45 protein-coding genes and 4 pseudogenes are annotated in these 53,388 nt (G+C 54.0%); 19 read left to right on the top strand and 30 right to left on the bottom strand.

Annotated elements, in window-relative coordinates; genetic code table 11:
* Window positions 1-118: pseudogene (locus tag CJ260_RS13200) on the top strand (IS30 family transposase); the annotation flags it as partial.
* Here the strand turns inward: CJ260_RS13200 and CJ260_RS09190 are convergent.
* Window positions 96-704 (bottom strand): LysR family transcriptional regulator, encoded by a 609-nt coding sequence (locus CJ260_RS09190; RefSeq protein ID WP_095629975.1) that lies wholly within the window; start codon window positions 702-704, stop codon window positions 96-98. The pseudogene CJ260_RS13200 and the gene CJ260_RS09190 sit on opposite strands and share 23 nt — an antisense overlap.
* A gap of 879 nt (window positions 705-1,583) precedes the next feature.
* Here CJ260_RS09190 and CJ260_RS09185 point away from each other — a divergent pair.
* The 8 genes from CJ260_RS09185 (at window position 1,584) to CJ260_RS09150 (ending at window position 11,109) form a co-directional block, all read left to right on the top strand.
* A complete protein-coding gene (locus CJ260_RS09185) occupies window positions 1,584-3,137 on the top strand; it encodes an acyl CoA:acetate/3-ketoacid CoA transferase (protein ID WP_095629974.1) in 1,554 nt (517 codons plus the stop codon).
* A gap of 30 nt (window positions 3,138-3,167) precedes the next feature.
* Window positions 3,168-4,076, top strand: a complete 909-nt coding sequence (locus CJ260_RS09180) for a VOC family protein (protein WP_087478517.1) — start codon at window positions 3,168-3,170, stop codon at window positions 4,074-4,076.
* 27 nt (window positions 4,077-4,103) lie between these two features.
* Window positions 4,104-4,880 (top strand): acyl-CoA dehydratase activase, encoded by a 777-nt coding sequence (locus CJ260_RS09175; RefSeq protein WP_087478518.1) that lies wholly within the window; start codon window positions 4,104-4,106, stop codon window positions 4,878-4,880.
* 16 nt (window positions 4,881-4,896) lie between these two features.
* Window positions 4,897-6,183: a 2-hydroxyacyl-CoA dehydratase subunit D gene (locus tag CJ260_RS09170; RefSeq protein ID WP_087478519.1), complete on the top strand. Its 1,287-nt coding sequence runs from the start codon at window positions 4,897-4,899 to the stop codon at window positions 6,181-6,183.
* Window positions 6,183-7,304: a 2-hydroxyacyl-CoA dehydratase subunit D gene (locus tag CJ260_RS09165; protein WP_095629973.1), complete on the top strand. Its 1,122-nt coding sequence runs from the start codon at window positions 6,183-6,185 to the stop codon at window positions 7,302-7,304. Before CJ260_RS09170 ends, CJ260_RS09165 begins: the two co-directional genes overlap by 1 nt.
* A gap of 105 nt (window positions 7,305-7,409) precedes the next feature.
* Window positions 7,410-8,555: an acyl-CoA dehydrogenase gene (locus CJ260_RS09160; protein ID WP_095629972.1), complete on the top strand. Its 1,146-nt coding sequence runs from the start codon at window positions 7,410-7,412 to the stop codon at window positions 8,553-8,555.
* Window positions 8,556-8,749: 194 nt separating this feature from the next.
* On the top strand, window positions 8,750-9,502 hold the full coding sequence (gene aroD / locus CJ260_RS09155; RefSeq protein WP_095629971.1) for a type I 3-dehydroquinate dehydratase: 753 nt from the start codon (window positions 8,750-8,752) through the stop codon (window positions 9,500-9,502).
* Between the two features lie 305 nt (window positions 9,503-9,807).
* Window positions 9,808-11,109, top strand: coding sequence for an MFS transporter (locus CJ260_RS09150; RefSeq protein ID WP_095629970.1), 1,302 nt, complete (start codon window positions 9,808-9,810; stop codon window positions 11,107-11,109).
* A gap of 49 nt (window positions 11,110-11,158) precedes the next feature.
* Here CJ260_RS09150 and CJ260_RS09145 read toward each other — a convergent pair whose 3' ends face one another.
* Complete coding sequence (locus CJ260_RS09145; RefSeq protein WP_158221393.1) at window positions 11,159-12,052, bottom strand: LysR family transcriptional regulator; 894 nt, start codon at window positions 12,050-12,052, stop codon at window positions 11,159-11,161.
* Between the two features lie 417 nt (window positions 12,053-12,469).
* On the opposite strand from CJ260_RS09145, the gene CJ260_RS09140 reads away from it, so the two are divergent.
* From CJ260_RS09140 to CJ260_RS09120, 5 genes are all read left to right on the top strand, one after another.
* Complete coding sequence (locus CJ260_RS09140) at window positions 12,470-14,476, top strand: FAD-dependent oxidoreductase (protein WP_095629968.1); 2,007 nt, start codon at window positions 12,470-12,472, stop codon at window positions 14,474-14,476.
* 126 nt (window positions 14,477-14,602) lie between these two features.
* Window positions 14,603-15,481 carry a shikimate dehydrogenase gene (locus tag CJ260_RS09135; RefSeq protein WP_095629967.1) on the top strand — a complete coding sequence of 293 codons (879 nt, stop codon included), beginning with the start codon at window positions 14,603-14,605 and terminating at the stop codon, window positions 15,479-15,481.
* Window positions 15,482-15,511: 30 nt separating this feature from the next.
* The gene (locus tag CJ260_RS09130) at window positions 15,512-16,717 is read left to right on the top strand and encodes an MFS transporter (protein WP_095629966.1); all 1,206 of its coding nucleotides are present in this window, start codon (window positions 15,512-15,514) and stop codon (window positions 16,715-16,717) included.
* A 29-nt stretch (window positions 16,718-16,746) separates the two neighbouring features.
* Window positions 16,747-17,493, top strand: coding sequence for a type I 3-dehydroquinate dehydratase (gene aroD / locus CJ260_RS09125; RefSeq protein ID WP_095629965.1), 747 nt, complete (start codon window positions 16,747-16,749; stop codon window positions 17,491-17,493).
* Between the two features lie 172 nt (window positions 17,494-17,665).
* On the top strand, window positions 17,666-18,544 hold the full coding sequence (locus CJ260_RS09120; protein WP_095629964.1) for a shikimate dehydrogenase: 879 nt from the start codon (window positions 17,666-17,668) through the stop codon (window positions 18,542-18,544).
* A gap of 95 nt (window positions 18,545-18,639) precedes the next feature.
* On the opposite strand, the gene CJ260_RS09115 is transcribed toward CJ260_RS09120, so the two are convergent.
* The 9 genes from CJ260_RS09115 to aroF are packed head-to-tail and all read right to left on the bottom strand — an operon-like array spanning window position 18,640 to window position 26,171.
* Complete coding sequence (locus CJ260_RS09115; protein ID WP_095629963.1) at window positions 18,640-19,143, bottom strand: shikimate kinase; 504 nt, start codon at window positions 19,141-19,143, stop codon at window positions 18,640-18,642.
* A complete protein-coding gene (locus tag CJ260_RS09110; protein ID WP_095629962.1) occupies window positions 19,133-19,966 on the bottom strand; it encodes a shikimate dehydrogenase in 834 nt (277 codons plus the stop codon). The genes CJ260_RS09115 and CJ260_RS09110 overlap by 11 nt, the downstream gene beginning before the upstream one ends.
* Complete coding sequence (gene pheA, locus CJ260_RS09105; RefSeq protein WP_198947439.1) at window positions 19,941-20,816, bottom strand: prephenate dehydratase; 876 nt, start codon at window positions 20,814-20,816, stop codon at window positions 19,941-19,943. The genes CJ260_RS09110 and pheA overlap by 26 nt, the downstream gene beginning before the upstream one ends.
* A gap of 13 nt (window positions 20,817-20,829) precedes the next feature.
* The gene (aroC, locus tag CJ260_RS09100) at window positions 20,830-21,909 is read right to left on the bottom strand and encodes a chorismate synthase (protein WP_095629961.1); all 1,080 of its coding nucleotides are present in this window, start codon (window positions 21,907-21,909) and stop codon (window positions 20,830-20,832) included.
* 3 nt (window positions 21,910-21,912) lie between these two features.
* On the bottom strand, window positions 21,913-23,196 hold the full coding sequence (aroA, locus tag CJ260_RS09095; protein WP_095629960.1) for a 3-phosphoshikimate 1-carboxyvinyltransferase: 1,284 nt from the start codon (window positions 23,194-23,196) through the stop codon (window positions 21,913-21,915).
* Entirely contained in the window at window positions 23,193-24,266 is a 1,074-nt protein-coding gene (aroB, locus tag CJ260_RS09090) for a 3-dehydroquinate synthase (RefSeq protein ID WP_095629959.1), read from the bottom strand. Before aroB ends, aroA begins: the two co-directional genes overlap by 4 nt.
* Window positions 24,247-24,807, bottom strand: a complete 561-nt coding sequence (locus CJ260_RS13195; protein WP_233127943.1) for a prephenate dehydrogenase/arogenate dehydrogenase family protein — start codon at window positions 24,805-24,807, stop codon at window positions 24,247-24,249. Before CJ260_RS13195 ends, aroB begins: the two co-directional genes overlap by 20 nt.
* 26 nt (window positions 24,808-24,833) lie before the next feature.
* Window positions 24,834-25,136 (bottom strand): NAD(P)-dependent oxidoreductase, encoded by a 303-nt coding sequence (locus CJ260_RS13190; protein ID WP_233127942.1) that lies wholly within the window; start codon window positions 25,134-25,136, stop codon window positions 24,834-24,836.
* 18 nt (window positions 25,137-25,154) lie between these two features.
* A complete protein-coding gene (gene aroF / locus CJ260_RS09080) occupies window positions 25,155-26,171 on the bottom strand; it encodes a 3-deoxy-7-phosphoheptulonate synthase (protein ID WP_095629958.1) in 1,017 nt (338 codons plus the stop codon).
* 494 nt (window positions 26,172-26,665) lie between these two features.
* On the opposite strand from aroF, the gene CJ260_RS09070 reads away from it, so the two are divergent.
* On the top strand, window positions 26,666-27,700 hold the full coding sequence (locus CJ260_RS09070; RefSeq protein WP_095629956.1) for a 3-deoxy-7-phosphoheptulonate synthase: 1,035 nt from the start codon (window positions 26,666-26,668) through the stop codon (window positions 27,698-27,700).
* 67 nt (window positions 27,701-27,767) lie between these two features.
* Here CJ260_RS09070 and CJ260_RS09065 read toward each other — a convergent pair whose 3' ends face one another.
* The 5 genes from CJ260_RS09065 to CJ260_RS09045 all read right to left on the bottom strand — a co-directional run bounded on the left by CJ260_RS09065 (window position 27,768) and on the right by CJ260_RS09045 (window position 31,806).
* The gene (locus CJ260_RS09065) at window positions 27,768-28,178 is read right to left on the bottom strand and encodes an ACT domain-containing protein (RefSeq protein WP_095629955.1); all 411 of its coding nucleotides are present in this window, start codon (window positions 28,176-28,178) and stop codon (window positions 27,768-27,770) included.
* A 323-nt stretch (window positions 28,179-28,501) separates the two neighbouring features.
* Window positions 28,502-29,389 carry a polysaccharide deacetylase family protein gene (locus CJ260_RS09060; RefSeq protein WP_095629954.1) on the bottom strand — a complete coding sequence of 296 codons (888 nt, stop codon included), beginning with the start codon at window positions 29,387-29,389 and terminating at the stop codon, window positions 28,502-28,504.
* Between the two features lie 20 nt (window positions 29,390-29,409).
* Window positions 29,410-30,183, bottom strand: a complete 774-nt coding sequence (gene yqeC / locus CJ260_RS09055) for a selenium cofactor biosynthesis protein YqeC (protein WP_095629953.1) — start codon at window positions 30,181-30,183, stop codon at window positions 29,410-29,412.
* A gap of 30 nt (window positions 30,184-30,213) precedes the next feature.
* Window positions 30,214-31,032 (bottom strand): FAD binding domain-containing protein, encoded by an 819-nt coding sequence (locus CJ260_RS09050; RefSeq protein WP_095629952.1) that lies wholly within the window; start codon window positions 31,030-31,032, stop codon window positions 30,214-30,216.
* Window positions 31,033-31,083: 51 nt separating this feature from the next.
* Window positions 31,084-31,806 (bottom strand): suppressor of fused domain protein, encoded by a 723-nt coding sequence (locus CJ260_RS09045; RefSeq protein WP_233127941.1) that lies wholly within the window; start codon window positions 31,804-31,806, stop codon window positions 31,084-31,086.
* Between the two features lie 170 nt (window positions 31,807-31,976).
* Between CJ260_RS09045 and CJ260_RS13435 the strand changes: the two are divergent.
* Window positions 31,977-32,908 (top strand): annotated as a pseudogene (locus tag CJ260_RS13435) (carbon-nitrogen hydrolase family protein).
* A gap of 11 nt (window positions 32,909-32,919) precedes the next feature.
* Here CJ260_RS13435 and crcB read toward each other — a convergent pair.
* Window positions 32,920-33,300 carry a fluoride efflux transporter CrcB gene (gene crcB / locus CJ260_RS09035; protein WP_232818767.1) on the bottom strand — a complete coding sequence of 127 codons (381 nt, stop codon included), beginning with the start codon at window positions 33,298-33,300 and terminating at the stop codon, window positions 32,920-32,922.
* 196 nt (window positions 33,301-33,496) lie between these two features.
* Here crcB and CJ260_RS09030 point away from each other — a divergent pair, with 196 nt between their 5' ends.
* A complete protein-coding gene (locus CJ260_RS09030; protein ID WP_143747176.1) occupies window positions 33,497-33,703 on the top strand; it encodes a hypothetical protein in 207 nt (68 codons plus the stop codon).
* A gap of 109 nt (window positions 33,704-33,812) precedes the next feature.
* The gene (locus CJ260_RS09025; RefSeq protein ID WP_198947438.1) at window positions 33,813-34,418 is read left to right on the top strand and encodes a GNAT family N-acetyltransferase; all 606 of its coding nucleotides are present in this window, start codon (window positions 33,813-33,815) and stop codon (window positions 34,416-34,418) included.
* A gap of 100 nt (window positions 34,419-34,518) precedes the next feature.
* Here the strand turns inward: CJ260_RS09025 and sdaAA are convergent, their stop codons facing one another.
* From sdaAA to CJ260_RS08990, 7 genes and pseudogenes are all read right to left on the bottom strand, one after another.
* Window positions 34,519-35,403 (bottom strand): L-serine ammonia-lyase, iron-sulfur-dependent, subunit alpha, encoded by an 885-nt coding sequence (gene sdaAA / locus CJ260_RS09020; RefSeq protein ID WP_087478544.1) that lies wholly within the window; start codon window positions 35,401-35,403, stop codon window positions 34,519-34,521.
* An 11-nt stretch (window positions 35,404-35,414) separates the two neighbouring features.
* Entirely contained in the window at window positions 35,415-36,074 is a 660-nt protein-coding gene (gene sdaAB / locus CJ260_RS09015) for an L-serine ammonia-lyase, iron-sulfur-dependent subunit beta (RefSeq protein ID WP_087478545.1), read from the bottom strand.
* Window positions 36,075-36,112: 38 nt separating this feature from the next.
* Window positions 36,113-39,751, bottom strand: coding sequence for a helicase-exonuclease AddAB subunit AddA (gene addA, locus CJ260_RS09010; RefSeq protein ID WP_095629951.1), 3,639 nt, complete (start codon window positions 39,749-39,751; stop codon window positions 36,113-36,115).
* Window positions 39,717-43,145, bottom strand: a complete 3,429-nt coding sequence (locus tag CJ260_RS09005; protein WP_095629950.1) for a PD-(D/E)XK nuclease family protein — start codon at window positions 43,143-43,145, stop codon at window positions 39,717-39,719. Before CJ260_RS09005 ends, addA begins: the two co-directional genes overlap by 35 nt.
* Window positions 43,146-44,021: 876 nt before the next feature.
* A pseudogene (locus CJ260_RS13430) lies at window positions 44,022-44,255 on the bottom strand (hypothetical protein); the annotation flags it as partial.
* Between the two features lie 231 nt (window positions 44,256-44,486).
* Window positions 44,487-45,236 (bottom strand): IclR family transcriptional regulator, encoded by a 750-nt coding sequence (locus CJ260_RS08995; RefSeq protein ID WP_087478548.1) that lies wholly within the window; start codon window positions 45,234-45,236, stop codon window positions 44,487-44,489.
* A gap of 115 nt (window positions 45,237-45,351) precedes the next feature.
* On the bottom strand, window positions 45,352-46,416 hold the full coding sequence (locus tag CJ260_RS08990) for an ADP-ribosylglycohydrolase family protein (RefSeq protein WP_087478549.1): 1,065 nt from the start codon (window positions 46,414-46,416) through the stop codon (window positions 45,352-45,354).
* 270 nt (window positions 46,417-46,686) lie between these two features.
* On the opposite strand from CJ260_RS08990, the gene CJ260_RS08985 reads away from it, so the two are divergent.
* The gene (locus tag CJ260_RS08985; protein ID WP_087478550.1) at window positions 46,687-47,574 is read left to right on the top strand and encodes a mechanosensitive ion channel family protein; all 888 of its coding nucleotides are present in this window, start codon (window positions 46,687-46,689) and stop codon (window positions 47,572-47,574) included.
* Window positions 47,575-47,637: 63 nt separating this feature from the next.
* Here CJ260_RS08985 and argH read toward each other — a convergent pair whose 3' ends face one another.
* The 6 genes and pseudogenes from argH to tuf all read right to left on the bottom strand — a co-directional run.
* Window positions 47,638-49,071: an argininosuccinate lyase gene (gene argH, locus CJ260_RS08980; protein ID WP_095629949.1), complete on the bottom strand. Its 1,434-nt coding sequence runs from the start codon at window positions 49,069-49,071 to the stop codon at window positions 47,638-47,640.
* A 15-nt stretch (window positions 49,072-49,086) separates the two neighbouring features.
* A complete protein-coding gene (locus tag CJ260_RS08975) occupies window positions 49,087-50,319 on the bottom strand; it encodes an argininosuccinate synthase (protein ID WP_095629948.1) in 1,233 nt (410 codons plus the stop codon).
* A gap of 333 nt (window positions 50,320-50,652) precedes the next feature.
* On the bottom strand, window positions 50,653-52,071 hold the full coding sequence (locus CJ260_RS08970) for a hypothetical protein (RefSeq protein ID WP_095629947.1): 1,419 nt from the start codon (window positions 52,069-52,071) through the stop codon (window positions 50,653-50,655).
* Window positions 52,072-52,084: 13 nt separating this feature from the next.
* Complete coding sequence (locus CJ260_RS08965) at window positions 52,085-52,633, bottom strand: hypothetical protein (RefSeq protein ID WP_095629946.1); 549 nt, start codon at window positions 52,631-52,633, stop codon at window positions 52,085-52,087.
* A 60-nt stretch (window positions 52,634-52,693) separates the two neighbouring features.
* Window positions 52,694-52,885, bottom strand: coding sequence for a hypothetical protein (locus CJ260_RS08960; RefSeq protein WP_198947436.1), 192 nt, complete (start codon window positions 52,883-52,885; stop codon window positions 52,694-52,696).
* A 213-nt stretch (window positions 52,886-53,098) separates the two neighbouring features.
* Window positions 53,099-53,388, bottom strand: a pseudogene (gene tuf, locus CJ260_RS08955) (elongation factor Tu); the annotation flags it as partial.

The following is a 53,388-nucleotide window of genomic DNA, read 5'->3' as shown; positions in this document are numbered from 1 at the left end:
CGTTCCAGAAGCCTATGTGCAAGCTGTTTTTGCAGAACTAAATCGCCGTCCCCGAAAATGTTTAGGATACAAAACGCCATACGAAGTACATTACTCTAAAAAGTTGCACTTAGCTTGACAATTCGCCGTATATAAAAATCCTCCTGGGCTAGCTGCTTAAAGGAAATCGAATCGTATTCAGCCAGGCGGTGTCCCGGCGGCACGACGCATACGGCTTCGGACTGCAGGAAGGGGATCTGCACGAAGTCATCGTCGACAAAGGGCTGAATCAGGATACCCATATCTACGGCACCGGCTTTGACCATAGAATAGGCCGTCTGCGCCCCTACTTCAGATATCTGAAGATTAATGGCCGGATACATGGATTGATATTGATGCAGAATAGAATATACGACCGTAATGGTAACCGGCGGAACGCCTAAGGTTAGGGTTCCCCGCGCCGATTTCAGCAGCGCCGACAGCACTTCCGTTTCCGATTTATAATTCGACACGATCTTTACGGCACCATGGTAAAAGATTTCGCCGGCAGAGGTTAATTTAAACTTTTTCGCCGTCCGGTCAATTAATTCCGTATCATAGGCTCTTTCCAGCGAACGAATGGCCTTGCTGATCGTCGACTGGCTGATAAACAACGATTCGGCCGCTTTCGTAAAGCTTTGTTTTTTTACGGTTTCGATGAAATAGATAAAATGGTCTATATTCATATGTGTGTCTCCTCTCCGACAGGTTTGTCCCGAATCCTTATCTTCTGGTCACATACAAAAACTTTTACGATTTATTAGAAAAAAGGATTTCACGCCCCGATTCCATACTATATTTTTTATTATGTCATACACCAAATAGCGTTTAAAATGAAATTATATCATTATCAGCACGCTTTCAATTCATTTTGTTGCCTTTTCTGGAATTCCATGGAATTATAAATTAAATTTTTCTTTGCTTTTGACACGACACGATTCTATTCCAAAATATCCGCCTATTTATCAGAAAAAACATAGGCTCAAAAGCCCAAGCCGCCTATTTATCTTCTTAAATATTATAAACACAGCCTGTCGCAAGCAAATCGATATACTTTTTTCATTCTGACCATTCAAAAAAAGAAAGAAATATAATGCTAGTATACTGGGCGTTTACTGGGCGTTCTCATACTGCCGCACCACATATATCCACCAGCAGCGCAGCATATTTGTACAAAATTAATATAATATATAGAAAAGATTCACGTACTACAGAACAACGTTACGAACGTCTTATCCCATCTTTCATACAGGCAAAAAGCAGCGTTATTTCTTTATTCGCCGCTATATTCGTCTTTTCCTTCCCTTCATTGCATATCGTTATTGACTAAAGATTCCATACTTCTCCTTATCTATTCCTTGACGTTATTGATTTTTCCATAGTATAATTCTCTCAAGTAATTAAACATGTGATTTTTTTATCAATTGTTTTCTAACTTTGTTTTTTTATAATTCTTATAAAGAATTATATTTTCCAATAAATAGTTCTCTATAAGAATTCTAATATAGCAATAGTTCTGTATTTTATGCGATTTAAGACAAAAAGGGGAAGGGGAATTTTATGTTATGAAAAAAGTGAAAGTTATCACATCATCTCAAGCAGCCGAATTGGTCAAAGATAACGATACCATAACGTCTATCGGCTTCGTCAGCTGCGCTCATCCCGAGGCTTTGACCAAAGCCTTGGAAAAACGATTTTTAGAAACAGGCTCTCCTAAAAATCTGACGTATATGTACGCCGCATCGCAGGGAAAACGCGATGGCCGCGGCGGTGAACATCTCGCCCACGAAGGGTTATTGAAGCGTATTATTATCGGTCACTACCAAACGGTGCCGGCAATCGGCAAGTTGGCCGTAGAAAACAAAATCGAAGCGTATAACTGCTCTCAAGGCACGTTAGTTCATTGGTTCCGAGCCTTGGCTGGCCATAAAATCGGTGTGTTTACCGATATTGGTCTCGGTACTTTCCTCGATCCTCGTCAAGGCGGCGGCAAGCTCAATGACGTTACAAAGGAAGACATTGTAAAACTGTTGGAAATCGAAGGACAGGAACAGCTTTTCTACCCGACATTCCCAATCAACGTCGCCTTCCTGCGCGGTACATATGCCGACGAATGCGGCAATATTACGATGGAAGAAGAAGTAGCTCCGTTGGAAAATACGTCCGTAGCCCAGGCAGTTCATAACTGCGGCGGCATCGTCGTCGTTCAGGTTAAACAAATTGTCGAACACGGCAACTTGGACCCGCGCCTCGTAAAAATCCCCGGGATTTACGTCGATTACGTCGTAGTCGCCGACGAAGCCGACCATGAACAGGCCTTTGGCTGTGCATACGATCCGACGCTGTGCGGTGAACGTCGCGCCCCCTTAGGCGAAGCTAGCGAAGCGCTTCCTATGAGCGCCAAGAAAATTATCGGTCGCCGCGGTGCCTTGTTCCTGAAGGAAAACGCCATCGTCAATCTCGGCGTAGGCGCACCGGAATATGTCGCTTCCATCGCAGATGAAGAAGGCATCTCCGATACGATTACCTTAACGGTGGAAAACGGAGCCATCGGCGGCGTGCCCCAGGGCGGCGCGCAATTCGGCTCAACGCGAAACGCCGAAGCCATCATCGATCACACCTACCAATTTGATTTCTACGACGGCGGCGGTTTGGATATGGCCTTTTTAGGCTTGGCGCAATGCGATAAAACAGGCAACATCAACGTCAGCAAGTTTGGCACCAATATCGCCGGCTGCGGCGGTTTTCCTGATATTTCCCAGCAAACGCCGAACGTATTCTTCTGCGGCACCTTTACAGCCGGCGGCTTAAAAATTGCTGTGGAAGACGGCCAAGTACGTATCATACAAGAAGGTAAATCGAAGAAATTCGTCGATGCCGTAGATCAGATTACGTTCAACGGCGCATACGCTGCTCGTCGCGGTCAGCATGTCTTCTATATTACAGAACGATGCGTCTTTGAATTGACCGAAAAAGGGTTAAAACTTATCGAAGTCGCTCCCGGCATTGACGTAGAAAAAGACATCCTCGCCCACATGGACTTTAAACCCATTATCGAAGATTACAAGATCATGGATGCCCGAATTTTCCAGGAGGGTCCGATGGGATTAAAGAATTAATTATTTAAAGATAGTAAGGAGATAATACGTATGAAACCAATGAGATTACACCATGTCGGCATCGTATTGCCGACGCTGCAGAAAGCGCATGACTTCATCGAAGCCAACGGTTTGGAAATCGACTATGCCGGATTCGTCAACGCCTATCACGCCGACTTGATTTTCACCAAAAAGGGCCCGTTCAGCAGCCCCTTGGAAATGATCATCCCTCGCGAAGGCGTGCTGACGAAGTTCAATAACGGCAAAGGCGGCATCGCTCATATCGCTTTTGAAGTCGACGACGTAGAAGCTGTCCGCCAGGAAATGGAAGCTGAATGTCCCGGCTGCATGTTGGAAAAGAAAGCCGTCTTAGGCACCGACGATATTATCGTCAATTTCCGCCGCCCCAGCACCAATCAGGGTATTCTCGTCGAATATGTTCAGACAACGGCTCCTATTACGGGCCGCGGCGTCAATCCCTTCGAATCCATGGGAGAAGATGGCAAGATCAATACGTCGTGGCATCCTATGCGACTCCACCACGTCGGCATCGTCCTCCCGACGATGGAAAAAGCCGAAGCCTTTATCAAAGCCAACGGCCTTGAAGTCGATTACGCCGGCTTCGTCGATGCCTATCACGCCGACCTCATCTTTACGAAGAAGGGCGAATTCAGCACGCCGCTGGAAATGATTATCCCCCGCGAAGGCGTCCTGACGAAATTCAACGACGGTAAAGGCGGCATCGCCCATATCGCCTTTGAAGTCGACGACGTAGAAGCCGTCCGTCAGCATATGGAAAAAGAATGCCCCGGCTGCATGCTGGAAAAGAAAGCTGTATTAGGCACTGACGATATCATCGTCAACTTCCGCCGCCCCAGCACCAATCAGGGCATCCTCGTCGAATATGTTCAGACCATCGCCCCGATCAACCGCAGCAACCCTAATCCCTTTGAAAAATAACAACGCAAGCCAGAAAGGATGAAACCCATGTATACTCTTGGAATCGACGTCGGCTCGTCGTCGTCCAAAGCCGTCATTTTAGAAAATGGAAAACATATCATATCCCACGCTGTCGTGGAAATCGGCACGGGGTCGACAGGGCCGGAACGCGTTCTGGAAGACGTCTTCTCCGGCACGGGCCTTACGATGGACGACATGGCCCATATCATTGCGACGGGCTATGGGCGCTTCAACGTCGACTGCGCCAAAGGCGAAGTCAGCGAAATCACCTGCCACGCCAAGGGAGCCCTCTTCGAATGCCCCGGCACGACGACGATTCTTGACATTGGCGGCCAGGACGTAAAAGCAATAAAACTAAATACACAGGGCCTGGTCATGCAGTTCGCCATGAACGACAAATGCGCCGCCGGCACGGGCCGCTTCCTCGATGTCATGTCCAAGGTATTGGAAATCCCTATGTCCGATATGGGCGACTGGTATTTTAAATCACAAAACCCGGCCCCTGTCAGCAGCACCTGCACGGTCTTCGCCGAATCGGAAGTCATTTCCCTGTTGTCTAAAAACGTCCCGAAGGAAGACATCGTCGCCGGCGTGCACCGCTCTATCGCCAGCAAGGCCAGCGCCTTGGTCCGCCGCGTCGGCGTCGGTCCCGACCTTACCATGACCGGCGGCGGTTCCCGCGACGCCGGCGTCGTAGACGCTATATCCAAAGAATTAGGCATTCCCGTCAATGTAGCCCTGCACCCCCAGGTAGTCGGAGCACTGGGCGCCGCATTGATTGCCTATGATAAAGTCACCAAATAACAAAGGAGAGATCTCAATGAGTGAAGAAAAAACGATTGATATTGAAAGCATGAGCGCTAAAGACGCTCTCGGCTATTTTCTGCCGAAAGTAGACGAAGACGCCCGCATCGCAAAAAAAGAAGGCCGCCTCGTCTGCTGGTCCGCTTCCGTAGCACCTCCCGAATTCTGCACCGCTATGGACATTGCCATCGTATATCCTGAAACCCACGCTGCCGGCATCGGTGCCCGCCACGGCGCGCCGGCTATGCTTGAAGTCGCTGAAAACAAAGGCTACAACCAGGATATCTGTTCGTACTGCCGCGTCAACATGGGCTACATGGAGCTCCTCAAGCAGCAGGCCCTGACAGGTGAAACGCCGGAAGCCCTGAAAAACTCCCCCGCTTCGCCGATCCCCTTGCCGGACGTCATCCTGACCTGCAACAACATCTGCAACACCTTGCTCAAATGGTATGAAAACATGGCCAAGGAACTGAACATTCCCTTAATTACCATCGACGTTCCGTTTAACCACGAATATCCCGTTACCAAACATGCCAAACAGTATATCGTCGGCGAATTCAAGCACGCCATCAAACAGCTCGAAGAATTATGCGGCCGTCCCTTCGACTATGACAAATTCTTCGAAGTACAGAAACAGACACAGCGTTCTATCGCAGCCTGGAACAAAATTGCCACGTATTTGACGTATAAACCGTCTCCCTTAAACGGCTTCGACCTGTTCAACTACATGGGCCTGGCCGTGGCGGCTCGTTCCTTAAATTACTCTGAAATCACCTTCAACAAGCTCATCAAAGAATTAGACGCTAAATTAGCCGCTAAAAAATACGCTTTTGGCGAAAACGAAAAGACCCGCGTAACCTGGGAAGGCATCGCCGTATGGATCGCGTTGGGTCATACGTTCAAAGCCTTAAAGAATCAGGGCGCGTTGATGACCGGCTCGGCATATCCCGGCATGTGGGACGTTTCGTACGAACCGGGCAACCTCGAATCCATGGCCGAAGCCTATACGCGTACGTACATCAACTGCTGTCTCGAACGCCGCGGCGAAGTCTTGGAAAGCGTAGTACGCGACGGCAAATGCGACGGCCTCATCATGCACCAGAACCGCTCCTGCAAGAACATGAGCCTCTTAAACGACGAAGGCGGCAAACGCATCCAGAAGAACCTCGGCGTCCCCTACGTCATTTTCGACGGCGACCAGACGGACCCCCGCAATTTCTCGGAAGCGCAGTTTGACACGCGTGTCGAAGCATTGTGCGAAATGATGAATGAAAAGAAAGCCAACGAAGGAGGCAATCACTAATGAGCCATATTGATGAACTGATCAGCAAATTTCAAGACGTAGCAAACCATCCGAAAAAAACGGTATTAGAATATAAAAAGAACACTGGCAAGGGCCTCGTCGGCATTATGCCCTACTATGCACCGGAAGAAATCGTATACGCCGCAGGCTATCTCCCTGTCGGACTCTTCGGCGCACAGAAACCGCAGATTTCCGCAGCCCGCACCTATTTGCCGCCCTTCGCCTGCTCCCTCATGCAGGCCGACATGGAATTGCAGCTCAACGGAACGTACGACTGTCTCGATGCGGTTATCTTCTCCGTTCCCTGCGACACGCTCCGCTGCATGAGCCAGAAATGGCACGGCAAAGCGCCGGTCATCGTATTTACGCATCCGCAGAACCGTAAAATCGACGCCGCCGTCGATTTCCTCAAAGGCGAATACGAACACGTCCGCAGCGAATTGGAACGCATCCTGGGCGTAACCATCAGCGACATGGCTCTCCAGGAAGCAATCAAAGTCTACAACGAAAACCGCCGCGTCATGCGCGAATTCTGCGAAGTCGCCGCCCAGTATCCGCAAATCTTTACGCCGGTAAAACGCCATGACGTCATCAAAGCCCGCTGGTTCATGGATAAAGCCGAACACACAGCCTTAGTCCGTCAGCTGATCGACGCCGTAAAGGCCGAACCGGTACAGCCCTGGAAGGGCAAGAAGATTATTCTGTCGGGCATCATGGCTGAACCGGACGAATTCCTAGACATCTTCAGCGAATTCAACATGGCCGTCGTCGCCGACGATTTGGCTCAGGAATCGCGCCAATACCGCAACGACGTTCCCTCCGGCATCGATCCATTGGAACAGCTTGCTAAATGGTGGCAGGACTTTGACGGCTGCCCCTTGGCCATGAACCCGGACAAACCGCGTGGACAAATGCTCATCGACATGGCGAAAAAATACGACGCCGACGCTGTTGTCGTCTGCTTGATGCGCTTCTGCGACCCCGAAGAATTCGATTATCCTATCTACAAAGTCGAATTTGAAGAAGCAGGACTTCGCTATACTGTTCTCGACGTCGATTTGGAATCGCCGTCTTTGGAACAGATGCGTACCCGTATTCAGGCATTCTCTGAAATGCTCTAATTCTTTCACATCGTTGTATAACGCCAAGGCTTACGCGCCTTCAAGGAGCCGGCCTTGGCGTTTACATATATTTACTTATTTTATATTTAGGAGGAATTACAACTCATGGATTTTAAGCTCACAGAAATGCAGCAAGACATTGCAAACCTCGCGAAAGATTTCGCTGAAAAGAAATTGGCCCCGACGGTCAAGGAACGCGACGAAAAAGAAGTCTTCGACCGCGCTATCCTCGATGAAATGGGCACCCTCGGCCTCCTCGGCATTCCCTGGGAAGAAGAAAACGGCGGCGTTGGCGCCGACTTCCTCAGCCTGGCCGTTGCCTGCGAAGAAGTCGCTAAAGTCGACCCCTCCATCGCCCTGAGCTTCGAAGTTCACACCATGCTCTGCTCCTGGCCTATCTGGAAGTTCGGCACGGCGGAACAGAAAGAAAAATATTTGAAACCCCTGGCAGAAGGCACGAAGCTCGGCGCTTTCGGCTTGACCGAACCGAACGCCGGCACGGACGCCCTCAACGGCTCCTCCACGGCTGTTAAGGAAGGCGACTACTACGTCCTCAACGGCTCCAAGGTCTTCAACACCAACGGCGGCGAAGCCGACGTAACCATCGTATTCGCAGCTACGGACAAATCCAAGGGCGCGAAGGGCATGAGCGCGTTCATCGTTGAAAAAGGCATGGAAGGCTTCACCTACGGCAAAGAAGAAGTTAAAATGGGTATCCGTGCTTCCGTACAGCGTGAACTCGTATTCCAGAACGTCAAAGTTCCGGCAGCCAACCTCCTCGGCAAGGAAGGCGAAGGCTTCAAGATCGCTATGATGACCCTTGACGGCGGCCGCGTAGGCGTCGGCGCACAGGCTCTCGGCATTGCAGAAGGCGCGTATAACGAAGCTGTGAAATACGCAAAAGAACGCGTTCAGTTCGGCAAACCCATCGCTACGAAACAGGCCATCGCCTTCATGCTCGCTGACATGAAGCTCAAGATTGAAACGGCTCGCCTCGCCGTATACAAAGCTGCCTGGAAGATGGGCCAGCCCGACGTGAAGTCTTACTCCATGGACGCAGCTATCGCTAAGAAATACGCTTCCGACATCGCTATGCAGGTCACGACAGACGCCGTACAGGTCTTCGGCGGCTACGGCTTCACCCGCGAATACCCTGTAGAACGGTACATGCGCGACGCCAAGATCACCCAGATCTACGAAGGCACGAACCAGGTACAGCAGATGATTATTTCCGGCTCTATCTTGCGGTAACTTAAACCCATATACAAACGAATCATCCAACAAAAGAAACGGAATGATGCAGGAGGCGATGTTCCTGCGTCACTCCGTTTTTTCTATGCGTCAAAAATGATCCGATACGTTGCCTTTATCATATATATACGATACAATAGCAAGATACAAGTTGTATTTATTACTATAATACGTATCGGAGGACAGGCCCGTCTATGATTACTATTAGAAATCTAACGCTGGATAACGGCACCCCTAAAATATGTATTCCCATTGTCGGCGAATCGCTGAGCGAAATCGTGCAGGAATGCCGCTATGTACAGGACAAACCGCATGACTTATTGGAGCTGCGGATCGACTTTTTCAAAAACATAGCCGATTTCCCTTCCGTCAGCAGCGTACTGCAGGCGCTGGCCCAGGAAAAAGACGGCGCGCCGTTGCTGTTTACCTGCCGCACCAAAGCCGAAGGCGGCGAAGCGGACCTGTCTGACAGCGACTATTTTGCCTTGAACAAGTACGCTGTCCAAACGGGATATGTCGACGCCGTAGACATAGAATACAACCGCAGCCGTCCCGGCGCAGAGGAAACGCTTCGCCTGGCGAAAGCCCGCGGCGTCGCCGTCGTCATGAGCAGCCATGATTTTCACAAGACGCCGTCCTATGACGAAATCATAGAGCGGCTGATTGGCATGAAAAAACGCGGCGCCGATATCGTCAAATTCGCCTGTATGCCCCATTCTCCGAAGGACGTCCTTACGCTCCTAGCCGCTACGGAAGCCGTAAAGTCCCTGTACCCTGACGAACCGCTTATCACCATGTCCATGGGCAAGCTCGGCGCCATCAGCCGCGTCTGCGGCGAAACCTTCGGCTCGGCTATTACCTTCGGTTCAGCCCGGAAAGCCTCGGCCCCGGGGCAGCTGGACGCAGCAACCCTGCAGTCCATTCTCACCTCTCTTTCCCGACAGTAACGCCGTACCGCATCTTTGCATCCCTTGTGATATCCGCTGTTATACAGGTATCAAAGGGATGTTTTCTATGCAATGCGTCCCTTTTTAACTCATCTTGATGGACGATCCCTCTATATAAAATCATATATATTATTGACATTGCAGAATCAATACGTATCGTCTACTAATTCGTGCGCAAAAATATAATGGTATCCCTGCCCCTCTTTGGTATACAATAAACGCAGTGAATGAAACAAACTGCAAAGGTTTCTCTCAATACGTGAAAATTAGAACAATATATATTCATTCTAAAAGGAGGAACACCTATGGATGCAAATACGGGACATTCTGCCAAACGAACCCGCAAACGCTGGTTTATGCTTTTCCTATTATTCATACTGACGGCGATAAACTATCTGGACCGGACCAACATGGCCGTAGCCGCGCCCTCTATGAGCGCAGAACTCGGCTTCGACGCCGCTACGATGGGCCTGCTGTTTTCGGCCTTCGCCTGGGCGTACGGCCTCATGCAAATTCCCGGCGGCTGGTTTTTGGAGCATTTCGGCTCGCGCCTCGCCTATGCGGTCTCCTTATTTCTCTGGTCCTTGTTCACCGTGCTGATGGGCTTCAGCAAAAGTTTTGCATCCTTATTCGGCATACGGATGGCAATCGGCGCCGCCGAAGCACCGGCCTTTCCGACAAACAGCCGCGTCGTCGCCGCCTGGTTTCCCGCCAAAGAACGGGCGACAGCCACGTCGATTTACACGGCCGGCGAATTCATCGGCCTGGCCTTTTTAACACCCTTCCTGTTTTGGATATTAGAACACCACGGCTGGCGGGAAATCTTTTACATTACCGGCGCTATCGGCATCGTCGCCAGCGTTTTCTGGTATTTTTTATATAGAGATCCGAAAGAATGCCCCGGCGTCAATGAAGCCGAGCTGGCCTATATCCGCGACGGCGGCGGCCTGGCCGAAAAGGCAGGGGCATCGGCTAAAATTTCCCGGACCCAGGTCTTGGAATTGTTTCGCCACCGTCAACTCTTAGGCGTCTACCTCGGACAATTCGCCAACACGAGCACCATGTATTTCTTCCTCACCTGGTTTCCTACGTACCTCATCATGGCCAAACAGCTTCCCATGCTGAAAGCCGGCCTGTACGCCGTCATTCCCTACATCGGCGCGCTGTGCGGCGTCCTCCTCGGCGGCTACTGGTCTGACGCCATGCTGCGGCGCGGCGCTACCTTGTCCAAAGCGCGGAAAACGCCGATCATCTGCGGCCTTCTCTGTTCGATGACGATTATGACAGCCAACTATGTAGATTCCTTGAATGCCATCATCGCCATCATGTCCATCGCTTTCTTCGGTCAAGGCATGGCCGCTATCATTTGGAGTACAGTCGGCGATATCGCCCCCGTCGATTCCATCGGCCTGGCCGGCGGCGTATTCAATTTTATCGGCAACTTAGCCGGCATCATTACGCCTATCGTCATCGGCGTGATCCTGCAGATGACCGGCTCCTTTGTCGGCGCCATGATCTTCATCAGCTGTATCGCCGCCATCGGCATTTTTTCATTCATTTTTATTGTCGGAGACATTCACAGACTAGAAACAGTTTCAAAAGAATAAGTACAGCAACCTAAGAAAAAGCAGACTCGTCGACAGAGCCTGCTTTTTTTCATATAGAACTCCTATGCCAGTGGGCCAATACAAAATTACGGAACCGTTCCACGACGGGCAGCAAATTGGCCTGCCGATTGACGGCCATAAAAAGGTACCTCGCTTCAATTGGGTCGGCAATGGGAATACGGTCTAACGAATAGTACTGCAAGGTGTAAAAATTGGGAACAATAGCTACGCCGTACCCCATGGCGACAAAGCCGGCCATGGCGTTATCTTCTTCGATGTGGCACACGACGCGGGGATGGCAGTCGGCGTCTTCCAGCAAGCCGGTAATTTTTTTATACAGGCCGCTGCTGGGCGTAAAGGAAATGAAGGGGTAAGGTTCCAATTCTTTCAGCGATACAGAGGCGCGGTTGCTGAGCGGATGCCCTTTAGGTACGACGACTACCAATTCTTCTTCGGCAATCGGATAAAACAATACGTCCGGCTCATTTTCCACAGCCGAACAGAAGACGATATCCAGCGTTTCCTCTTTCAAGGCCCGAATAAGGCTCGTCGTCGTGCCTTGCTTAAAATCGAAGGAAATATCCTTGTTGTCGGCAATTCCCTGAAATTGCGTAATCATTTCCGGCACGGTCAGATATCCCATCGTATACACAAAGCCCAGCGTAATATTTCCCTGGTCAGGCCGCGTATAGGCCTTCATAATTTGAATGCCCTTCTCTAATTCTTGAAGGGAACGGGTGATATAGGGAAGAAAAATGCGGCCGTACTTGTTCAAGAAAATATTACGGCCTCGTTTTTCAAACATTTGGATTCCCAATTCCTTTTCCATTTCACGAATGGCCCGGTTTAAACTCGGCTCCGTAATGTATAGCTCTTCCGCTGCCTTGCGGTAATGCTCCGTTTCGGCTAATTTCACAAAGTATTGCAGTTGCTTTAAGTTCATAAGTACCTCCGCATTGTACATAAAACGCATATATAAACTAAAATTCCTTCTATCAATAGATGCTATGTATTCATTTCATTGCAGTCTTCTATTAATCAGCCCGCTGTCATAAGCCGAATCTTTTCTGCGTCGTTCTTTTTATTTATGATATCGGCCATCCTCTTTCTGGCGCCATCGCTGCATACTGCGCCGGTGTTCCGCATGGTTAAGCCATATGCAGGCGCAAAGACCACCGTATGGCCGACATATCCTTATGCGTTAATTGTATCATTTTTAATAGTCTTTTTAAACTGTTTTGATTGATTTTTGGAAATTGTTCTATTAATTATCTTCTCATATAATAATGGCGAGAGAAAAATTAGTTAGTTTTTTCACAATCCATTCACGTTATATAACTATCAAGGAGGAATCTGGTTCATGAAACAGAACTACCCGCACGTGTTTGAACCGCTTACGGTAAAGCGTACGACCTTTAAAAACCGCGTCGTCATGCCGCCGATGGGTTCTAACTTAGCGACCTTGTCCGGCGAAGTATCGGAACAGATGAAAAAATACTACGGCCTTCGCGCCCGCGGCGGCGCAGCCGTCATTACCGTCGAAAACGCCTGCATCGATTATCCCTTGGCGACAAACGGTACCAAGCAGCTGCGCATCGACAACAATCAGTTCATTCCCGGATTATACGAATTAACGGAAGAAATCCACAAGTACGAAGCCTTAGCGTCCATTCAGCTGAATCACGCCGGCGCTTCAGCCTACCCGGAACGGCTGAACGGCCTCCAGGCCGTATCGGCATCGTCCGTTCCGTCTAAAGCTGGAAATCCGGCGCCCCGCCCGCTGACAAAAAGAGAAATTCTCGGCATTGTAGACAAATACGCCGAAGCGGCGCAGCGAGCCGTACAAGCCGGCTTCGATATGGTAGAAATCCACGGCGGCCATTCGTACTTGCTCGATCAGTTCTTGTCACCTTACTACAACAAACGGACTGACGAATTCGGTGGCTCCTACGAAAACCGGGCCCGTTTCGCCCGCTTAGTCATCGAAGCGGTCCGCAAAGCCGTCGGCCCCTGGGTCCCCATTTCCTTCCGCATCTCAGCCGACGAATTCATCGAAGGCGGCAATACCTTGGAAGATACGATGAAGCTTCTCGAATACATCGAGCCGGAAGTCGACATCATCAACGTTTCCGCCGCCATCAACGATTCTATCCAGTATCAGATCGACAAGTGCGATTTGCCTGACGCTTGGCGCGCCTATCTGTCCGAAGCGGTAAAAAATAAGTTCGGCAAGCTGGTCATCTTATCGGGCAATATCCGCGATCCGCAAATCGGCGACGACGTCATCGCCCAAGGCAAGACGGACTTCATCGCCATCGGCCGCGGCCTGATCGCCGATCCGGATTGGCCCCGCAAGGCACAGGCCGGAAAAACAGACTGCATCCGCAAATGCATCAGCTGCAACATCGGCTGCGCCGACCACCGCATCGCCAAATCCCAGCCCATCCGCTGCACCATCAACCCCAGCGTCATCGACGGCGAAGCATACAAGAATAAACAGGTCACGCGGGACATCCACGTCGTAGTCGTCGGCGGCGGCACGTCGGGCTTGGAAGCAGCCTGCACAGCTGCCGAAGCAGGCTGCCGCGTCACGCTGCTGGAGCGGGAAGGCGAAATCGGCGGCCTGGCCCGCAAGATCGCCCGGTTCCCCGAAAAGAGCCGTATTGAAGATTTCCCGGCCTACTTGGAAAACCGCGCCGCCCAGCTGCCCAACCTTACGATTCACCTGAATACGACGGCAACGAAAGAGCTGCTCGACGAATTAAATCCGGATATTTTATACGCCGCTACGGGCTCCAAGCCGATGCTGCCGCCTATCGAAGGGCTGCGCGAGCTGACCGATGCCGAAGGCTCCAGCGTAAAATCAATTTACGGCTTTATGGATAACATTCCCTATTTCGAAAAGAACGCCGAAGGAAAGAATGTCGTCATCATCGGCTGCGGCGCTGTCGGCCTCGACGTCATGGAATTTTTCACCCTGCGGAAAGCGCACGTCACGATGATCGAAATGATGCCGTCCTTCGGAAAGGACGCCGACGTCGTTTCCAAATCGACCTTTAAGGATCTGCTGGCAACCCATCCCGTAGATATGCATCTGAGCACAGCCCTGCAAAAGGTATGCGCCGACAAATTTATCGCCTCTCACGACGGCCAGACAGAAGAATATCCCTTCGACTACGGCTTCATCTGCATGGGCCTCGTGCCGGACATTCCGGAAGGCAATCCCTTCCAGGCATACGCTGCGGAACACGGCATTCCCTTCTGCAACTTCGGCAACAGCCGCAAGACCGGCCAGATCATCCATGGCACAGAAATAGGCCGTAATATTTTAAGCGCCATCGACCAAATCGGCGGCTTCGACAAATAATTTTAGATTTACAGCTGCCGCAGCGCTTAGCGGCAGCACATATAAAATCGCTTATTTTTCTGCCGTACGATGTGAATTTTAGTACATACTCAATCATTTTATAACACATTTAGGAGGACTTACATCATGGGTAAAATTGCTATCACTGAACGCGTAACAGGACACACGGAATTAATCGGCTTAATCGCCTATCCGATTCGTCACAGCATGTCTCCGACCATGCATAACGAAGCTTTCAAAAAATTAGGCCTCGATTATGTATACGTCTGCTTTGAAGTCGACAATTCGACGCTGAAAGATACGGTACAGGGACTGCGGGCTATGAAGGTACGCGGCTGGAACGTCTCCATGCCGAATAAGGGACCTATTACGCAATACCTCGATAAGCTGTCGCCCGTTTCCGAAATCGTCGGCGCCTGCAATACCGTCGTCAACGATAACGGCGTCCTGACCGGCACGATTACCGACGGCACCGGCGCCATGCAGGCCCTGAAAGCGGAAGGCGTCGAATACGTCGGCAAAAAAATGGTCGTCATCGGCGCAGGCGGCGCGGCTACGGCTATCGAAGTACAGGCAGCCCTCGACGGCGTCCGCGAACTGACCATTTTCAACCGCGACGACGAATTTTACGCCAACGGCGAACGGACCGTCCAAAAACTCCGCGAACGGACGGACTGCATCGTCAACATCTATCCCTTGGAAGACCACGCGAAATTGAAAGAAGAACTGGACAGCGCCGACATCTACATCGACAGCACGTCCTGCGGCATGAAACCGCTGGAAGACGTCGTCGCCATTCCCGATAAGAGCTACCTCCGTCCCGATCTCATCGTCATGGACACGGTCTATGCGCCGCGCCAGACGAAGCTCATGCAATGGTGCGACGAAGTAGGCTGCAAAAACTTCAACGGCCTCGGCATGATGCTCTATCAGGGCGCAGCCGCCTTCAAGCTCTGGACCGGCAAGGAAATGCCCGTCGATTTCATTCGCGACGTATTGTTCTAATACGGATCGCTGACTGCAAAGGAGATTTCCATGGAACATACACATTCATACCGTCCCCTGTGCCTCAGCCTGTACCTGAACTACTTTGTACACGGCATCGGCGTCATCATTCTGGCTCAAAATATGGACTCCCTGGCCGCCCGCTGGGGGAGCATTGCCGACGTAGCCTGGGTTATTTCCATGCTCGGCATCGGCCGCCTCATCGTCCTGTTCGTATCGGGCAAATTATCGGATAAATACGGCCGCAAGCCCTTCGTACTTCTCGGCATGGCGACGTATATCGCCTTCTTTGTCGGCATCCTGCTCAGCCCGACGTCCGTCGTCGCCTGCGTATTCGGCATATTAGCCGGCATTGCCAACTCGTTCTTAGACGCCGGCACCTATCCGGCCCTCATCGAATCGTACCCGGAAAGCGCCAGCACGGCTACGGTGTTATTAAAGGCCTTCATTTCGGCCGGTCAGTTCCTCCTGCCGCTGTTCATCGGCATCCTCATGGCCACCGAATCCTGGTACGGCTGGTCCTTCGTCGCAGCAGCCATCATCATGGCTTTCAACATTCCCGTCATGCTGAAAATGTCCTTCCCGTCGATGAATCCAGCACAGGAAGCAGCGAAAGACGGCGGCGAAGCAGCCGCGGCCTGGATTCCGAAATCCAAATGGTACCTTGAAGGCATTGCCTTCGTCGTCTACGGCTATATTTCTCAGGCTACGTTCTACCTCATCAGCCAGTGGCTGACGAAATACGGCGTAGCCGTCGCCCAGATGTCCGATATGGCCGCCCGTTCCCTTATCAGTTACTATTCTGTCGGCTCCTTGGTCTGCGTATTCTTCACGGCCTTCGTGACGAAAAAAGGAATCCGTCCCATTACCCTACTCGTAGCGTATACGCTGATTTCCACGCTTTCCATCAGCGGGCTGTACTTCATGCCGTCGGGTACGCTGGCCCCCATACTCTCCTTTATCGTCGGCTTCTCCGCCGCCGGCGGGGTCATGCAGCTCGGCCTGGTCATGATGACGGAAATGTTCCCGAAGGGCAAAGGCACGATGACCGGCATTTTCTATACGACCGGCTCGATCGCCTCGTTTACGATCCCCGTCGTAACGGGCTACATGGCCGACAGCGGCATCAACAGCATCATGGGACTGGACGCAGCCATCGCCTTAGCCGGGTTCATCATTGCCTGCGTCATTTATATACGCTACAATAGCGTCATGAAAGAAAAACCTGCACAATAGTCAAACACAGCTTACAGGAGGAATATATTATGGTAAAAATTGGAAACGTCGCCCTCGACAACGGCATGCCTAAAATCTGCGTCCCCATCGTCGGACGCTCCGTCGAAGAATTGGTACAGGAATGCCGGTATCTGCAAGACAAAATGTACGACGTCGTCGAACTTCGCATCGACTTCTTAGCAGACGTCATCTCCCTGCCCGCCGTCGGCGAAGCCCTGGCAGCCGTCCGCAGGGAGCTCCCGAACAGCGCTCTCTTGTTTACCTTCCGCACGAAGGAAGAAGGCGGCGAAACAGCCGTACCGGAAGCATATTATTTTGAATTAATCCAGTACGCCGTCGCCAGCGGCAAGGTCGACGCCGTCGACGTGGAATACTTCCGCAATCAGGACAGCATCCGCCAGACCCTGGCCGTCGCCAAGGAACACGGCGTCACCGTCGTCATGAGCAACCACGACTTCGATAAAACGCCGTCATTTGAAGAAATTACGGAACGCTTGATTGGCATGAAAAAATTGGGCGCCGACGTAGCTAAATTGGCCTGCATGCCGAATTCGGCCAAAGACGTGCTCACCCTCTTATCGGCAACGGAAGCAGTCAAATCCCAATACCCGGACGAACCGATCATCACCATGTCCATGGGCAAATTAGGCGTAATCAGCCGTATCAGCGGCGAAATCTTCGGCTCGGCCCTGACCTTCGGCTCGGCCAAAAAAGCGTCCGCTCCCGGCCAGCTGGAAGTCACTGCGTTGCAGCAAATTTTACGAGCTCTCCATTAATCTCTAATCTCTATCGGAATACTACAGCAAAAGGGGCTGCCCTGCCGCAGCCCCTTTTGTCTGTACATGTCCGACTATGCTCTTTGTCTTCATGTGGTATAATAAAAAATATCGCCGCCATGATTACGCATATGGTAAACTAGATTGTGTTACTAGCAGGAGGAAATTTTACATGGGCAAGATCGCCGTTACCGAACGCGTCACCGGCCATACCGAACTCATCGGGCTGATTGCATATCCGATACGCCACAGCATGTCGCCGACGATGCACAACGAAGCGTTCAAAAAATTAGGCTTAGACTACGTATACGTTTGTTTTGAAATTGATAACTCAACCCTGGAAGACACGGTAAAGGGCCTGCGGGCCATGAAAGTCCGCGGCTGGAACGTGTCCATGCCCAACAAAGGGCCAATCATACAGTATCTCGATAAACTGACTCCCGTATCGCAAATCGTCGGCGCCTGCAACACCGTCGTCAATGACAACGGCGTCCTGACCGGCACCAGCACAGACGGAACTGGAGCAATGGAAGCCTTAAAAGCCCACGGCGTCGAATACGTAGGGAAAAAAATGACCGTCATCGGCGCAGGCGGAGCCGCCTCGGCCATTCAGGTACAGGCCGCCCTCGACGGCGTACGCGAGCTGACGATCATCAACCGAAAGGACGCGTTTTTCGAGCAGGCAAAATCCATCGTCGGCAAATTGCGCGAACGTACGGAATGCATCGTCAACCTGTACGACTTAGCCGACACGCAGCGCCTCCGCCAAGAGCTGGACAGCAGCGACATCTATATCGACGCGACGCCCTGCGGTATGAAGCCCCTCGAAGGCATCGCCTCTATTCCCGATAAAACCTATCTCCATCCCGGCCTCGTCGTCATGGACACGGTCTACGCGCCGCGCCGGACCAAGCTACTCCAATGGGCGGAAGAAATGGGCTGCCACAACTTCAACGGCCTGGACATGATGCTGTACCAAGGTGCGACAGCCTTCAAGCTCTGGACCGGCAAGGACATGCCCATCGACTTCATCCGCGACGTGTTATTTTAAAGTATCCGCTACAGTCCATTTCACTATAGCCATAATAAATAAAATCCCTTGGACAGCCTCCGCGTATAGTTGGCCTCTAAGGGATTTTATTGTTTTTATATGGTTTCAATAAGATGCACCAAATCATTCAGCACGTCTTGTATATCTTTATGATTCGGCATGGTATAGTCGGCAGCACCCCGGTATAAGGCGATGCGTTCGTCATATAAATCATAGACCTTTTGCTTGCCGTCTTTCAGCAAGGGCCGGCTGGCTACGTCGACGTCGGTTACGATATCGTCGGGAGAGCGGTCCAGGAAAATGACGACGCCGGTCTTCTTGAATATTTCAATGTTGACGCTGCGCTTTATGACACCGCCGCCGCAGGCGACGACAATGCCCCGCTTAGCGGCCAGCGTCTGCGTCGCCCGAATCTCTGCGTCCCGGAAGCAATCCTCGCTGACAGCGAACAGTTCGGGAATCGTCTTGCCTTCTTGTTCGACGATGACGTCGTCGGCGTCGTAAAAATCGCGGCCAAGCCGTTCGGCCAGGGCCTTTCCAAAGGTCGTCTTGCCGCTGCCGGGCATTCCGATAATGATGATGTTGGTATCACGATTCATAGTACGATTCCATCTCCTTCGCAATTTCTTCGATAACAGACGAAGCGATATCTCGTCCCATCCAAATTTCCTCCGAACCGATAGCCTGGGCGACCAGCATATACATGCCGTTCAGCACGCGGGCTCCGTGACGCCGGGCAATCTGCAGTATCTGCGTGTCCTTCGGATTGTATACGATATCGACGACAGCCGGGAACTTGGCGATAGCCCCTTCGGATACGGGACAGCCGGTTACGTCGGGAAACATGCCTACAGGCGTGCAGTTGACCAATAAGTCGCCGTTTCCGTTCTGTTCAAACTGGGCGTAGCTGATAATATCGGCTCCCAAGCTGGCAGCAAAAGCATCGAAGTCCGTTTTCGTATGAGGATTTCTCGATACGACGGTAATGCCAGCCGCATCCTGATCCGCCAGGTATTGAATAATCGCCCTGGCGCCTCCGCCCGATCCCAATACGACGCAGCGTTTGCCGGCCGATTCGATGCCTGCATGGTCCAGGGACCGGCCGAAGCCGTAGTAATCCGTGTTGTAGCCGAAGGCTCCTTCCTCGGTAAAGTGGATCGTATTGACTGCCCCGATGATGCGGGCTTCCCGGGAAATATCCGTCAAAAACGGCATCACGTCTAATTTATAGGGAATCGTAACGTTCGCGCCGGTGTATCCTTCATCGCGGAGGCGCTGCAATTCCTTTTCGATATTGTTGCGGTCCATTTCCAGTACGCCATATTCGTGCTGGCCCTGCATCTGCATGATGCGGAAAAATTTATCGTGAATAGCCGGCGACGCCGTATGTCCTAATTTAGCTCCGATTACACCTAATTTCATCTGGATTTCCCCCTCTGTCGGATATATAATTTCCTAAAATTTTAAAATAATTGCAGTGCTGCGCCAGGTTATTCAGTACTCTTGCCGTGACGGGATTGCGCAGGTTGCCCATGACGTCGATGTGGAAAAAGTACTCGAAGGGACGTCCCTTGATCGGCCGGGACTCTAAATGCGTCATGTTCATGGCGTTATAAAAAAAGTGTCCCAATACATGATACAACGCGCCGGGCTTATGCTGCGTCGTCAGGACTAGCGTAATCTTATCCATTTCATCCGATTCTTCCGCATCGGCCGAGACGATGAAAAAACGGGTGTAATTCATGGTATTGTCATTGATATGAGAAGCCAATACCTGCAAGCCGTACATGTCGGCCGCCGTCTTATTGGCAATAGCGCCTAAGCGGATGTCCTGCTCATCTCGTATTTTCTCAGCGCTTTGGGAGGTGCTGAAATAGGGATGCAGCTTCCAATCGTGATATTTTAAATAATTGCGGCATTGGCTCAATCCTTGCGGATGAGAATAGATTTCTTCAATATCCTGCAGCGTCGCGCCGGGCAGTCCCAATAGATTATGTTCAATTTTGATGTATTTTTCGCCGACAATGTGGCAGTCGTAGCGATGGATTAAATCGTATACGTCTGTAATGCCTCCCGTCGAGGAGTTTTCAATAGGCACGACGCCGTACCGTACCTCCCGGGTCACGACGGCCTGGATTACGTCTTCAAAATGGGAGCCGTACACCGGCTGGATAGCCTGTCCGGCAAAATAAGCCTGCATCGCGTCGTAGGTATAGGACCCGGCCAGGCCGAAGCAGCCTACGGGCATTGCGTTTCGTTCTGTATTTGCCATGTATTCAGTCTCCTTATTTCGTCAGCATCACGTCGAGTATGGCCCAGCTTGCCGCCGCCTCGATAACCGGCACGGCGCGCTGGACGATGCAGGGATCGTGCCGCCCCTTGATTTCCAGCGTGCAGTTTTCCTGCGTATCCGTATCTATCGTTTCCTGCAGGCGGCTGATGGACGGCGTAGGCTTGACGGCGACGCGGAACAGAACGGGCATGCCGTTGGTAATGCCGCCGTTGATGCCGCCGTTGCGGTTGGTCTTCGTCTTGACGGCGGCCCCGTCGTAATAGAAGGCGTCGTTGGCCCCGGAGCCGCGCATGGAAGCCAGGGCGAAGCCGTCGCCGAATTCGATGCCCTTGACGGCCGGCACGGAAAACATCATATGGCTCAAGGCGCTTTCGATGGAATCGAAGAAGGGATTCCCCAATCCGGCAGGCAGGCCCGTAATCATGCATTCGATGATTCCGCCTACCGAGTCGAGGTCGCCCTTGGCCGCCATGATTTCCCCTTCCATTGCAGCTTGCTTCGTCTTGTCCAATACGGGCAGGGTTTCTTGTTTCAGCGAGGCAAACAGCGCTTCATCCTCGCCCAGGGGATGAAAGGACGCGTCGCGGACCGAGCCGATTTGCAGGATATGGGCGCCGACGGCGACGCCGCGCCGCTTCAATATCTGTGAGGCCACTGCGCCGGCAAAGACCAACGGCGCCGTCAGGCGGCCGGAAAAATGCCCTCCGCCGCGGAAGTCGTTATATCCGCCGTAGCGGATTTTGCCGCTGTAATCGGCATGACCGGGCCGCATGATATGGCGCAGCTGGTCGTAGTCCTTGGAGCGGTGATCGCCGTTGCGGATGACGGCGCACAGGGGCGTCCCCGTCGTATAGCCATTGAAAAAACCGCTCTGCACTTCAAAGGCATCGGCTTCGGAACGAGCCGTCGACATAGCGTTTCGCCCCGGCGCGCGGCGGGCCATTTCCGTCCGCACGGCATCCCAGTCGATGGCTTCTCCTGCCGGCAGGCCGTCGAGGACGGCCCCGATAGATACGCCGTGGGATTCGCCGAATATGGTCAGGGCGGCGGACCGCCCGAATGTATTGTTCATGCCTTATTCCTCCACTCTGTATATCCCGCCGAGTTTGGCAAAATCCTGCCAGAAATCAGGATAGGATTTGCGCACGCATTCGGCTCCTTCGATGATCAGCTCGCCGCTGCAGCGCTGCGACGCAATGGCCAGGGCCATGGCGATGCGGTGGTCGTTCCAGCCGCTGACCCGGCCGCCAGTAAGAGTACCCACGCCATGTATGATGAGACCTTCCGGTTCTTCTTCGATTTCTGCGCCGATCTTGTTCAGCTCCGTCGCCATGGCATGAAGCCTGTCGCATTCCTTCAGCCGAACGCGACCGGCGTGAATGATGCGGGTAATGCCTTCGCCGCACGTCGCCAGCACGGCCAGGGCCGGTACTAAATCGGGGCAGTCCTCGACGTCGATAACCCGTCCGAACAAATTCGACGGGCAGGCCGTCAATTCCGTCTTTCCTTCGATTTGACCGCCCATGCTGCGGATAATCGATACGATGACCTTGTCGCCCTGCGACGAGTCGGGCCGCATCCCCGTGCAGCACACGGCTTTTCCCAGCGTCCCGGCGGCCAGCCAAAACGCCGCCTGCGAATAATCGCCTTCTACGACGTAGTTTCCCGGCTGATACTGCTGATTGCCCCGGATGTGATAGGAGCCGTTCCATTCCTTGTCGATGCTTACGCCGTAACGGCGCATGCAGTCGATGGTCATGTCCACATAGCTTGCTGATTCCAGCGGCGTCGTGCTCTGCAGCAGCGAGTCGCCGTCCAGCAGCGGCAAGGTCATAAGCAGGCCCGTAAAAAACTGGGAGCTCACGTCGCCGGCCATGGTATACCGGCCGGGAGTCAGCTCGCCGCACACCGTAAGGGGCAGCGCGCCTTCCGTCGTCGTATAGGATATATGCTTTTCATCAAAAATAGCGTAGTACGGGTCCAAAGGCCGCTGCGCCAGCCGGCCTCGTCCCGAAAAGGTAACGGTATTTCCGCTGAGAACGGCAAGGGGAATGAGAAACCGCAGCGTCGATCCCGACTCGCAGGCATCGACTGCCAGCGGCCCGTCCTGCCGCTTCAATCCGCCTTGAATGCGGTACGCCACCCGTCCCGGGCGAGCCGACGGAATTTCTTCCATATAGGCTCCCAAGGCCTCTAATATGCGGCGCGTCGCTTCAATATCCTGCGACAGGGAAATATTGTCGACGACGCTTTCGCCTTCGGCTAAGGCCGCGCAGATGAGCTCGCGGTGGCCTATGCTCTTGGAAGACGGCGCTTCTACCGTTCCTTGCAATGTATGAGGCGTAATGACTAGATTCATTTGGATCCTCTCTTTCGTATATACTTAGGAAGATCTTCCGCTTTTAACGGCAGCAACCGTCCTTGTCCCAATTCTTTTAAAATAATCAGCGTCATGTTGTTGCCGCGCATTTTTTTATCGTTGCTGATATAGGGGAATAAATCGTCGGCTGAAGCAGCCACATCGACGGGCAGGCTGTACTTTTTCAGCACGCTGCGGAGTCGGTCGCTTGTCCCGGCTTTCGTCAGCCCCATGTCTTCCGTCACCGCCGTGAGCATAGCCATGCCGGCGGCAACGCCTTCGCCGTGAGTATAATAACCGTAGCCGTAGCAGCCTTCGATGGCATGTCCGATCGTATGGCCGAAATTGAGCATCATCCGTTCTCCCAAATCCAGTACGTCCCGTTCTACCAGACGTGCCTTGCTGGAGCAGCATCGCTCGATAATTTCTTCCCAATGGCCGAAAATCGTCTCATCGTCTAGCCGTTCCAGCAGCTCAAATAGAGCGATATCGTGAATACAGCCGTATTTGATCACTTCGCCCATACCGTCGTGGATAAACCGCAGGGGCAGCGTCCGGAGCAGTTCCGGGTCGATGAGGACGCCTTTGGGCTGGTAGAAGCTGCCGGCCTGGTTTTTACCGCTGGGCAGGTCGATGCCGACCTTGCCGCCGACGCTGCTGTCTACCTGGGCGATAATCGTCGTCGGAATCTGGATAAAGGGCACGCCCCGCAGGAATGTAGCCGCGGCAAAGCCGCCCAGGTCGCCGACGACGCCGCCGCCGAAGGCGATAATATAGTCGCTGCGCGTAATGCCTGCATCGGATAATTCCTGGTACAGCTGCAGGAGGGTCTCGGCGCATTTATATTTTTCCCCGGCGGGAAAGACGATGCGGCGCACGTTGTAATGCTCCTTGCGCAGGGCCTGTTCCAGCCGGTCGCCGTACAAGCCGTCGACCGTCGTGTCGCTGATGACGGCGAGGGTCTGCGATTTCGTCAAATTGCGGACGTACTCCCCGGCCCGGTCCAGCAGGCCGTTTTCGATATGAATATCGTAGGAATCTTTTCCTAAATCAATGTGTATGCTTTTCATGAACTAGTTCCCTTCTCCGCATGGCGGCTTGCTGCAAATACTGCGTAATGGCCGGCGTGTCTTCCCGGCGGAGCATGTCGGCAAAGGTCTGCAGGGCGTCGCCGAAGCGGTCGATTTCGTACAAGAGATTTTCTTTATTGGATAAAAACAGTTTTGTCCACAGCGTTGCGTTGATATCGGCGACCCGCGTTCCGTCGCGGAAGCTGCCGGCCACGAAAAATTTGGTCATCGGGCTCATGGCCTCGCTGTTGACTAAGGCCGTAGCCAGCACGTGAGGCAGGCTGCTCGTGTAGGCGATGAGCTTGTCGTGCTCCTCCGGCGATACGGTGACGACGTGGGCGCAGCCTAAGGCATAGGCCATGGCCCGCACCCTGCCGATGTGTTCCGCCTTATTGGCCGGGCTCGGCACGATGATGTAATTCGCGCCGTCAAAGATTTCCGCCTGCGACATACCGTAGCCCTTGCCTTCCCGGCCGGCCATGGGATGCCCCGATATGAAATCGACGCCGTCCGGCAGCATTGCTTCGATGGTCCGTGCCATGTCGCCCTTGATGCCCGTCACGTCCGTCAGGACGCGCCGGCCTTGAAATGAGCGGCGTTGCTGCGGATAAACTCCATCATAGCGTCGGCGGCCATGCAGAAGATGAGCATGTCGGCCTGAGCCAGAAATTCCCCGCCGGCCCGATGGCCTTCGTCGATCACGCCGTCAGCGAGGGCCGCCTGCAGCGCCTTCTCGTCGACGTCGACGGCAAGAATCTTCGCCGCGCCCAGGCGGCGCAGTCCCTTAGCGTAGGAGCCGCCGATGAGGCCTAAGCCGATAATTCCGATTGTCTGTTCCGTTGCAAAATTGCAGTCTCCCTGTTCCATCATATCCCCCTCGGTCTGCCGTTATAATTCCCGGCCAACGATAGGCGCCAGCTGGCGCAGCGAATCCATGAGCCGGGCAAACATATCCGGCGTAATGGACTGGGCCCCGTCGCACAAGGCCTTGTCCGGATTATTATGTACTTCGATCATGACGCCGTCCGCTCCGGCGGCGATGGCCGCCTTGGACAGCGCTTCGACCATCCACCGCTTGCCCGTCGCGTGGCTCGGGTCTACAACGATAGGCAGGTGGCTCTTATGCTTGACGGCCAGCACGGCGCTGAGGTCCAGCGTGTTGCGGGTGTACGTTTCAAAGGTGCGGATGCCCCGTTCGCAGAGGATGACGTTGCGGTTGCCGCCGGCCATGATGTATTCTGCCGACATGAGCCATTCTTCGATAGTTGCGCTGAGGCCGCGCTTGAGGAGGACGGGCTTGCGCGTCTTGCCGACGGCCTTGAGCAGCTCGAAATTCTGCATGTTACGGGCGCCGATCTGAATGATGTCGACGTCGTCTTTCAAGAATAAGTCGATTTTGTCGGCCGACATGATTTCCGTGACGACGGGCAGATGGGCTTTCTTCCCTGCCTGGCAGAGCATGTCCAGCCCCTTGTCCTGGAGGCCCTGGAATGAGTAGGGCGACGTGCGGGGCTTGAAGGCGCCGCCGCGCAGCATCGTCGCGCCGGCGTCCTTGATAGCCTGGGCTACGCCTTCGATCTGCTCCGGCGTTTCTACGGAGCAGGGGCCGGCGATGACAGCCAGTTTCTTCCCGCCGATCTGTACGCCGCCGACATCGATGACCGTATCGGCCGGGTGAAAGGTGCGGCTGGCCCGCTTATACGGCTCTTCTACGCGGATGACCTTGTCCACGAATTCATATCCTGCGATTTGCTCTCTATCGATAACCGACGTATTGCCGACTAATCCCAATATCGTTTTGCGCGCCCCCTTGCTGACGTCGATTTGAACGCCTTTGGCCTTGATGGAACTCATTAACATATCGACGAATTCCTGCGGAGCATGTTGTTTCAATACGATAATCATAAATAAAAGACCCCCATTTCATCATAAAAAAAACAGGCTCACATGAGCCTGTCCCAAATGCAGTGTCAAAAGGTATGTGCAGGTATCTTATATTCCCCCTGCCGCTAAGCGATACGATTTGCCGAAGTTTCTTCTCATGCGGATGTCATGCTTATTCAATTCGTCGCAGCAAAAATAGCCAGCGCTAAAATAAAAATAGCCCCAGCTAAAGTATGTAAAGACGTATTCAATTGCATGGTTCACGAAGGATAGATTCTTCATGGCGATGCCGCTCCCTTTTGCAATATGCTGTATAATAATGCCATTATATACTCCCAAAAAGCCTCTTGTCAAGACGAGATACCTAATGTTTTTCATCGGGCAGGCCGTAAAATTGTCCTTTTGCCCTGAAAATATTTACAAAAGCTAAGTCTATGATATAATATGCTATAATTCGAGTATTAACCGCCAAAAGGCCTGCCCGGCCGAAACTGCTTGCAGGAGGGAATAGTATTATGGCAATGCAAATTGAATTCATCAGAAAACTGCCGTCGCCGCAGGAGCTTATGGAACAGTTCCCCATCGACGACCGCATCCGCAGCATCAAAGCGCAGCGCGACGAGACGATCCGCCGCATCCTGACCGGCGAAGACGACCGCTTCTTGCTCATCATCGGGCCCTGCTCAGCCGACAACGAAGACGCCGTCGTCGACTACGCCCATCGCCTGGCCGCCGTGCAGGAAAAAGTCGCCGACACCATCTTCATCATTCCCCGCGTCTATACCAACAAGCCGCGTACCATCGGCGTAGGCTACAAAGGCATGCTCCATCAGCCCGACCCGGAAGGCAAGGAAGACATGCTGGCCGGCATCATCGCTATCCGGGAAATGAACGCCCGCATCGTCCGCGAAACGGGATTCACCTGCGCGGAAGAAATCCTCTATCCGGAAATCTACCGCTACTTGTCGGACCTCCTGTCCTACGCCGCCGTCGGAGCCCGCTCCGTCGAAGACCAGCTCCACCGCATGATCGCCAGCGGCGTCGGCATTCCCGTCGGCATGAAAAACCCGCCGTCCGGCGATATCTCCGTCATGCTCAACTCCATCGCCGCTGCCCAGCACTCCCAGGAATTCCTGTTCCGCGGCTGGGAAGTCCGCACCAAAGGCAATCCCCTGGCCCACGCCATCCTGCGCGGCTACGTCGACAACTTTGGAAACAGCCTGCCGAACTACCATTACGAAGACCTGCACAACCTGCTGGAAGCGTACGCCGAACGGAAGCTGGCGAACCCGGCCGCCGTCATCGACACCAACCACGCCAACTCCGGCAAAAAATATCTGGAACAAATCCGCATTGCCAAGGACGTCATGCACAGCCGCCATATGTGCCCAGACATCCGCACCCTCGTCAAGGGCCTCATGATCGAAAGCTACATCGAAGACGGCAGCCAGAAAATCAGCGAAGGGACGTACGGAAAATCCATCACCGACCCCTGCCTGGGCTGGGAAAAGACGGAACGGCTCATCCTCGAGCTGGCCGACCTCGTATAACGTCAGACAGAAACATCCCCGCAATTCCTCGTGTCAGAGGAACTGCGGGGATGTTTTTTCATGCCTGTTAAATGGAATTGAGAAGGATATATCCCTTGCCGCGCAGAAACGTTTCCGTTTCGGGCTCGCTGGTCTTGAATACGGCTACGGGCGTCGACGTCTGGCGGTTGTACGAAATGTATAAGTAGTCAATCGATACGTTCGCTTCCTGCAAGTTGGACAAAATGCCGTCCAGCGTGCCCGGCGCGTCGGACATGTCGATGGCCAGCACCTTGTCAAGGCGGCATTGGTAGCCGGCGTCCTGCAGGGCCTTCAGGGCATTGTCCGGGTCCGTCACGATGAGGCGGATGATGCCGAATTCGGCGCTGTCGTTGGCCAGCATCGTATAAATATTGATGTGGGCCTGGGCCAGGACCGACGTGATGCGGCGCAGGGCGCCCTTCTTATTTTCGGCAAACAATGAAATTTGATTCAGCATGATAAGTCCTCCATTCCTCCACAAAAAAAGCAGGCTGCCATGAGCCTGCTCGAATCCATCCGTATGATGCTATACGCCGCTGAAAACGGGTTCCGCCGTCTTCCTTATGCCCATGTCTGCATTGTCCCTATCGCATTTTTCGTAGCCGAAATAGCCGGCGCTAAAAAAGCTCCAGCTAAAGTACGTAAAGGCAGATGCAATTGTCATAGGCAAAGATGACAAAACCTTCATTTAGATGGTCTCCTTTGTGTAATAATTAAAATTTGTTGGTGCCATTGTATACCTAAACGAAGGTTCTTGTCAAGAAAAATTTAATTTACACCCTACCAGGCTGGCGGCGTCGACGGCGTAACGACGCGGAACGTATAGCCCTGCTGCTTCAGCATGGCGATGATGGGCGGCAGGGCCTTGACCGTCTCTTCATGACCGGCAGCATCGTGCATTAATATGATGAGATGCGTATTTAAATACGGTCTGGCCACCAGCTGGCTCCGCAGGTTTTCCACGGCCTTCGCCGCCGTTTTGCCCGTGCCGTCGGCATCGCCCGTCAAGGCGTTCCAGCCGATGTCGACGTATCCTATATCCTGAATCGCCTGCCAGTATTCCTTCGTGAAGTGGCCGGCTGTACCGCCCGGCGCCCGGGAAATGACCGGCCGGACGCCGATGATATGGTAAATCATCTCTTCCGTTTTCAGCAGCTCGTCTATATAGGCCTGGGGAGAGCTGTATAATTTTTTGTAGTCGTGGCTGTACGAATGGACGCCGATGGCATGGCCCGACTGATATATGCGGCGCACCACGTCGGGATAGCGGCCTACGTTCCGCCCGGTCAGGAAGAACGTCGCCCGTATATGCTCACGCTCTAAGATATCCAGTATTTTCTCCGTATTCGCCCGGTTCGGCCCGTCATCAAAGGTCAGGTAGGCGACGTGGTCGCCGTAAAAGTAAGAACGCTTCGCGCCGTACGTCTGCGGCAGCCCTTTGGCCCGGCGTTCCCGCGTCGTATACCGGTCGTATACGGGCAGGTCGTTGTCCGCCGGCGGCAGGGAAAATGCATCTCCTACGTATACCTCCTTGGCTTGTCGTTCAAAGGGCAGGACGACGGACCGCACCCGGTCGAAGGAATGGCTCATGACGTGCATCGTAAGGCCGGCCGAAGCCAGGATGACGATGAGCACGCAGCCCAAGGCTAATTTCAATTTTGCTATCATATACTGTAAGCGCTTTCTTTCTATCTAGGTTCGTAGGAAACGTACTGGCGAATAGTGCAGGCTTCCCTGTAGCCGTCGGCCAATACGCTGGCGACCAGTCCGAAATCTTCCATTTCGTCCAGCAAGGCTTCCGTCATGCGGTGCTGCACGGCGTTATACCCCGTGCAGAACAAAATGCGGGCGCAGGGCATGCCGCGGAACATGCCGCGGGGATGCTTGATGAGCTTGGCCAGCATGGCCGGCGTAATGACGGCGCCCTGAGACCGGCCCATGATCATCGTCGCCGTTTCAATGCCCTCTACCTTTTCCGGCAGGAGCGAGTTTCCCAGCATTTGCAGGTTCAGCACGCCAATAATCGTATCGCAGTTTACCGGGACGGGCACGTCGTCGGGAAGAGGCGCTTTCAGCCATTTGCCCTTGGCCCCGTCGCCTTCGATGAGGATATACCAGGCCGGATGCCGTACCTTGAGCTGTTCGATGACCTTCGGAGGCAGGCCTGCGTAGCAGTCGTTTCCATCGAGGCCCCAGAACCAGGCCGGCACGCGGCCGTCGGCAATGCGGGCTGCACAGAACGCTTCTCCTTTTTCGACGTCGGACGTGCAGATGACGTCGAAGGTCTCTACGTTATCGATGTAAGCGCTGTCCATAGGGACGGTGCTGCTGATCATGATGGGCAGCTTGCTGTTGTGGCCGTATTTCCCCAGCCGTTCCAATACAGTCGTCTTGCCGCCGGCCCCGACGATTGCCGTAATGCCCGGCTTCAGCATGCGCAGCCACCGATTATCTTGATACATAGACGAATCTCCTCCTTTTGATGATGCCCTTTATCTTTTTCCGGCCTTCTGCAGCTGGGCGCTGCGGCCTTTCCACGCTTCCTTAATCAGCTTGCGGACCATGTCGACAGTCAGGCTCCGCCGTTCCTGCTCGGAACAGGTGCCGTAATTGGCAAAGTCCAATTCCTCGCTGGCCAGATGGGCCACGTTTTCCCGTACGGCCATTCCCTTTTCCGTCAGCTCCGCGCTGGCCGTTTCGGCAATAGCAGCGACGCCGGGCCGGCCGCCTACGACGACGCGCCATTCGTCATCCAGGGCCGCTACTGCTCCCGTCAGGTACGGTTCGTCCGTCGGCAGCTTGCGATAGGCCGCAAAGGCCGTGTATACCTCTTCCTTTGCAATGACGACCTGCGAAACCATCTCCCGCATCGGCGGGCAGGGAATATAGTCGACGAGGTTCATGCGCCCCTTTCCTTCCAAGACGACGTCGACGCGCAGCGACATCAGCACGGGCAGTACGACGGAAAAGGGCGCCTTCACGGCGACGACTCCGCCAATCGTCGCTTTCTTTTCGTCGGAATTCTTGATATCCCGAATACACCGGCATATGGCGCCGCCGGCGATGGCCTGCACGACCGGCGATTTCTCCAAGTCGGCCAGCGTCGTCATGGCTCCGATAGCCACTTCGTCGCCGGCGTCGCGGATATACCGCAGCCCGGCCTTCGATAAGTCGACGATGAGGCCGTAATGGTCTTTCTTGTATTTTAAGCCCTGGGCTCCAGCCAAAAATACGGCGGAAGCAGCGTCGCGGTATACCTGGTACGCCTCTTCCGGGCTCTGCGGTACTGCAATCGTATCACTTGTAACCAAACTGGGTGCATCTCCTTTCTTGTTTATATATATTCGCTTTATCTTGTCTTTTTATTCATATGTGCCGCCGGCAGCCACATTGGCGCGGCGGACATCCAGGGCAAAGGAACCCCTGTTGCTTTCCAGAATTTCATCTATGACGGCGTCGACGCCGATTTCATCGCACAGGTCCAGCTCTTCCTTATAGGCCAGGATCGGCATGAGCAGCTCGACCGTCGTGCCGTCAGCCATAGTCAGAGCCCCCAGCTCGCCTTCAAACTGGACGATGATGACGCCGGACAAGTCCGTCATCGGCGAAAAGGGCTCGCACGTCTCCGTATTGGGCAGGATAAACCCATAGGATATCCAGATTTGATGCACGTGGGGAAAGCGCCCCAGCTCCATGAGCATCCAAATCGGCCAGGCCGCGGCGTCGGTCAGGGCGACGTCCATCCCCTTGCCGAAGGGCCAGTCTGCCGGCAAAATCATGCACAGCTCGCCGTACACCTCGTGGCCCATTTCCAGCCTGCCGGCAGGGTAATGCATGGGAACGGCGCTCATCCCTATCGTATGCAGGAGATAAAAGGGCTCCTCTACGGTCGGGTACAGCATTTCCACGCTGATGGGAATCGGGCTGGCCGTCGTGTCGGAAAAAACCTTCCATTCGCGGTGGGGAAACAGCTTATGAAAGTAGTCCTGCACCTGTTCGCCGTACTCGCCGTGACGAAGCGGCATGGGGCCGGCGTCGTTCATGGCGAAAAATCGCGAAGGTCGTTGTTGTATATCTATGCGCACTGTATCCCTCCTCACCAGTTCAGTCATATTATAGCATAAATGGCGGCTATATCCTATGTATAATATCCACATAGGAACGAGGCAATCGCGTCAAACTCGAAGGCCCCTCTTCGCAAACCGCCGTTTTATTGATACAATCAGATTATATTCATGCAAAGGAGGCCACACCTATGAAAATACTGAAAAAAAATCTGCGCGTCGCCGTCGTGCAGGCGTCGCCGGTCATGTTTGACAAGGACGCGACCCTCGATAAGGTCGTAAGCCAAATCGCCGAAGCAGGAACGCACGGCGCCGAACTCATCGTCTTTCCCGAATCCCTCGTCCCCTGCTATCCCTACGGGCTGACCTTCGGCTTCAACGTCGGCAGCCGGTCCGAAGACGGCCGCAAGGACTGGAAGATATACTACGATAATTCCGTCGTCGTCCCCAGCGCCGACACCGACCGCATCGGCAAGGCCGCCAAAGAAGCCGGCGCCTATGTCAGCATCGGCATTACGGAGCGGGACAGCACAAACTATTCCCTGTACTGCACAAACCTCGTCTTTTCTCCCGACGGCAAGCTTGCCGCAAAGCACCGCAAGATAAAGCCGACGGGAGCGGAACGGTATATTTGGGCCGATTCGCACGACCCCGACACGTATTTTCCCATCACGGACACGCCGTGGGCCCCATGGGCGCCCTTATCTGCTGGGAAAATTACATGCCCCTGGCCCGCGTCGCCTTGTATCAGCAGGGAGTCTCCCTGTATCTTGCTCCTAATACCAACGACAATCCCGAATGGCAGGACACGATCCGGCACATCGCCATCGAAGGCCACTGCTACGTCATCAACGCCGACCAGTACTTTACGAAGGCCATGTATCCTGACTCGCTGTTGGCGAAAGACGAAATCGCCAGGCTGAAAGACGAAACGTGCATCGGCGGCAGCTGTATTATCGATCCCTACGGCCACTGCGTCATCGAGCCCGTATGGAATCAGGAAGCCATCATCTATGCCGACCTCGACATGGACGCCGTGCCGATGAGCCACATGGAGTTCGACGGCGTCGGCCACTATGCGCGGCCCGACATTTTAGAGCTTACCGTCCGCGACGGGAAATAAATCCGTTTCCCTTACCACAGCGCCGTCCCCGCCGCCAGGCCCAGCCAACAGAATAAAAACGCGCCGACAACATTCAGGCCGCCGTACAGCAGGGCAAAGCCCATCTCGCCGGCCCGGATAAAGGTCAGCAATTCCATATTAAAGGTGGAAAAGGTCGTAAAGCCGCCGAGGACGCCTGTGACGGCAAAGAGCTTCACCGACGGCGGCAAGTCGGCCTGGGCCTGAAAATACATCATGAGCAGGCCGATGAGAAAAGAGCCTATGATATTGACCAAAACAGTCCCATAAGGGAAGGCGACGCCGCCGTGCGCGTTGGCAAGGAGCGTGACGGCATACCGCAGAGCGGCTCCGATGCCGCCGCCGACAGCCACGGCCAGTATATGCTGCATCATAAAAACCACTTCCTTAGTTTAGCGTATGACGTCCCTATTGTACCACGTTTTACTGCTCCATAAAATAGGAAAGGGCATAACAATACGCTGTGCCCAGCCCATAAATCCCTTGTAAAAGGGCAGGAAATATAGTAAAATGACAATGAATACATATGCCGCAGGCTAACAAAATTTATTTACGCAAAGGGATGACGCTATGAAAACACGATGTGTGGAGCTGAGTCAATTCGAATCTGAATTGCTTATCGCTTTTATGAACCAGCCTAAAGATACGCCGATTTCAGCAGGCTTGTGCCGTACGATTTACCGCCGCCTGGAAGGCCATCCGGCCTTCGCCCAAAGCCGCGTAAACGTATATGAAAAAAGCGGCGGCGCCGTTCGCGCCGCAATGGCTCAAAAATAAGTATACCCACGCTCATTCCCCCTCTGACGAGCTGCTGCACGTACGCCTTTGGCTGCTGCGGCAGCTCGTCTTATATTTAGATACCCCTTCAACAACACGGGAGGCCTTCATGAACCAAGACGACATCATCATCCGCGCGGCTTCGCCTGAAGACGGCGCAGCCCTTCTGGCGATTTACGCTCCTTATGTGCAGCATACCGCCATTACCTTCGAATACGCCGTTCCCAGCCTGGAAGAATTTACGGGCAGAATCGCCGCGACGCTGACTAAATATCCCTATCTCGTCGCCGAGCATCAGGGATGCCCTGCAGGCTACGCCTACACCGGGCCCTTTTCCGGCCGCGCCGCCTACGACTGGTCCGCCGAAACGTCGCTGTACATACGCCGGGACTGTCGCCGCCAAGGAATCGGCCGAAAGCTGTATGAAGCGCTCGAAGCCGTCTCGAAGGCGCAGCACATCGTCAATTTGAACGCCTGCATCACCTGTCCCGACGCCGACGACGAATACGTAACGCGAAACAGCGTCCAGTTCCACGCTCATATGGGATACGCCATGGTCGGGATCTTTCACAGCTGCGGCTACAAATTCAGCCGCTGGTACCACGTCGCCTGGATGGAAAAGTTTCTCAGCGACCATCCGGCCGTTCCCGAACCGGTCATCCCCTTTCCCGTCCTCCGTCCCAGGCTGCGCCGCATCCTGAACGGGCAAGAATAAAAAAAATCGTCCCTGCGCGATGGGCTTTCTCCTTGCCGGAATACCTAGTAAGGAAAAAACCTATCGCCGCGAGGACGATTTTTTTTATATCTCTATGCCGTTATTCGGCCATGGACCGTTCCAAGCGTTCGGCAATGGCCTTGCCTGTCGCCGTCTTAGCCAGGCCGCCGTCGGACGTTTCCTTCAATGCAACGGGCATCATCCGGCCGATTTCGTTCATCGCTTCGATGACTTCGTCAGGCGGAATGACGCTGCGCACGCCGGCCAGGGCCATTTCGGCCGCCGTAATCGCCAGGATAGCGTAGCAGGCGTTGCGCTTGACGCAGGGAACTTCGACCAGCCCGGCTACGGGGTCGCAGGCCAGCCCCAGCGTATTTTTCATGCAGAGGGCGAAGGCCTGCAGTATCTGATCGTTCGTCCCGCCGGCCATTTCAGCAGCTGCGGCGGCAGCCATAGCGGCAGCCGTACCGCATTCGGCCTGACAGCCGCCGACAGCGCCGGCCACGGAGGCGTTGCGCGATACGACGGCGCCGACGCCGGCAGCCGTAAACAGGGCGTTGACGCTCGTTTCCGTATCGACGTCCAGCTCTTCGGCTACGGCTGTCATGACGGCCGGCACGATGCCGCAGGACCCTGCCGTCGGGCAGGCGACGATTTTAAACATCTTGGCGTTGGCTTCGCTGACCGCCAGGGCGTAGACGGCTGCTTTCTTCGCCAGCGGCCCCAGCAGCTTCGGCGCCGCTTTCAGGAGCTTGTCGGCATCGCCGCCGACGAGGCCGCTTACGGATTTTTCCGTATCGCTCAAGCCGGCGTCGATAGATTCCTTAAATACGGCCAGCCGGCCTTCCATGCGGCTGCGTACGGCTTCTTCCGTCTGTTCCGACGTTTCCATTTCGTGGCGCACGACGACTTCCGACAAAGACAGGTTGTGTGTTGTCGCCGCATCCATCAGTTCGTGAAGGGTTTTATATTCGTACTGGTACATATCCTATCCTCCTATAACGGCAGCAGCGTGACGACGCTTTCAATTCCGGAAATATTCTGAATCATGCTGACCATTTCCTGCGGAACCGGGCTGTCCGTGCAGACAATCATAACGGCCGACGCATTTTTAGCGCTGCGGAATACGCGCATGTTCGATACGTTGATGTGACCGATAGCCAAAATCGTCGTGGCCTGGGCGATGACGCCGGGCTTATCGCGATGCACCGTAATCAGCGTATGCTCTTCGCCGCTGAGCAGGACGCCGGCGCCGTTGATCTCGCGGATTTCCATTTTGCCGCCGCCGAGGGACACGCCCAGCACTTCCATCTTCTTTCCCGTCTTGCCCGTCATGGCGATGCGCACCGTGTTGGGATGGTCTACCTCCGCTTCCGAGCGCTGAAATACGACATTCATCCCCTGCTGGGCTGCCAGGTCAAAGGATGTGCGCAGGCGGACGTCGTCGGCTGAAAAGCCTAGTAATCCGGCGACCAGGGCCTTATCCGTGCCATGGCCCTTGTACGTCTTGGCAAAAGAGCCGTATAAGGTAATCACAGCTTCTACAGGCTCATCCTTCAGGATTTCCCGGGCCATGAGGCCGATGCGGGCCGCGCCGGCGGTGTGAGAACTGGACGGACCGATCATGACCGGGCCGACTACATCAAAAACTCCCATACTATACCTCCTTGTACTCTTACCTATATGGATAAAATTTAAAATGAAAAGGCAATTTCTCTATCTAAATAAAAGCTGTATATGTACGCGCTGCCGACGGGAGCGCCGAGGACTTGCGAAGCAGCCTGGCAGTACAACGCCAGCTGCACGGCGTAGCGCCGCCGAAAGGCCTCTTCATCGGGCAGGCGGTCTGTCTTATAGTCGACGAGGACCCATTGGCCGTCCTGCCAAAACAGGCAGTCGACGACCCCCTGCACGAGGATTCGTTCCCCCTCTTCCAGGGCCGGCAAATACCCGCCTCCGGGCAGGAGCACGCTGAAAGGATATTCGCGCCGCACGTCGGAAGACAAGGCCATGCGCCGCCCCAGAGGGGAGCTGCAGAAGCGCTGCACAGACGGCACGAAGACGAGCCGCAGCTCTTCTTCGGAAAACAGCCCGTCAGCCTGCCACGACGCCATCTGCCGCCGTATATCCCCGTCGGTCATATCCGGCGTCAGCTGAATATACTGCATGACCTTATGCATAACAGTTCCCCGCCATGCGCCGCCGGCGCTGCCGTCTTGTTCCGCAAGCCAGGGCGGCGTCGGGCCGAAGGCATCTTCGTCCTCGGCGATGCCGGCTAGTGGGGAAGCCGGCGGCTGTTCTTCCTCCATTGCTTCGGCGTAACGGAGATTATACTGCCGCTTGATTTCTGATACGGAAAATTTAGCCGCCGTCTCCGTCGCCGCCGGGTAGCCGTAAGTCCACGTCAGGGCTTGTTCCATCCACAGGGGCGCCGCCGTTCCCGTCGGCAGCCCCTCCTTCAGCCGGGCCAGGCGCGGTTCTTCCGCCTGCTCCCCTGCATCAGCCGCAGCCGCGCCGACACGGCTATGAATCGTTACCTGCCACAGCCCGCTCTGCCACGACGGCGCGCCGCCCAGGAGCCAGGCCTCGCTTTCCGGCCGCGACGCGACGCCGGGAAGGACCCAGTCGAAATACGAACGGGCCCGGGCCGGATTGACCTGGCCGCGCCAGCGCTGCCAGTCCCGCTCCAAGTGAGACGTATGGCCCGTAAGTATTAATTTATCCCTGGCCCTCGTCATGGCTACGTAGAGAACCCGTTCTTCCTCAGCCGTGCTTTCCCAGCCGATCTGCGCGCAGATGCCGTTCCATAAAAGCGTCGGATAGGCCATGCGCCACTGGGCATCGTACTGCTTCAGGCCGATTCCCAGGGTATTGTGAAACAAGATGAGGGAATGCATGTCCTGGCGGTTGAAGGCCTTGCCCATATCGGCGGCAATGACGACGGGAAATTCCAGCCCCTTGCTCTTGTGGATGCTCATGACGCGCACGACGTCTTCCCGCTCGCTCAGCACCTTGGCCGGAGCCAGGTCCAGCCCGTCTTCCTTCATCTTGTCGATGAGGCGCAGGTAGCGGAATATCCCGCGGAAGCCCGAAGCTTCATACTGCCGCGCCCTGTCGTACAGGGCCTGCAGATTAGCCTGACGGACAGCGCCGCCGGGCATTCCTCCGACGTAATCATAATAGCCCGTATCCCGATACAATTCCTGCAGCGTTTCCGCCACGCCGTGCCGGCGGCTGTACGTCCGCCAGGCCTGCAGTTTGGCGCAGAAGCCCAGCAATCGTTCCTTTTCTTCTCCCTCTTCCAAGGATGCGGCGTATGCCGGCAGGTTCCGCCACAGGGACTGCTCTCCGGCCAGGCGCAGCTCAGCCAGCGACGGCTCGTCCATCGCCGCGATGGGAGAGCGCAGGACCGCCGCCATGGGCAAATCCTGTTCGGGATTGTCGATGCAGCGCAGAAGCGACAAGACGGTCTGCACCTCTATGGCCGCAAAATAGCCGCCGTTCTGTTCCGCATAGGCCGGAATGCCATAAGCCTGGAGGACGCGGAGCAGCACGTCCGCCTTCCCGGCCATGGATCGCAGGAGCACGACGATATGACGATAGGCCAGAGGCTCCAGCGTGCCGTCCTTGCGGGCGGCCATCTTTCCCTGTTCCTTCAGCCGGCAAATCGATTCGGCGATGACCTGGCATTCCTGCTCAAAGGCCGTCATGTCCCGTTCCGGCGTCTCTTCATCTGCCGGCGAGTCGTCCCGCGCCGTATCGACGATATGCACCTCGACAGGGCCGCCGACCCAGCGTTCGTCTTCCGGGGCGGTTCGTCCGGCATAGAGCCGTTCCCGTTCGCCATAGCCCATACCGGCGGCTTCTTCGGTCATCGTCCTGGCGAACACTTCGTTGACGGCGTCGAGGATATTCGGAGCGCTGCGGAAGTTCCTTCCCAAGTCGATACAGCGCTGCACGGCGTCGGCATCGCGGCTGAAAGACCTGTATTTTTCCAGAAACAGCGTTGGGTCCGCCAGGCGGAAGCGATAGATGCTCTGCTTGATATCGCCGACCATGAAGCGGTTGTCGCCGCGGGAAATCAAGGCCGTAATCAGTTCCTGCACGCCGTTCGTATCCTGATATTCGTCGATGAGCACTTCCTTATAGGTCTGGCGCAGTTCTTCCGCTGCCGCCGAAGGCACGGGATGATCCGGCTCCGACTGCGGCGACAGGAGAATCTGCAGGCAGAAATGTTCCAAATCGCTGAAATCGATCCAGCCCTTTTCCTTTTTCGCCGCCCCATAGGCCTCGGCGAAATCAGCCGTCAGCCGCACCAGCCCTTTCATGACCGGCGCCATCGCTCTCACGCCGTCCAGCCAGACGTCGGATGCAACGGAAAAATAAGGCGTCTGAAGGCCTTCGGCAATTTCCTTTTTCACGTCGCTGCGCACGGCCTTGCACTGTTCCCAGAAGGCCTTATCTTCGTCAGACAGCTTGCGCAGCCCCTTTAAGCGGGGAAATTCTACGGCCATGACGGCCTTCCGCATATCGTCCCAGGCGGTGCGCTCCAGCACGCGCCGCAGCGAATCGGCTTCGGCGGCGAAATCGGCGTACGGGCCGGCAAAGGCCGGGCGGGCCTTCATCTCGCCCAAGAGGCCTTCGTACCGTCCGATCTGTTCCTCTACGCTGCTCCGCACCAGCTTTTTGACGGGCTCGCACCAAGCCATTTCGTCGATAGACGCGCCGTCAGGCACGTCATAGGCTTCGGCCGCATCGTCCAGCCATTTCCGGGGCCAGGGCATGCTGCGCGAATAGTCGTACATGCGGCTGACCGTATCCATGAGCGCGTCGTCTCCCCGGTCATTGCCGAACATATCTGCCAGCGGATAGAGAAAGGGCGCTTTCTCTTCGTCTTCATAATAAGATAAAAACACGGCTTCCAGCACGCCCTTGCGCAGCAGGCGCAGCTCTTCCTCGCCGGCAATCGTCACGCGCGGGTCTATATCGATGGTATAGAAATACTTGCGTATGACGTCCTGGCAGAAGGAATGAAGCGTCGATATGTGGGCCGACGGCAGCAGCGCCAGCTGGCGCTCTACGGCCGCGTCGCCCGTATCGGCCAATACCTGGGCCAGGGCCGCGCCTACGCGTTCCCGCATTTCCGCCGCCGCCGCCTTCGTAAACGTCACGACCAGCAGCTCCGTAATGTCGACAGGATCGTCCTTGTCGAGGAGCCGGCGGATAATGCGCTCTACGAGAACGGCCGTCTTGCCTGATCCGGCCGCGGCAGACAGCAGCAGCGTCTGCCCCCGGCTGTCAATGGCCGCCTGTTGTTCCGGTGTCCACGCCATGTTCGCTCCCTCCTTCGTCCAGTTTTTCCAGCAAATCCTCTTTCCGTATCGTCACGACGTCGTAGCCGTTGTCGGGCAGCTGCGCGTCAAACCGGCAGACGGCGTGATAGGGGCAATAGCGGCACGGGCTGGCCTGCCCCAATAAAATAGGCCGCACGGCGATGTCGCCGCTGTCTATACGGCCGGCGATTTCGCGAATCCGCGCAACGGCCAGCGTCAGCAGCTTCTGCCATCCCGCTTCATCGTACATCGTATGGGATACGTTGCTCAGGGTGCCGTCTTTTTTTAACCGCAAATTTAAAAATTCCGAATAGCCTTCCATCGACGTATCCAAGGCCGTCATGACCTGGCTGTTGTCGAGATAATATCCGCTGAGGCGGCTTTTTTTATCGTATAAGGTCTTCTTTTCCTCTTCGTCGGCTACGTGGTCCAGGGACGTCTTGTCGTTGCGGACGTAGCAGTACAAGATAGCCGCCGGCACGGCGTCTTCGCCCATGTTCAGAAGCGCTACGTACATGTACGTCAGGAGCTGCAGCTCCAGGCCGACAAATACCTGGCTCAAATCGAGCTGCTTCCGCCCCGATTTGTAGTCGATGACGACGACGTACTTGGCGTCGCCGTCCCGCATGGAATCGACGCGGTCGATCTGCCCGGTGACGACGACTTCCAAGCCGTCGGGCAAGGTAAAGCGCAGAGCCTCCCACGGGCTGCCCTTGCGGCCGAAGGCCTTTTCCAGCCCTTCCATATGAAACTGGGACGACTCGCTGAACTGGCAAAGACGCCGCACCGTCCGGGCCAGGGTTCGAATAAGGCGTTCCTTGATCTGCGCGAAATAGGCGTTGGACATGAGGATGTCGTGCTGTATATACGGGGCGAGCCGTTCCGTAGCCTGGCGGCACGCGGCCGGAATATCTTCCGCTCGGAGGTCGCGCCACTGCTTGTGTTCGCGAAGCAGGTCCTCGCCTAAGATGCGCAGCGCACCGTGGACGAGCATGCCCAGATCGGGGGCGGAAAAGTGATACATTTGCCGTTCTTCCAGCAGCAGGCCGTAGCGGGCAAAATAGGCGAAGGGACAGCTGCGGTACTGCTCAAATTTCGTGACGGAGCCCCGCAGGACGCCGTCGGGCGCGTACAGCCGCTTGACGAGCGTCGCCGGCAGCCGCAGAGGCTGATTGCGGTGAAACAATCCCTGCACGGCCTGCGCCGCCCGCTCTTTCCAGCCGTGGCTGCAGGCCCAGTCGTACAAGGCCCACCAAACGTCGTCCGTCTCTTTGCCCTCTGCCGCAGGACGCAGCATGACAGGCAGCCACGACAGGGACGCCGGCAGGGACGTAATGAACTCGGCCTCACGTCCTCCTTCGATCATCCCCGTTTCATGGCCGACAGCATCGACATAGCCCTTTTCTTCTATCTGCCGAATCCACGACGACGGCTCCATCGCCCCGCCGTCGTCGCCGGCCAGAATATACGACAGGTGCAGCTGCTCTCCGGCCCGGCCGGCAGCCAGATAAAAGAGGAATTTTTCCTGGAACGAACGGAACCGGCTGTCCGGGCCGAGCCGGACGCCCAGGGCCTCCAGCTTCCGCCGTTCGGCGTCGTTCAGCATGCCTTCTTCGCTCGTGCGCTGGGGGAACACGCCGTCGTTCAGGCCGCATAGGAAGACGACGCGGGCCTGCATGGTGTATCCCCGTTCGACCGACGTAAACGTAACGTGGTCCAGCGTCGGCGGAATCAAGCTGAATTTCAGCTGCTCCAGCCCGTCCTTTACGATCTGGGAAAACTCCTGCAGCGGCACGACGTCGTCGCCGCACACGCGGACGATTTCATGAAGGAAGGCGACGATGCGCTTCCAGACCTGCTCGTGTTCCTTTCCTTCAGCAGCCCGTCCGGCCCCTTCGTCATCGCGTTTCCACTGCTGCAGCGACTGGGGAACGCCCAGGTCGTACAGCCATCGGTACAGCAGCGTGCACCAGTCTGCCAGGGAATGGTCTTCCTGCGCCTCTTCCCAGCACGGCCGCAGGGCGTCCCATACGGCGCGGCGGATGCCATTGACATGCCGTATCGTTTCTTCTTCGCCTTCGTCTACGCCATGGCCTTCCTCGATATAGCGGCTTCTTCCGTACTGCCAGTCTTCGCCGGCCAGCCAGTGATAGCCCCGGATGCCGTAAGCCAGGCAATAGTTTTCCAAATCGTCGGCATCACACCGGCTGATAGGGAACAAATCCGTCTTCAGCAGCTGAAACAACGGCTCGTGAGCCCATCGGGACGTAAACACGTCCAGCAGGGAGGAAATAGCCTCCGCCGCAGGATGGGACGTCATAGGGCGCCGGTAATCGCTGAAAAAAGGAATGCCGTATTTGGCGAATATTTCCTCGGCAATATGGTAATAGGACTCGCCGGTTCGCGCTAAAATAAGAAAATCGCGGTAGCGGTATCCCCGTCGGCACAAGGCCTGAATGCGTCGGGCCGCCGCGTCGAGCTCCAGTATCCTGTTTCCGCATTCCGTCAGTATCAAGCCCTTTACGGCCTCAGCCTGTACCGGCGGCACGGGACGGAAAAATTCATTCAAAAATACGGCCAGGCCCCCTTCGTCAGTCCCGGCGACGCGCCGTACCTCCAGGTGCGGGAATATGCGGCGCAGCTCCTGGTACACGGCATAGGGCCGGTGGAACAGGGCTGTTTCCCGACGCTGCGCCTCGACGCGGTCCGGGTCCATCGTCAGGGTAATCGTCACCTGCGCCGCCGTCTGTTCGATGGCCTGCAGCACTTCCAGCTGCCGCGGCGTAAACCACTGGAACCCGTCAACCCATACGTGAGCGCCCTGCAAAAAGGAATACGAAGGAATTTCCCTTGCCAGTACGGTCATCGTATCGTCGGCGCTGCCGAACCGTTCCTCTAAATAGGCCGTATACCCCTGATACAGCAGCGCGATATCCATGAGCTTGCGGCTCAAGGTCTGGCTGCCCAGCAGGGACGCGGCATGGCGCAGCATGTCAGGGCCAATGCAGAAGGAACGGCACTCGCCGATAAACCGGCCGGCCGTTTCTACGAAATTATCCTGCCGCGCCGCCGTCTGCAGCACCGTAAACTCGTCGGCGTGCCGCCGCAGCAGCCGCTGCAAGATGAGCTTCTGCGCCAATTCCGATACGAAGGCGCAGTCCTTGCCCTTTTCCTGAAATACGCGGTAGGCCAGCCGCGAAAACCCGACGATCTGCGTCCCCATAAAGCCCTTTTCCGGCAGCGACTCAGCAAACCGCCGCTCCGCGTTATACGACGCCTGATCGGGCACGATGAGCAGCGTGCGGCGGCCCTGGGCCGCTTCGGCCTTCATCTGCGAAAAGCAATATTCCGTTTTTCCGCTTCGGCCCTTGCCAAACAAAACAGTCAGCGCCACGGCAACTCCTCCCTTCCACTGTGCACTCTGAAATTACATTTTCAATTATTGTATCATATTTTCTGCACGCATAAAACCGAAATGCCCATGCAAAAAAAGTCCGGCAAAGCGATTCGCCTCTGCCGGATCTCCCAGTTTGTTATGCAATTATATAGCTGCGCAGGCCGATTTCAGAAACGGCGCGCGCCGCCGTTCTTCCCGATAGAGCCACTTCAAATCGTACGGTTCAAACACGACACGGCGGTATGCGTCTACGTCCATCATCGTTCCGTCCCAATCGGAGTGGATGTCGCCATTCTGCTTGATCAGGATATCGTACAGGATATCGTAGGTCACGCCGTCCCTTTCATCCCGTTCCACAATAGTGCTGTACGGAAGGGTCTTGTGATAGGTCAGTTCCATCCCCTTGTAATCGAAATGGAAGCCACAGCGCATACGGCAGCCGTCCAGCCCCGTATAGCGGGCGATGTACTTCAAATCGTGAAGAATTTTGTCGTTCTTTTCATCGTACAGGTTTTCCGGCGTCGTTTCCGTATAGTCGAAACGGAATTGGATCGACGCGCCGGGAATGGCATGAAACCGTTCCAAATACGGGATCAAATCGCGGGGCGGATAGTTTTTATACAGCACGCAGTTGATTCGGAACGGCACGGCCAGGCGCCCCAGCAATTCGTCGTTCGATTCTACGACATAGTGCTGCATGTGGCGCGACACGTTGATGCAGGTAATCTTGTCCTTATTGCGCTGCGTAAAGGCGATAATATCGTCTTCGGTCTGAAACTCCGACACAGGCAGCGTCGTATTGATATATACCTTATGCGTACGGGGAATGCAGTCGAGCATATGCTGCAGCGAATCCAGGTCTGCGAAGGGCTCGCCCCCGGTAAACACAAAATCGCAGTACGGCGTGATGGCGTCCATGCGGGCGATGCTTTCACAGATTTTTTCCGCCGAAAACCCCGTCATATCGGAATATTCTTCTTTATTAATGCAGAACGGGCAGTGATTGCGGCAGTTATACGGCACAAATACCGTCACCGTCGCCCCGCCTTCTCTTGTCTTGTACGGATGCCTGACGCGAACTGCCGGCTCCGCTGCTTCATGTATCATGCTGTTCATGTCTCTTTCGCCTCAACTCTTGAGCAGTCGCCGTCAATATGCTCCCACACCGCTTTACCGCCGTAAGAATAAAAGGATTTTCATACGGCTCAAAACAGACACACTGGCGCGGCTGCCCCCTTATCCACACTCCATTCTACCATAAAATTTCATTTCATCCAATACATATTGCGTATTCTTTTATGGCATACATCGTATAGCAAATAATTCACATAACACATATTAGTGCAGGGCCTGGGTAATCTCAGCGGCCGTCTTCTTGACGGCCTGAATAATCTGCTCCTGCATGTCTTCCGTCACGCGGGATACCGGGCCGGACACGCTGATGGCGGCTATGATTTCGTGATTTGAAAAAATAGGCGCGGCAATGCAGGTCATGCCCAGTTCGACTTCTTCCCGCTCAATGGCGTAGCCGTTGCGCCGAATGGCTTCCAGCTCCTTCAGCAGCTCGTCCCAGTCGGTAATCGTATACTCCGTAAACTTCTTCAGCTTGCATCCTGCGTACCGGCGGCAGTATGATTCGGAAAAGGCCAAAAGGCATTTTCCCGATGCCGCGCAGTAACTGGGCCGGATCGCGCCGATAGGCGGAGCCATGTCGACGGTCTGCGGCGATTTGATCTTTTCCAGGATGACGTGCTGCGGATACGGCGCGTCGGACTGGACGAAGGTCGTCATGTGGACGCTTTCCTTGCATTGAAGCGCCAGGGCCTTCGCATAGGGGTAGGCGACCTTTTGAAAGGATTCCTTTTCGCGGAACAGCATGCCCAGGGAGTACACCTGCAGGCCCAGCCAATACAGACCCGTTTCGCCGTCGCGGCGCACGAAGTCCCGCCCCTCCAGCGTATCCAGGGTCCGGCTCACAGTGCTCTTGTGCATTCCCATCTTCTTGCTGATCTGCGTAAGGCTCAAAGGCGCTTCTTCCTGTAAAAAGAGTTGAAGGATTGCCAGCGCCCGGTCAATTGATTCTATCATACGTTCCGCTCCTTCCTGCCAACAGCGTGCAGTTCCCGCCAACGCAATGGTTGTTGCGTCGGCGCAGTCTTACGTTTCATTATACGTACATTGGGAAGGATGTCAATATGTACGTTTACTCGTCCGTTTCCTTAGCTTCTGCCGCCGCAGAGCCGACGCCCTGTTCGTATAATCCCTTCGCCAGCCCCTGCAGGAGATCCAGGCATTCCATGTGGGTCAGCCAGTTCTTAGGCACGTCTTTCGCGCCGTACAACGCGCCGGCAATGCTGCCGCTGACGGCGCCGCACGTATCGCTGTCGCCGTCCTGATTGCAGGCCATGATGACGGCGTCCTTCAGAGAGGTCGTCTTCATGACGCAGTATAAGGACAAGGCCAGCGCTTCGTCGGCATTCCAGCCCAGGCCGAGCTTCTTCATGGACCGCACGGGGTTTCTGTCGCTCATAGCTTCGTCGACGGCTGCCTGCAAGGTCTTCCATAGTTCGACGCCGCCTTCTTCCTGCTGCAGACGCTCGAAAGCGCCAACAACGGCCTGCCCCAGCGTCTTTCCGGCGGCCAGCAGCGAAATGATGGCGCTGAACGTTCCCGCCGCTAAATAAGCCGTCGCGCCGCCGTGCGTCAGCAACGCCGCCCGGCAGCCCACGGCAAAGGCCGCGTCGGCATCGCCGGCATAAAACAATCCGACGGGCCCGGTCCGCAGGGCGGCGCTGCTCTTGCAGGCATTGGCTTTTTTCTCCTTCGTAAAGCGCAGCCCCGACGCCAGGGCAATCAAGCAGGCCTTGCCGGGGGCCCGGCGGGCAAACAGCAACGGTTCGCCCATGAGGTCGTATCCCAACGATTCTTCATGGGCCTGCTTTTTCATCCACCGCGCATGCTCGGGCCGGATAATCCGCTCGGTCTGGGTATAATACCAGCGCATGTAAGACCGGTACAGCCCTTCCTCCGGCGCAAGGCCGTCGTGCTTAGCCCAGAGCAGTCCATCGGCCGTAAACAAGGCCAGCTGCGTATCGTCGGAAATGATGCCCCGCTTGCCGTTCGCTTCCAATTTCAATACGGTCCGCAGCCCATAGGGGCCGTATTTCTTATGAATCGTCTTCAAATCGACATATTCGATGAGATACCCTAATGCATCGCCTGCCGCGCCGCCCAACATGCATCCTACAAACCGTTCCGCTCCGTCCATGGCTATACCTCCAAAAAAATCAAAAAAGACATTTACATTATCGCCATTATTAGATATAATATTAGTTTTACACATATACAGTATACCAGATACTAGCGGTCATACGCAAATGATATCTTGACATAGACAGGCATCTCACTCGTACTTGCCTATTTTTGTATGATATATACCCCCATGGGATTACAAAAATCAGGCGAATCCTGTATAATGAACCGTAACGGCGTACTGCGGCGCCGTCAAGGGACTTTTGTTTTAAGAAAGGATCAGACTATGAATACATCTACTGCTACCGCGACGGCTGCCGTCGCCCAAGACGTAAAGGAACAGGTCGCCCAGGGCGTGACCATGCTGGACCGCATTACAAATCTGCTGATTGACCGCGGGCCGGACATTCTATTTGCCATCGTCATCTTCATCATTGGCCGGTATATCGCCAAGCTGCTGAAGAATATCGCCGTGCGCATGATGACTCACGCCAACTACGACCACACCGTCATCACCTTCGTCAGCCAGATCATTTATTACGCCGTCATGGCTCTCGTCGTCCTGTCCGCCGTCAACAAGCTCGGCGTGCCGACGACGTCCTTTATCGCCGTCTTCGGCGCCTTCGGCTTAGCCGTAGGCCTGGCCCTGCAGAACAATCTGTCAAACTTCGCCTCAGGCCTGCTCATCCTCATTTTTAAGCCCTTTAAGGCCGGGGACTGGGTCAATATCGGCGGCGTCGAAGGCAGCATCAAGGCCATTCAGGTGCTGAACACGGCCATCATCACCAAGGACAACAAAACCGTATTCATCCCCAACTCGCTCATTACCTCTTCCCAGGTCACGAACAGCTCCTACCTGGACGAACGGTTTATTCCCTTCCTCTTCGATATCAGCTACAATAACGACCATCACAAGGCCATCGCCGTCCTGAAGGATATATTCGCCAAAGACCCGCGCATCCTCAACAACGATACGATGGAAATCGGCATTAAAGAATTCGCCGACAACTCCGTCCGCATCGCCGCCTATCCCAAGGTGCGGCGCCAGGACGTCATCCCCACAACGTACGACATCATGTCGGCCGTAAAAGACGCCTTCGACGCTAACGGCATCGAAATCCCCTACCCGCAGCGCGTCGTATACGTACAAAAAGCGGAACAAAAAGACAACTGACATTCGCCGCACAGCAAAAAGGCCACCGCACCAAGCGATGGCCTTTTGTCATATCCTGTTTTACTATTTTAACAACTCGTACACCGAGGCTACCGTATCGTTCCACAGCGCGGCTGTTTCTCCCTCGGCGGCGATGGCTCCGCGGCCGGCTTCGCACTGGCGCTTTACCGAGGCCGGCGACGTGCCGTTATACGTGTTGCGCTGGTTTACGCACGTTTCGATGTCCAGGAAGTGGTGAATATCTTCGGCAAAGAGGGGGCTCATGGACTGCAGTTCGTCCAGCGTGAGCTGCTGCAGCACCTTTCCCTGCTCGATGCAGTAGTGGACGGCCTTGCCGACGACGGCATGGGCTTCGCGGAAGGGCAGTCCCTTTTTGGCCAAATAGTCGGCCATGTCCGTCGCATTGGAAAAATCGCTTTCCAATACGTCGCGCATATGCTGCCCGTTAACCGTCATCTTGTCGATCATGGCGGCGTAAATCGTAAGGGCAAATTTCAAGTTGTCGACGGCGTCAAACAGACCTTCCTTATCTTCCTGCATGTCTTTGTCGTAGGCCATGGGAATTCCCTTCATCATCGTCAGCACGCCCATGAGATGGCCGTAGAACCGGCCCGTCTTGCCGCGGACGAGTTCGCAGATATCGGGATTCTTCTTCTGCGGCATAATGGAGGATCCTGTGCAGTGAGAATCATCCAACTCAATGAACTTGAATTCCGACGACGACCAGAGGATGAATTCCTCCGACAACCGGCTCAAATGCATCATGAGCTGGGCCGCAAATTCCAGGAAGGCGATGATGTAGTCGCGGTCGCTGACGGCGTCGAGGCTGTTGTCGTAAATCTTGCCAAAATGGAGCGTACGGGCCACAAAGGGCTGATCCAGGGGATACGTCGTGCCGGCCAGCGCGCCTGCGCCGAGAGGCATCATATCGGCCATATCCCAGGCGTATTTCAAATGAGCAAAATCACGGGACAGCATGGAGAAATAGGCCATCAGGTGATGACTGAACAAGATGGGCTGAGCCCGCTGCAGATGAGTATAGCCCGGCATGATGACGTCGCCGTACTTCTCTGCCGCTTTGACGATGGATTTCTGCAGCTGGATAATCAATTTCGCAATCGCGGCGATTTCCCGGCGCGCGTACATATGCGTGTCCAGCGCTACCTGGTCGTTGCGGCTCCGGCCCGTATGAAGCCGTTTGCCTGCTTCGCCGATGGCGTCGGTCAGGCGCTTTTCGATATTCATATGAATATCTTCCAGCTCGACGGAAAATTCAAATTCACCTTGTTCAATTTGCTCGTAGATGGCTTTCAGCCCGGCTACGATCGCATCCTTATCTGCCGAAGAAATAATGCCCTGCCGTTCCAGCATCGTCGCATGGGCGATGCTGCCGCAAATATCTTCCGCATACATGCGGCAGTCAAACTGGATGGAGGCGTTAAACTCTTCTACGCTTTTATCCGTGGCCTTCGTAAACCGGCCGCCCCATAATTTCATAGTACTAGTCTCTCCTTATTTTCCTGCTTTTTCTGCGTGCTGCTTCATGAGGGCCCGCATCTTGAGCGGCAGACCGAAGAGGTTGATGAAGCCTTCTGCGTCGGTCTGATCGTATACGTCGTCTTCGCCGAAGGTGACGTATTCTTCGCTGTACAGGGAATACGGCGACGTAGAGCCGGCGCTCATGATGTTGCCCTTATAAAGTTTCAATTTGACCGTGCCCGTGACGGTTTTCTGCGTTTCGTTGACGAAGGCGTCCAGCGCTTCCCGCAGCGGCGAGAACCATTTGCCGTCGTATACGAGTTCGGCGTATTCGTTGGCGACCTTTTCTTTATAGTGATACGTATCCCGGTCTAAGCACAGGTATTCCAATTCTCTGTGCGCGTACATGATAATCGCTCCGCCGGGGTTTTCATAAATACCGCGGCTCTTCATGCCGACCAGTCTGTTTTCTACGATATCGACGATGCCGACGCCGTTTTTCGCGCCGATTGCGTTGAGTTCCGTCAAGAGTTCGACAGCGCCCATCTTCTGGCCGTTGACGGCGACGGGAACGCCCTGTTCGAAATCAATCGTAACATATTCGGGAACGTCGGGAGCTTTTTCCGGCGGCGTCGTGACCATGTACACCATATCCTTCGGTGCGTTGGCCGGATTTTCCAAATCGTCGCCTTCGTGGCTCAGATGCCAGATATTCCAGTCCATGCTGTACGGATAGGGATTTTCTTCCGATTTATAATCGATGGGCACGCCGTGTTTTTCAGCGTAAACCAATTCGTCTTCACGGGACTTCATATCCCACATTCTCCAGGGAGCGATGAGCTTTATTTCCGGAGCAAGGGCCTTTACGGTCAATTCGAACCGAACCTGGTCGTTGCCCTTGCCGGTCGCGCCGTGAGCGATGGCGTCGGCGCCTTCCTGCTTGGCGATTTCGACGAGCTTCTTGGAAATGAGAGGCCGGGCGAAGGACGTACCTAACAGATATTTGCCTTCATATACGGCGCCGGCTTTTACTGTCGGCCAAACATATTCTTCCAGGAATTCCTTTTTAATATCCATGATGTATACATTGGAAGCGCCGGAAGCGTAAGCTTTCTTTTCAATAGCTTCAAAGTCGTCGGGCTGCCCTACGTCGGCGCAGGCCGCGATGACTTCCGCGCCGGAATAATTTTCTTTCAGCCAGGGAATAATAACGGACGTATCCAAACCACCGGAATAGGCTAAGACAATTTTTTTGATTTCACTCATGATAACTTCCTCCTCTATGCAACATACATACTGTAACTGCTATTCTTGTCTACGGGTGTTAGTATACACCCATTTGGAATAATATGCAAGTATATTGCATAAATTTTTGCAAGATATTTAAAAAAGAGCCGCAAGCCAATGCTTGAGCCCCATAGGTACACAGTATGAACCTATGGGACTTAACGCCGTGTATAGAAGTAATTAGGGCTTGTGGGGCGTCACAGGCCCTAATTTTTTATTGGGTAGGGCCAATTGGCGCTCGCAAGATAGTAAATTTTCTACCACGGGCTGCTGTATATAGTTCTAAGGAACTGTTTTCTTTCACTGTATCAATTAAATTATTTTATACAACGCATCAACCACTGAAATCTCTTTTTGAACTCTTTCCGCAATCTCGTTTTCGATAAACTCCTGCTTGATTTTCAAAATGAACCTAATATCAGTAAACAAATGTGTCATAGTATTAAGTAAACTGCCGATATCCAGATTCTTAGGATTACTCGTAATCGCAGCATTAATTACGCTACTTGATGAAGCAATTGCATTAGAAATCAACAAGATTTTGCGGCTTCTTACTTCGTAGAAATTTTTATCTTCCCCGTCTTTTCTAAACAAACCATGCAGTAAAGAAATAATCATATCAAACAGCTTGGATATTACAAAAGAAGTTCCGACAATCTTTACATCTCTCGCAAAACACAGCGCATCGTAGTTTTCGCTATACAGTTTACTTGCAAAATCCTCGTTAATGCTTGATAAGATTGGCACAGGCAGTCCCAACTTTGTAAACTCGTCAGATTTTAAATGCTGTGCTTGAGCAAAGAGTGCTGCCGGGAGATTTAATGGATCTGCTCTCACTTCTTCGTAACATTCACTAAACATTTTTCCAAGAAAAACAACTTCCGATGTAATTACCATCTTCTTAGTTCCTGTTACAGGATCAATTCTTGAAATTCTATTTGTATGGAAGTTGTTAAATGTAATGCAATCCGTCAAAATATTTGCTGTCCCGAAAATCCAACCTAAAATCGGATCGTGTCCCAGGGTGTACATTCGGTGGTATTTACCGCCCATGTTTATTCCTAAATCTTTCGCCCCTTTTGTGATATCATAGGGAACCGTCTGATAAAGAATATTAATCCAATGCCCTGTTCCATGTTTTTCAATACGTTTGTCACGAAACTTGTCGTTCGCTTCCTTATGAGCCTTTTCGATGGATCTATCATTATGATCCAATCTTTCTGATGGGTCAAAACTTTTTCCGTAGTCAAATTTATCTGCAACATATGGGAAAACAAGAGATTTTACCACTTGCAAGGCCGTTGCAATCGCAAGGAATGACAAGTCAGTTTTATTTATAATTCCTGTTTTTTTAGAAAACTGTTCTTCTATAGAGTCAAGCTCTGCAAAAGCACTTTGAATCTCATCTTCGGTCATAATATCTTCCAAAACCACTTCGGTCGGTTCGTGGAGATTGGCTTGATCGACAATTTCTTCCCAAGATTCCAAAACCGGACGATGCTCTAAATGCCTATCCCTTCCTTTAGACGCAATATCCGCAGAAAGATTTAAAATTTCTCTCTCTTTGCCCAAAGAGCGCAACAATGTCAAAGATGCTTCAATGTTGATATCAGCATTATTTCTTGTCTGAGATATCTGTTGGTCAGTCAACATAGATTGGGATACATCTTGATTCATCTTGAGTACCTTATTCATATCCAACTCATCGCTGGAATATTTGAATCTACTCATAATGTCCCCCTTGTTATGTGATACCTAAATCATGCTTCAAGTCGTTAATTGCAGCCTGCAAAAGAATATTCAAACTATTCAAATAGTCGATTCTCTCCTTATCAGCATCTCGTTCATCTTTAAGAGCTTTTAAGATAGCTGTCTGTTTTGCAATAGCATTTTTGTAAATCAGCTCTTTAGCTTCTCTCAATCTTTTATTCTTAACATGGGATGCTATGCCCACTCCAGCTCCACCAAGAACAACGGCAGGAGCTGCTAACACCGCTATACCGGCTACCATTCCGCCACCAATTAACGCACCAGCTGCAGCTAATCCACTTGTTATCCCTGCGGCGCTTAACCCAGCTACAGTACCACCAAGATACAATCCTGCAAAACCGATACCAGCTCCAACACCAACACCAACTGCTCCTGCAAGTGCTTCTCCAATAGGAGAATCTTTCATCTTTCTGGATTTGTCGTTTAATGCTTTATCTGCATCATCGATTACTGACTGAACTCTTTTAAGAGCATCTTGGCTCTGAAATTTCATGTCCTTTTTGTCTTTTACATATTCCCCCATAATCTGCCTCCATAAATTATATTCCCAATTGGTTTCTATTGGTACAACAGATTTCACGCGTCATTGAAGAACAATTAATTTACCTTGACCTCTCAGCCACATATCACCCCCCTTCCCAAACACCTCTGCCTCCACAATCCAACCACCTTCATCCTGCGAGATAATTTCCACCGTGGGCAACCTGTTCAGCACAGCCTCGATGGATGAGCCGATGTATTTAAAGCGGATCTTCTCCAGTTTTCCGCCGTACATAAACTGCACCCGCTTGCAAAACTCACCCACCAAACAATTACAGAAAAAGAAGCAATCATGCGGTTATTGGCATAAAAACACAGAAGCGGACGGCTTCTGCCGTCCGCTTCTGTGCCCGACAATTCACCCGATTCAAAAAATGTACCTATGGGAACTATCAGAATGCTTGCAACTCTTTCTATATCTTAATTCAGCTCGTAACCTTACAGCGAATTACGCTTCGATTTCGGATACGACGCCAGCGCCTACTGTACGGCCGCCTTCGCGGATAGCGAAGCGGAGGCCCGGTTCAATAGCGATCGGCGTAATGAGTTCTACGTCCATCTTTACGTTATCGCCAGGCATGCACATTTCCGTGCCTTCCGGCAATTTGATGACGCCCGTTACGTCCGTCGTGCGGAAGTAGAACTGCGGACGGTAGCCGTTGAAGAACGGCGTATGACGGCCGCCTTCATCCTTCGTCAATACGTATACCTGTGCTTTGAACGTCGTGTGCGGATGAA

The sequence above is a fragment of the Megasphaera sp. ASD88 genome (genome assembly GCF_002287425.1).
Classification (GTDB): Bacteria; Bacillota; Negativicutes; order Veillonellales; family Megasphaeraceae; genus Megasphaera; species Megasphaera stantonii.
Note: the sequence above shows the minus strand (reverse complement) of the source record. Positions and strands in the feature narration are given on the sequence as shown.

What these genes read in the sequence shown, in the direction of transcription:
- CJ260_RS09190 (WP_095629975.1), bottom strand. Translation starts at nt 704, where the DNA reads ATGAATATAGACCATTTTATCTATTTCATCGAAACCGTAAAAAAACAA.
- CJ260_RS09185 (WP_095629974.1), top strand. Translation starts at nt 1,584, where the DNA reads ATGAAAAAAGTGAAAGTTATCACATCATCTCAAGCAGCCGAATTGGTC.
- CJ260_RS09180 (WP_087478517.1), top strand. Translation starts at nt 3,168, where the DNA reads ATGAAACCAATGAGATTACACCATGTCGGCATCGTATTGCCGACGCTG.
- CJ260_RS09175 (WP_087478518.1), top strand. Translation starts at nt 4,104, where the DNA reads ATGTATACTCTTGGAATCGACGTCGGCTCGTCGTCGTCCAAAGCCGTC.
- CJ260_RS09170 (WP_087478519.1), top strand. Translation starts at nt 4,897, where the DNA reads ATGAGTGAAGAAAAAACGATTGATATTGAAAGCATGAGCGCTAAAGAC.
- CJ260_RS09165 (WP_095629973.1), top strand. Translation starts at nt 6,183, where the DNA reads ATGAGCCATATTGATGAACTGATCAGCAAATTTCAAGACGTAGCAAAC.
- CJ260_RS09160 (WP_095629972.1), top strand. Translation starts at nt 7,410, where the DNA reads ATGGATTTTAAGCTCACAGAAATGCAGCAAGACATTGCAAACCTCGCG.
- aroD (WP_095629971.1), top strand. Translation starts at nt 8,750, where the DNA reads ATGATTACTATTAGAAATCTAACGCTGGATAACGGCACCCCTAAAATA.
- CJ260_RS09150 (WP_095629970.1), top strand. Translation starts at nt 9,808, where the DNA reads ATGGATGCAAATACGGGACATTCTGCCAAACGAACCCGCAAACGCTGG.
- CJ260_RS09145 (WP_158221393.1), bottom strand. Translation starts at nt 12,052, where the DNA reads ATGAACTTAAAGCAACTGCAATACTTTGTGAAATTAGCCGAAACGGAG.
- CJ260_RS09140 (WP_095629968.1), top strand. Translation starts at nt 12,470, where the DNA reads ATGAAACAGAACTACCCGCACGTGTTTGAACCGCTTACGGTAAAGCGT.
- CJ260_RS09135 (WP_095629967.1), top strand. Translation starts at nt 14,603, where the DNA reads ATGGGTAAAATTGCTATCACTGAACGCGTAACAGGACACACGGAATTA.
- CJ260_RS09130 (WP_095629966.1), top strand. Translation starts at nt 15,512, where the DNA reads ATGGAACATACACATTCATACCGTCCCCTGTGCCTCAGCCTGTACCTG.
- aroD (WP_095629965.1), top strand. Translation starts at nt 16,747, where the DNA reads ATGGTAAAAATTGGAAACGTCGCCCTCGACAACGGCATGCCTAAAATC.
- CJ260_RS09120 (WP_095629964.1), top strand. Translation starts at nt 17,666, where the DNA reads ATGGGCAAGATCGCCGTTACCGAACGCGTCACCGGCCATACCGAACTC.
- CJ260_RS09115 (WP_095629963.1), bottom strand. Translation starts at nt 19,143, where the DNA reads ATGAATCGTGATACCAACATCATCATTATCGGAATGCCCGGCAGCGGC.
- CJ260_RS09110 (WP_095629962.1), bottom strand. Translation starts at nt 19,966, where the DNA reads ATGAAATTAGGTGTAATCGGAGCTAAATTAGGACATACGGCGTCGCCG.
- pheA (WP_198947439.1), bottom strand. Translation starts at nt 20,816, where the DNA reads ATGGCAAATACAGAACGAAACGCAATGCCCGTAGGCTGCTTCGGCCTG.
- aroC (WP_095629961.1), bottom strand. Translation starts at nt 21,909, where the DNA reads ATGAACAATACATTCGGGCGGTCCGCCGCCCTGACCATATTCGGCGAA.
- aroA (WP_095629960.1), bottom strand. Translation starts at nt 23,196, where the DNA reads ATGAATCTAGTCATTACGCCTCATACATTGCAAGGAACGGTAGAAGCG.
- aroB (WP_095629959.1), bottom strand. Translation starts at nt 24,266, where the DNA reads ATGAAAAGCATACACATTGATTTAGGAAAAGATTCCTACGATATTCAT.
- CJ260_RS13195 (WP_233127943.1), bottom strand. Translation starts at nt 24,807, where the DNA reads ATGGCACGGACCATCGAAGCAATGCTGCCGGACGGCGTCGATTTCATA.
- CJ260_RS13190 (WP_233127942.1), bottom strand. Translation starts at nt 25,136, where the DNA reads ATGATGGAACAGGGAGACTGCAATTTTGCAACGGAACAGACAATCGGA.
- aroF (WP_095629958.1), bottom strand. Translation starts at nt 26,171, where the DNA reads ATGATTATCGTATTGAAACAACATGCTCCGCAGGAATTCGTCGATATG.
- CJ260_RS09070 (WP_095629956.1), top strand. Translation starts at nt 26,666, where the DNA reads ATGGCAATGCAAATTGAATTCATCAGAAAACTGCCGTCGCCGCAGGAG.
- CJ260_RS09065 (WP_095629955.1), bottom strand. Translation starts at nt 28,178, where the DNA reads ATGCTGAATCAAATTTCATTGTTTGCCGAAAATAAGAAGGGCGCCCTG.
- CJ260_RS09060 (WP_095629954.1), bottom strand. Translation starts at nt 29,389, where the DNA reads ATGATAGCAAAATTGAAATTAGCCTTGGGCTGCGTGCTCATCGTCATC.
- yqeC (WP_095629953.1), bottom strand. Translation starts at nt 30,183, where the DNA reads ATGTATCAAGATAATCGGTGGCTGCGCATGCTGAAGCCGGGCATTACG.
- crcB (WP_232818767.1), bottom strand. Translation starts at nt 33,300, where the DNA reads ATGATGCAGCATATACTGGCCGTGGCTGTCGGCGGCGGCATCGGAGCC.
- CJ260_RS09030 (WP_143747176.1), top strand. Translation starts at nt 33,497, where the DNA reads ATGAAAACACGATGTGTGGAGCTGAGTCAATTCGAATCTGAATTGCTT.
- CJ260_RS09025 (WP_198947438.1), top strand. Translation starts at nt 33,813, where the DNA reads ATGAACCAAGACGACATCATCATCCGCGCGGCTTCGCCTGAAGACGGC.
- sdaAA (WP_087478544.1), bottom strand. Translation starts at nt 35,403, where the DNA reads ATGTACCAGTACGAATATAAAACCCTTCACGAACTGATGGATGCGGCG.
- sdaAB (WP_087478545.1), bottom strand. Translation starts at nt 36,074, where the DNA reads ATGGGAGTTTTTGATGTAGTCGGCCCGGTCATGATCGGTCCGTCCAGT.
- addA (WP_095629951.1), bottom strand. Translation starts at nt 39,751, where the DNA reads ATGGCGTGGACACCGGAACAACAGGCGGCCATTGACAGCCGGGGGCAG.
- CJ260_RS08995 (WP_087478548.1), bottom strand. Translation starts at nt 45,236, where the DNA reads ATGATAGAATCAATTGACCGGGCGCTGGCAATCCTTCAACTCTTTTTA.
- CJ260_RS08990 (WP_087478549.1), bottom strand. Translation starts at nt 46,416, where the DNA reads ATGGACGGAGCGGAACGGTTTGTAGGATGCATGTTGGGCGGCGCGGCA.
- CJ260_RS08985 (WP_087478550.1), top strand. Translation starts at nt 46,687, where the DNA reads ATGAATACATCTACTGCTACCGCGACGGCTGCCGTCGCCCAAGACGTA.
- argH (WP_095629949.1), bottom strand. Translation starts at nt 49,071, where the DNA reads ATGAAATTATGGGGCGGCCGGTTTACGAAGGCCACGGATAAAAGCGTA.
- CJ260_RS08975 (WP_095629948.1), bottom strand. Translation starts at nt 50,319, where the DNA reads ATGAGTGAAATCAAAAAAATTGTCTTAGCCTATTCCGGTGGTTTGGAT.
- CJ260_RS08970 (WP_095629947.1), bottom strand. Translation starts at nt 52,071, where the DNA reads ATGAGTAGATTCAAATATTCCAGCGATGAGTTGGATATGAATAAGGTA.
- CJ260_RS08965 (WP_095629946.1), bottom strand. Translation starts at nt 52,633, where the DNA reads ATGGGGGAATATGTAAAAGACAAAAAGGACATGAAATTTCAGAGCCAA.
- CJ260_RS08960 (WP_198947436.1), bottom strand. Translation starts at nt 52,885, where the DNA reads ATGTACGGCGGAAAACTGGAGAAGATCCGCTTTAAATACATCGGCTCA.